This is a genomic window from Ruegeria sp. BI7, from assembly GCF_056537925.1.
In genome coordinates, this window is the sequence record NZ_JBQFSK010000014.1 from 1 (window position 1) to 52816 (window position 52816).

A 52816-nucleotide genomic window follows, 5' to 3' on the forward strand; every position below is an offset into this window, starting at 1 on the left:
ACCCCGGCGACGATATTCCGATCATCGCAGGTTCGGCTCTGGCCGCGATGGAAGGCAACAACCCGGAAATCGGCGAAGAGAAAATCAAGGAACTGATGGCGGCTGTTGATGACTACATCGACACCCCTGAGCGTGAAGTTGACAAGCCGTTCCTGATGCCGGTTGAAGACGTGTTCTCGATCTCGGGCCGTGGTACCGTTGTGACCGGTCGTGTTGAGCGTGGTGTGATCAATGTTGGCGACGAGATCGAAATCGTCGGCATCCGCGACACTCAGAAAACCACCTGCACCGGCGTTGAAATGTTCCGCAAGCTGCTGGACCGCGGTGAAGCAGGCGACAACATCGGCGCCCTGCTGCGCGGTATCGACCGTGACGGCGTTGAGCGTGGCCAGGTTCTGTGTAAGCCGGGTTCGGTTACACCGCACACCAAGTTCGAAGCCGAAGCCTATATCCTGACCAAGGAAGAAGGCGGTCGTCACACTCCGTTCTTCGCGAACTACCGTCCGCAGTTCTACTTCCGTACAACAGACGTGACCGGCACCGTGACCCTGGCCGAAGGCACCGAGATGGTCATGCCCGGCGACAACGTCGGCTTCACCGTCGAGCTGATCGCCCCGATCGCGATGGAAGACGGCCTGCGTTTCGCCATCCGCGAAGGCGGCCGCACCGTCGGCGCCGGCGTTGTGTCGAAAATCATCGAGTAAGGCGCTAAAGCCAATACTCAAAGAAAGGGCGTCCCTTGGGGCGCCCTTTTTATGTTTGGACATCGGTTCCAAGGCACGCAAAATTGTGCTGCTTGTGTAAGATAGCTCCACAAGCAATATTTGAACCTATATGGAAAACTATCTTTTTCTATCTTTCATTCTTCTCGGGACGGGCATTGCTATTGTTCCGGTCGCCGTATGGCTTGGCCTTGGGTCGGTTCTGGGTTTCCTGATTGCCGGAATGCTGCTTGGCCCTGTCTTGTCGGCGCTGAGTGTTGATGTCGGCAGCCTTGAGCGGTTTGCCGAATTTGGCGTTGTCATGATGCTGTTTCTGATTGGTCTGGAACTGGCGCCAAAGAAACTTTGGGATTTGCGTAAAAGGCTTTTGGGGTTGGGCGGTTTGCAACTGGTTTGTACCTCTCTTGCCGTAATGGGGTTGGCGATGGCGCTTGGGCAGCCGTGGCAGTCGGCCTTGACCATCGGGTTGATATTTTCACTGTCGTCCACGGCTATCGTGTTGCAAACACTGCATGAAAAAGGGCTGCTGATGGGAACCGGAGGGCAATCCAGCTTTTCGGTTCTGTTGATGCAGGACATTGTGGTGATCCCAATTCTGGCGCTTCTGCCGCTACTGGCTCTGCCGGAACTTGCCGCGATGGGGGGCGGGGCCGTCAGTCACGGGCCCACGACAAGCACCGGGCTTTCACTGAATCTTGTGCAAGGCATGCCGGGATGGCTGAGGGCGCTTGTCACACTTGGTTCGATCATTCTGGTGATTGTTGGCGGTGCTTATCTGACCGGGCCAGTGTTCCGATATGTCGAATCCGCTAAATTGCCTGAGCTGTTCACAGCCATGGCCCTGACCCTTGTGGTCGGTGTGGCCGTGTTGATGATGGCCGTTGGTCTGACACCGGCTCTGGGGGCGTTCATCGCCGGGGTGGTGTTGGCCAATAGCGAATATCGCAATGCGCTGGAAAAAGAGATCACTCCGTTCAAGGGGCTGTTTCTTGGGTTGTTTTTTGTCAGCGTAGGAGCCTCGGTGAACTTCAGGTTGATGGTCGATAATGTAGGCCTGGTCGTCTCGCTGACCTTTGGAGTGATGGCTATAAAGGCGGTGATCCTCTTTGCTCTAGGCCGATTGTTCGGCGTGTCCGGTGCAAATAATTGGCTGTTTGCGCTGGGGATGGCGCAGGCCGGAGAGTTCGGGTTTGTGTTGCTGTCCTTCTCGGTCGCCACGCATGTGTTGAGCGCCGATCTGGCGAATACGTTGATCATTGTCGTTGCCTTGTCGATGGTGCTGACGCCGCTGTTCTTTCTTTTTTATGACAAGGTCATTGCGCCTCGATATGTGACGATCCGACCGCCTGAGGGTTAGCGGCTCCTCCTAGGGCGCAGCGTCAGAGAGGTGAAGCTGTCGTTGCGGCGTCCGCGCGGTGTTCTGTGTCCAAGTTTGCGCTTGCGTGTTTTCGGGGAACCACTGATTCTAAAGCCCGGTCTGAATGGTTTGACATCACGGTATTGTGCGGAAATATTGCACGCGTTCTGCCGAGGGTTTCATAGAATGACAGTACTCAGGAACCTTGTTTGCTTGGTATTCCTCGCAACATCAGTGAATGGCCAAGAATCCTCGGATTTAGTTGTTCCGACAAATCGATACATCCGTGAAAACGCGGACCTCATGACGTTGACTCATTGGCCCGATGGAATTGCATTTGAAGCAGTTGGGGACGTTCCTGCTGAGCTAGGATTCCATTCGGCATCAATGCTCAAATTTCTGGGGGAGCATGCAAAAACACAAATCTCGTTACCTGGATCTCCGGGCAACTGGTTTCTGCCTAAAGGCAGTATCGGACCGGAAACAAACTATGCGCTGTTGTTTGGTCGATTGAAAGACGAAAAGGCAAGAAATGCGACCAAAGTCTATATTGGCCGTGACATTGATATTGATATCTCAAACGCAAAACCGGAGATTCGACGGTTACTGTCTTCAGGATTGTCTGTTCAAGGTGCTGGATGCTTTGCAGCTTGGGGCGCGAACGAGAAGAATGAGGTGCGAGGGTTCGTATTGGTTGTTGATACCGAAGTTTCGCAGCTTGATCAGAGAGCATGCATTGATCGTTTTGTTCCTTCATCGCTTGGTGTTCTGCCAGTGTTCTCGAATCTTAGTTGGTCCGAGTATGAGGGAAAACGGATTCCGGAAGATGAGCCGTTCGTAGACGAAAGCGAGTTGGTTTTCCTTCTGCGTGCGTCTGCCTATTGTAGAGATGTTTTGGAAGATTTTTCTCTACAATGTCCAGCAGCAATTCTTGGTGATGTGTATCGACATCACGAAAGCACCCTGAGCAATTCAGAGACCGTAAAGTAAGTGACCTAATCTTGGACTTAGAAACGCGTAGCTCTGAGCCTTAGCTCAATTACTTTTTCAATGAGCTTTTAAATCGCCCTTGCCAAACCCCCTACACCCCTGTATTTCGCGCGAGTTCTCAACAAGAACGTTAAGGCGGGGTGATTCCCGCCTTTTGGGTTCGAAGAGGGTTGGCGATGCGCGCTTGTCCTCCTCTCAACCTCAACGCCTGATAAAAGGCTGTTATTATGCAAAGCCAAAATATCCGTATTCGGCTGAAGGCATTTGACTATCGCGTTCTGGATGCCAGCACGCAAGAGATCGTCAACACTGCCAAGCGGACCGGCGCGAACGTGCGCGGCCCGATCCCGCTGCCGAACAAGATCGAGAAGTTCACGGTTCTCCGTGGCCCTCACGTTGACAAGAAATCCCGCGACCAGTTCGAGATCCGTACGCACAAGCGTCTGCTCGACATCGTTGATCCGACCCCCCAGACCGTTGACGCGCTGATGAAGCTCGACCTCGCTGCTGGTGTGGACGTCGAGATCAAGCTGCAGTCGTAAGATCGGAGGGTATAGATTATGCGCTCTGGTATTATCGCAAAAAAAGTTGGCATGACCCGCCTGTTCATGGAAGACGGCAAGCAGATTCCTGTGACCGTTCTTCACCTGGACAACCTGCAGGTCGTTGCACAGCGTACCGCTGACAAAGACGGCTACACCGCCGTTCAGCTGGGCGCCGGTGCGGCCAAGGCAAAACGCACCTCGAAGGCCATGCGCGGTCACTATGCCGCTGCAAAGGTCGAGCCCAAGCGCAAGCTGGCCGAGTTTCGCGTCTCCGAAGATGGCCTGATTGAAGTGGGTGCTGAGATTTCGGCAGAACACTTCCTGGAAGGTCAGAAAGTTGACGTTTCGGGTACCTCGATCGGTAAAGGCTTTGCCGGTGCAATGAAGCGCCACAACTTCGGTGGTCTGCGCGCTTCGCACGGTGTTTCGATCAGCCACCGTTCGCACGGTTCGACCGGTCAGTGTCAGGACCCGGGCAAGGTGTTCAAAGGCAAGAAGATGGCCGGTCACATGGGTGCTGCCCGTGTTACCACCCAGAACCTGGAAGTTGTCAAAACCGACGCCGACCGTGGTCTGGTCTTCATCAAAGGCGCCGTTCCCGGACCGAAATCGGGCTGGGTCACCGTCAAGGACGCCGTCAAGAAGAAAGCACCGGAAGGCCTGCCTTTCCCGGCTGCTGTGAAATCGGCTGCAACCGAAGCACCTGCGGAAGAAGCACCCGCGGAAGGTGGTGAAGCATGAAACTTGATGTAATCAATCTGGACGGCGGCAAAGCCGGCAACATCGAGCTGGATGCAGACCTGTTCGGCCTAGAGCCGCGCGCGGACATCCTGCACCGTGTGGTCCGTTGGCAGCGCAACAACGCGCAGGCCGGCACCCACAAGGTGAAGACCCGCTCGGAAACCAGCTACTCGACCAAGAAGATCTATCGCCAGAAGGGCACCGGTGGCGCTCGTCACGGTGACCGCAACGCGCCGATCTTCCGCAAGGGTGGTATCTACAAAGGCCCGACCCCTCGTTCGCACGGCCACGACCTGCCGAAGAAGTTCCGCAAGCTTGGCCTGCGCCACGCTCTGTCGGCCAAAGCCAAGGCAGGTGAACTGGTTGTGATCGAGAACGCCGAAGCCGAAGGCAAGACCGCCGCTCTGGCCAAACAGGTTGCAAACCTGGGCTGGAAACGCGCTCTGGTCATCGACGGTGCGACCGTGAACGAAGGTTTCCTGAAGGCGTCGCGCAACATCGAAGGTCTGGATATCCTGCCGTCGATGGGTGCAAACGTTTATGACATCCTCAAGCGTGACACCCTGGTGCTCACCAAAGCGGCTGTCGAAGCACTGGAGGCTCGTCTGAAATGAGCGCGAAGGCAGAACACTACGACGTGATCCGCAAGCCGATCATCACCGAAAAGTCGACCATGGCGTCCGAGAACGGCGCGATTGTCTTTGAAGTGGCGATCGACAGCAACAAACCGCAGATCAAAGAAGCGGTTGAATCGCTGTTTGGTGTCAAGGTGAAGGCGGTGAACACCACCATCACCAAAGGCAAGGTCAAGCGGTTCCGCGGCCAGTTGGGCCGTCGGAAAGACGTCAAAAAAGCATATGTAACCCTGGAAGAGGGTAACACCATCGACGTGTCGACCGGTCTCTGATCCGGTTACACCAAGCGGTGAGAACATGATCAGGCTTCGCCCCCGAATGGTGGGCGGAGCCTTTTTACGTTTGGGTCAGGAAGCTGCCATGTCCAAGGCGGGAACGGGTGTCTGACGGCAAGCCGTTAGCGTTTTGTTACCGGCGTTCTTTCGCCGCTAACCCGTGACAGGGGAGCGGACTGCGTTATCTTCAGTAGTGAACGGGGCAAAAGGTTGAAGATCATTCTGTTGATTGGGCGGTGACTATGGGGTGGTACGCCCAAGCGTTTTGACTGATGCGCCGAATGCTTCGGAAATTATAGGTACGGTCAAATGAACAAACGTGGAGGAAACAAATCAATCTCTGTGAATTCGGACCGTTATGCGCGCAAGCAGGGGTCCGTTACCCAGCGCTTACTGCGGCTTTTTGCGGGGTCAGTGGATCCTGCCGGTGACGCGGTTTCAGGCTCCCAAACTGAAGCCAAACGCAATCAGGTACTGGTGCAGATGCGGGCTTTCAGCGCCGAGCCATACTTTCAGATCGCTAATGAAAATCTTGGGCTTTTGTCCGTATTCGATGATCTGAAATATGACAGGGCGGATATCGACATGGTTTCTCCGGCGATGCGGAGACATGTTTTCGGCAAGCTTGGGCCGCTGGGGTTTCGTCAGATCTCGGGCACGGTACTAGAACATCCGCAGGCTGATACGCGCGTGTACATCCCCAAGTTCCACGCCCTTGGGGCGTCACCCTTCGATATCACCCGCTATACCGACAAACGGCCACAGGATTTTTGCCTGCTAACACCGACCCAAGTGGCTTGTCAGTTTATCGACCATTACGAGTTGGATGACGCAGTGCAGAGGGTCGAAGCGCTGATTGTGAAGCATCCGATCAACCTGCTCAAGCTGGCGGATTATCTTGAGGGGAAACCCAGGCACCGCGCCTTTAGCGAGGTGTTGGGCCATATCAAACTAAAGCAGCGCATTGCGGTTGAATCTGAACCACTGTGTCGCAGGCGGTCATTGGGGTGATCGTCGATCTGGGTCTTTGATGTTTCGTTCAATCCGCCTGACGTCCCGCGGACGCAAGGAACGCCTGCCAACCCTCGGCACCGCCAAGTGCGCGCATCTTTTCATGCAGCAGCGGTCCGTAGATTTTCCACATACGTTTACGCAGCTCTTTGCCCTTGTCTGTAATCTGCAGCATTTTACCGCGCCTGTCTCCGGCATAAGATACGAACTCGATTAGCCCCTCAGAAACCATTCGTCTGCTGAGATGAGACAGGTTCGACTGCTCAAAAATGGTGTCTTGAGCAAGTTCAAAAGGGCGCAGCCTTCCTCCGTGCCGCTCAAGCGACCATAGCAAGTCATACCATTTCAGAGGCGGCAGGCCCGCATCTTTCAAGGCTGCACTGATTTCTGATTGGATAAGCCGGGTTGTCCGGTTCATGGCCACCCAGATGTCTGTTTCCAAGGGGGTTGGCAGATCGTTCTTCACAACTTTGTGTTTACTCCAAATCTTATTGCTGTTGGCTGGAAATTCAACTAGATGAAAATTCATCTAAAAACCAGCCCCATTGCAGATGAAAGGAACATCACGATGACTTTCAAATCTATGATTGCAGCCGTTGCCGTAGCTGTCGCCGTCACCCCGGCCTTTGCGCAGACTTACAAAACTGACCAGGGGCATACCGAGGTGCGCTTTGGCTGGAGCCATGCAGGCGTGTCCAACCAGCATGCCGAGTTCACCAAGGCCGAAGGCGTGCTGGACCTGAACGCGGATGATGTCGAGGCATCGACCCTGAACGTGACAATTGACACAAACAGCCTGTCGTCGGGCTTTGGCCCGCTGGACGACCACCTGAAGTCGGCGGATTTCTTTGAGGTCGAAACCTACCCCGAGATCACCTTTGTCAGCACCGGGATCGCGCGGACCGGAGACACCACGGCGGATGTGACCGGTGACCTGACCATCCACGGCGTGACCAAACCCGTGACCTTGAAGGCGACGCTGACCCATCAGGGCGAGCACCCGCTGGGCAGCGCCATCGAATATTACGCGGGCGATTGGGTGGCCTTCACGGCAGAGGGCGAGATTGACCACATGGAGTTCGGTGTGGGGCCCTTCTCGACCGGGCCGATCAGCATCATAATTGCAACCGAGATGAAGGCGGACGGCTAATACTGCGGTCGACCGAGTCGTCGGGCTGGCGTCAAAAAAAACACATATGTACGTGGAACGGATGACGCCATCGACGATTTCACCTGCCTAGATCTGACCCGACATCGGACAATTGAACAAGGCCCCCGTGACTTCGGGGGCCTTTTTTGAGCGGCAGCACCATAAATTGAACGCCAAACGTCGCGATTGGTCCAGAATCAGGTTGCTATGTCGGTGTGGTCGTCTATCCGGTGTGCTGAAAGAAAGAGATATGGCAGGCACATGACGGAACCCAATCTATCGACCTCGGCAAAGCCGGATGTGACCGCCGCGCGTGACTGGGTGACGACGCTTGCCAAATATCGCGAACCGAACCAGTTGCGCAGTTGGTTCGAGCTTGGCGTCAGCATCATCCCATTCATCGCATTGTGGGCAGTGTCGTGGATGTTCCTGTCCGTCAGCTATTGGCTTGCTTTTGCAGTCTCAGTCCTCAACGCGGCATTCCTGTTGCGCCTGTTTGCCATTCAGCACGATTGCGGGCACGGGGCTTTCTTCACGAACCGAACGGTCAGTGACTGGGTCGGGCGGGTGATCGGAGTGCTGACTCTGACGCCCTATGATGTCTGGCGTCGTACGCATTCCACGCACCACAACTCTTCGGGCAATTTGGACAAGCGGGGGATGGGTGACATCCACACTCTGACGGTGGCCGAATACCGTGCGATGACGTCGATGAACCGCTTTTGGTATCGGGTGTATCGGCACCCGATTACCCTGTTTGGCTTTGGTCCCGGGTATCTGTTCCTGTTTCAGAACCGGCTGCCGCTTGGCCTGACGGGTATTCCGAAATTCTGGGTCAGCGCAATGGTCACAAATCTTGCCATTATGATCGTGCTGGGAGGCATCTACTATTTTGGTGGCGTGATGCCGATGTTGCTGATTTTCCTGCCCTCGACCCTGATTGCCGCTGCGGCCGGCGTCTGGTTGTTCTACGTCCAGCACCAATTCGAAGAGACGCAATGGGATCCCGATAAGGATTGGCAACTGCACGAGGCCGCTCTGCACGGAAGCTCGCACTACATCCTGCCGTCGGTATTGCAGTGGTTCAGCGCCAATATCGGCATCCACCATGTGCACCACCTCTACAGCCGCATTCCGTTCTATCGCCTGACCGAAGTGCTGCGCGATCATGATGAGCTGGCAAACAGCAACCAGATGACCATCCGAGAGAGCCTCGCCAACGCGCGCCTGCATCTGTGGGATGAGAAGAGCCGTCGTTTGCTGTCCTTCGCCGAGGCCCGCGCGCTATACGGATGAAGGCACTGCCCATCACTGATCGGACCCACCCGTGCGGAGCGATGAGCAGCGCCAGCGACTGCCCGTGGGATGGCGCTGCTACGTCTGATCAATGTGCTTTATGGTGCCAGATACATCCGAATTCCTAGCGAGGCGTAAGCGTCCCCAAAGCGCCAGCCCGCCGGGACGGGCAGTCGCTGGCGCGGCGGCCTTCGGCCTTGATTCCGCGCTGGATTCATGCTGCGAATTCAAAAGCGTCCTAGATGTTGAGGCGGGATGGACAGTGCAATTGTGTTTGTACGACTTTAGCTTATTTCGTTTAGACCGACGTGAAGCAATCAATAAGTAGCTCAGAATTCAGTGGGGCAAACGTGAACTACATTGAGCAGGTGAAAGCAGCAGTTGAGGCACCGGGGAAAGCCGTGTGGACTGTACTGGCTATTAGCGGCACGATTCTCCTAGTTGATTACAATTGGCCTGAGCGATTTGTAGGGCTCCCTAAGTCGGCGCTGCCGCTGGCGAGGGTGATATTCATTGTCTGCGGGTGTCTGGCTTTCAACTCTGTGTTTAAGGCTCTCTTTCTGTTGTGCGGTTGGACCCTCAAGTTTCTCCGAAACACCTTAACAGGTGTCGCAGCCCCATTTCGAAGGCGAAAGATCAAGAAAAAGTTGTTGAACCTAGAGCTGGGCGAGGTTGTGACTCTCAGTGTGGCTCTCGCAAACGAAGACAGGGCAGTAAACATTAAACCTGACTCAGAAATAGCGATCAGCTTGCTAGACAAAGGTCTAATCAGTCAAACTTCGTTCATCGTTCCTAATCTTGATGGAACTGGAAGCTTCAACATACCGATGGAGGTGTGGAGAGTGATGATATCTTTGGTGGAGTTTCGCTTACATAACCCACGAGCGTTGTTAAGAGCCTTGGGGCAGTTTGGGAATGGACGCCATGTATTGCGTGCTCTTCCACAAGCTCACCCTGCAGTTACTCAGAAAACCGAGGCAAGTTCATAGAATAGTATGACTAGAAGTGCTAACCTTCTTGACGCCAAAAAGCTAATTATTGGTCAGCCATTTTGGATAAAACGATTTGGTTTACCCTATAGACACCCACCCCCAACACTGCTACATGCACCCAATCTTGCGGCCTCGGATTCGTTCCGGGGCCTCTGATATTTGTAACCGGGGACCTTCGGGGCCCTATACCCTTGGCACCTACGGGGGCCTATCACATAGCGGGGAAATCCCCTGCACTTGCTAAACGGAAGACAGAAAGCATGGCACTCAAGTCGTACAAGCCGACGACGCCGGGCCAGCGCGGGCTGGTGCTGATCGACCGTTCGGAGCTTTGGAAAGGACGTCCGGTCAAGTCTCTCACTGAGGGTTTGACCAAATCGGGCGGCCGGAACAACACCGGACGGATCACTTCACGCCGCCGCGGCGGTGGCGCAAAGCGTCTCTACCGGATCGTTGACTTCAAACGGAATAAATTTGATGTCGCGGCAACCGTCGAACGGATCGAATATGACCCGAACCGGACCGCATTCATCGCACTGGTAAAATACGAAGACGGCGAGCAGGCATATATCCTGGCTCCGCAGCGTCTGGCTGTTGGTGACAAAGTCATCGCGTCGGCAAAAGCTGACATCAAGCCGGGCAACGCAATGCCGTTCTCGGGCATGCCTATCGGTACCATCGTCCACAACATCGAGATGAAGCCTGGAAAAGGCGGTCAGATCGCACGTGCGGCCGGTACTTACGCTCAGTTCGTTGGTCGCGATGGCGGCTACGCTCAGATCCGTCTGAGCTCGGGTGAGCTGCGCATGGTCCGTCAGGAATGCATGGCCACCGTCGGTGCCGTGTCCAACCCCGACAACAGCAACCAGAACCTCGGTAAAGCCGGTCGTATGCGTCACAAGGGCGTTCGTCCGTCGGTTCGTGGTGTTGCAATGAACCCGATCGATCACCCGCACGGTGGTGGTGAAGGTCGTACCTCGGGTGGCCGTACACCGGTTACTCCGTGGGGTAAGGACACCAAGGGTAAGCGTACCCGCAACAAGAACAAAGCGTCCCAGAAGCTGATCATCCGCTCGCGGCACGCCAAGAAGAAGGGACGTTAATCTATGTCTCGCTCTGTTTGGAAGGGTCCTTTCGTCGATGCTTACGTGCTGAAAAAAGCCGAAGCAGCGCGCGAGTCGGGCCGCAACGAAGTCATCAAAATCTGGTCGCGTCGTTCCACCATTCTGCCCCAGTTCGTGGGTCTGACCTTTGGTGTGTACAACGGCCAGAAGCATATCCCGGTAAACGTCTCGGAAGACATGATCGGTCAGAAGTTCGGTGAATACTCGCCGACTCGCACCTATTACGGTCACGCCGCAGACAAAAAAGCGAAGCGGAAGTAAGTCATGGGCAAGGAAAAGAACCCCCGCCGCGTGGCTGAAAACGAAGCAATGGCGAAAACGCGCATGCTTCGCACCAGCCCGCAGAAACTGAACCTGGTTGCGCAAATGATCCGCGGCAAGAAAGTTGAGAAGGCTCTGACCGACCTGACTTTCTCGAACAAGCGTGTCGCGCAGGACGTCAAGAAGTGCCTGCAGTCCGCAATCGCGAATGCCGAAAACAACCACAACCTGGACGTCGACGAGTTGATCGTTGCCGAAGCATGGGTTGGCAAGAACCTGGTCATGAAGCGCGGTCGTCCGCGTGCCCGTGGCCGTTTCGGCAAGATCATGAAGCCGTTCTCGGAGATCACCATCAAGGTTCGTCAAGTTGAGGAGCAAGCCTAATGGGTCATAAAGTAAATCCGATCGGCATGCGCCTGCAGGTCAACCGCACCTGGGACAGCCGCTGGTACGCCGACACCAAGGACTACGGTGATCTTCTGCTGGAAGACCTCAAGATCCGTGAGTTCATCAACAAAGAGTGCAAGCAGGCCGGTGTTGCCCGTGTGATCATCGAACGTCCGCACAAGAAGTGCCGCGTTACGATCCACACTGCACGTCCCGGTGTCATCATCGGCAAGAAAGGTGCAGACATCGAAGTTCTGCGCAAAAAGCTTGCTCGTATGACCGACAGCGAACTGCACCTGAACATCGTCGAAGTGCGCAAGCCCGAGCTTGACGCGCAGCTGGTTGCCGAGTCCATCGCTCAGCAGCTGGAGCGCCGCGTCTCGTTCCGCCGCGCGATGAAGCGTTCGGTTCAGAACGCCATGCGCATGGGCGCCCTGGGTATCCGGGTGAACGTCGCGGGTCGTCTGGGCGGCGCCGAAATCGCACGGACCGAGTGGTACCGCGAAGGCCGCGTGCCTCTGCACACCCTGCGTGCCGACATCGATTACGCACATGCCGAAGCGATGACCCCCTACGGGATCATCGGGATCAAGGTCTGGATCTTCAAAGGTGAGATCATGGAGCACGATCCGCAGGCACGTGACCGTAAAGCACAGGAACTCCAGGACGGCCCTGCACCTCGTGGTGCTGGTGGCGGTCGTCGCTAAGGAGGGAAAGATATGCTTCAACCAAAGCGTACTAAATTCCGCAAGATGCACAAAGGCCGGATCAAGGGTCTCGCCAAGGGCGGCTCTGATCTGAACTTTGGCACCTACGGCCTGAAAGCTCTTGAGCCTGAGCGTGTAACTGCACGCCAGATCGAAGCTGCACGTCGTGCCATGACGCGTCACATGAAGCGTCAGGGTCGTGTCTGGATCCGCATCTTCCCCGACACTCCGGTCACTGCAAAGCCGATCGAAGTTCGTATGGGTAAAGGTAAAGGTTCGGTCGACCGCTGGGCATGCAAAGTCAAGCCTGGCCGCGTGATGTTCGAGATCGACGGCGTCAATGACGACATCGCCCGCGAGGCCCTGCGCCTGGCCGCGATGAAGCTGCCGATCAAGACTCGCGTCGTGGTTCGCGAAGACTGGTAAGCGATTGGGGGCTACCCCGTTCGCTAAAAGATTGACCCCCGTCGGGATACCGGCGGGGGTTTTGCGTTCTCGGTGTCAGACGCAGGTTATGGGACTTAAACTATCAATGGACACATGCCGGTCTACAGACTCGTGACTGGCAATCGGCAGACAGGCGTGGCTAAATTCGGACGAACCCTCTCTGCCATCGAGTAGGATACTGATGCCAAGTTTTATCCTCCGCCATTTCGTTCTGTTGTTTCTGATGGCAGTTGGTACCGTGGTCGCCCCCGCAAAAACCTGGGCCGCGTCGCCCGAGGTGAACCTAGGGTATTTCAACAAGCTTGCGATGAACGGATATGACGTCATGACTTATTGGCAAGACGGTGATCCGCAAAAGGGCGATCCTGAGATCATGGCTCAGCACAATGGCGCCACCTGGGTGTTTCTGAATGATGAAAACCGCCAGGCTTTTCTGTCTGACCCGGCGAAGTATGCTCCTCAATATGGCGGATATTGCGCCTATGCGGCCAGCCAGAATGCGGTGGCCGATGTCGACCCGTTCGCATGGCGCATCTGGGACGAAAAACTGTATCTGAATTACAGCCCGCAGGTGCGGCGCATCTGGGCCAGCGATATTGATGCCAATATTGAAAAAGCAAACGAGTTCTGGCCCGATTTGCTGAAGAAATAGGGCGTGTCTGGATCCGCATCTTCCAAGATACTCCGGTCACTGCAAAGCCGGTTAAAGTACGTCTGGGTAGAGTTTCAGTCGATCGCTGGGCATGCAAGCTCAAGTCGGATCACTATAAAGCTGCCGATCAAGACCTGTGTTTAGGTTCCCCAAGACTGGTAAGCGACTAGGGACCACTCGTTCGTGACAAGATTGACCCCTGTCAGGACACCGGCAGGGGGTATTGTGTTAGTCTTTTGCGACCCATCCCACTGATGAGTGAAAAAAGTCGACCTTTGCCCATAGCCCCCATAATCTGCCTAGAGTGAATGGGAGGGTTGTATGTTTCAGCTACGCAAGAAGGTTTTTGTCAAAGAGGTCATAACCACCGACCAGTTTGGGCAACCATGCGCTCCAGTCTGCAGAGTTGCAGCTTTGGCTGTCATACAAAACCCGCTGGCCGGTAAATTCTCGGAAGACTTGTCCGAGCTGTTTGAAATTGGAGGAATGCTTGGGGCAGACCTAGCGTCCGAGGCTGTTTCTCAACTCGACCGAGCGCCGATTTCCTACGGTAAAGCAGCGATTGTGGGTGCGAATGGCGATCTCGAACAAGGTGGCGCATTGATCCATCCGAAACTCGGCGCTCCAATGCGCGCATCAGCAGGTGGAGGTGAAGCCGTCATCCCGTCGAATGCCAAACTTGGGGCACCGGGATGTGCGATTGATCTGCCCCTCGGACACAAGGACAATCCGTGGTCCTTTGACCATTTCGATACCATGACGCTGAGCATTCCCGACGCGCCGAAACCGGATGAGATTGTCATGTGTCTGGCCTACGCGGATGGCGGGCGCCCGATCCCGCGCTGCGGCTCGGGGCCGATCAAAAACTAAGGGCTGGCGGGGGCTGGCCTTGGATAAGGGCTTGGGCTATGCCCCCAATCATGGCACAGATTGAATCACTCTTCGTAACCCGTCTTTATCGCGCAGCTTTGTCCGAGTTTGATCCCAAGATCGACGCGGAAGAGTTGGAAAGTTCCTGCCTTGTCATTGCCGAGGATGATGAGGCCGGGCAGAAATGGTGTGACGAGAACGGCTATCCTGGTTACACCAGCTATGCCTCGCTGACCGATCTGCCCTGGCGGTTCCCGATTTTCGCCGATCTGGTTGCAGCTCTGGATAAACACGTGGCGGCCTTTGCCAAGGATCTGGAGTTTGATCTGGGCGAGGGCGAGTTGAAGCTGGAGGACCTGTGGATTAACATCCTGCCCGAGGGCGGGATGCACTCCAGCCACCTGCACCCGCACAGTGTGATTTCGGGCACCACTTATGTGGCGATGCCCGAAGGGGCCAGCGCGTTGAAGCTGGAAGACCCCCGCTCGGGCCGCATGATGGCGGCACCTACGCGTTTAAAAGATGGACGGCGGGACTTGCAGCCGTTCATCTATATGAAACCGCAGGTGGGCGACGTTCTGCTGTGGGAAAGCTGGCTGCGCCACGAGGTGCCGATGAACATGGCCGAGGAAGAGCGGATTAGTGTTAGCTTTAACTACAAGTGGGAATGAACCACGGTTCCCAGTACGAGAATTGGACCAGCAGAGCAATTGCGCGGCGAACAGGCGGTGTTCCTGCCAATCACATTTCACCTCGCGTTGTCGAAAAACCTTGCAAAGTGAGCGGCCATGAACCATGTGGGGCACGCTTACGTTTTTCTTTTTCGACCACTGTCTCCTGAATTTTGGCGTTCAGTCTCTCGATCCAGACCGACCACGCCGCGCTGTCGCAATCCCGCGGACAGCAATTTAATAGGAGAATACGGATATGGCCAATGGCACCGTAAAATGGTTCAACGCAACTAAAGGTTTTGGCTTCATCGCACCGGAGACCGGTGGCAAAGACGTGTTTGTGCACATCTCGGCTGTTGAGCGCTCGGGTCTGACTGGCCTGGCCGACGACCAGAAAGTAACATTCGACATTGAGCCCGGCCGTGACGGTCGTGAGGCAGCTGTGAACATCGCTCTGGCGTAAGTCACTCAGACTTAGACAGTTGCAGACGCGGTCTCGTGTAAACGAGGCCGCGTTTTGTGTTTCCAACCAAAATACAAAAAACTCTGGATAGTGTTACGAAACTTCTCCGGATGAATTCGTCAAACTCAATGTGAGAAAACCTGAAGCCAACTCATATACAATCCTGTATGTTCCACGGATCACAGAGGTATCCAGTATGAAAGAAACTGAACGGGTGGTTCGCCAATTCCATGAAAGTTGGGGGATGCGGGATCCTGATCGCGGGGCCGAGGTGATTGCCGAAGATTGTCAGTTCGAAGATGTTGCTCGTGAGGAAAAGCAACTTGGCAAGCTGGCCTATAAAGAGGATTACGAGCGTTGGCGAAAGGCATTCCCGGATGGAGAATGCATCGTGGATAATGTGATCGTCAGCGAGTGCGGTGAATGGGCGATCGTAGAGTTCCACAATACCGGAACCCACACTGGTGTTCTGCATTCAAGCCTCGGTGATTTCGAACCAACCGGAAAGCGATACGAAGTGCGCTATTGCTCAGTAATGCGGGTAATAGGTGGCATGGTTGTTGAAGGACGAGACTATTATGACAGCGCCACTATCGTACGACATCTAGGCTTGGTGAAGTAAGCAGCGACTAGCCTGTTAGTGTAGGCAGAGGATTCCTAAACTTTCCCTTGCCACCCACCCCTGAAACCCCTATAGAGCGGCATCTTGCGTTCCCCCGGCTGAGTCGGGGGATTCGTATGTCTATCATTCATCCACCAGGTCAAAGGTGACCCTGATACGGGGCCTTCTGGTGTTTTGAGCAAAGGAAAAAGGCGATGAACGCCCAAGAACTGCGTGACAAGACCCCGGACCAGCTCCGCGAGGAACTGGCCAACCTGAAGAAAGAAAGCTTTAACCTGCGCTTTCAACAGGCAACCGGTCAGCTGGAAAACACTGCCGGCATCAAAGCGGCCCGCCGCAATGCTGCCCGCGTCAAAACCATTCTGAACGAAAAGGCCGCTGCCGCGGCATCGGAGGAGTAATCCTATGCCCAAGCGTATCCTGTCTGGCACCGTAACCAGCGACGCCAACGAACAGACCGTAACCGTTTCCGTCGAGCGCCGCTTTACGCATCCGGTTCTGAAGAAAACCATCCGTAAGTCCAAGAAATACCGGGCTCACGATGAAAAGAACGCCTTCAAGGTCGGCGACTCTGTACGCATCATCGAATGCGCGCCGAAATCGAAGACGAAACGTTGGGAAGTTCTGGAGGCGTAAGCTTCCGGGATTTTTCCATTTGTCGAAACCCTGGGGGATCTAACGAGACCAGCCCCCACAGGTCGGGAGAAACCACATGATCCAGATGCAGACCAATCTGGATGTCGCTGACAACTCCGGCGCACGCCGAGTTCAGTGCATCAAGGTCCTGGGTGGTTCCAAGCGTAAATACGCCTCCGTCGGCGACATCATTGTCGTCTCGGTGAAGGAAGCCATCCCACGCGGCCGCGTAAAGAAAGGTGACGTCCGTAAGGCCGTCGTCGTACGCACCGCTAAAGAAGTCCGTCGCGAAGACGGCACCGCGATCCGTTTCGATCGCAACGCCGCCGTCATCCTGAACAACAACAACGAGCCCGTAGGTACCCGTATCTTTGGCCCCGTTGTTCGCGAACTGCGCGGCAAGAACTTCATGAAAATCATCTCGCTGGCTCCGGAGGTGCTGTAATCATGGCTGCTAAACTCCGCAAAGGCGACAAGGTCGTCGTGCTGGCCGGCAAGGACAAGGGCAAAGAGGGTACTATTACCTCGGTTGACCCGAAAGCCGGTAAAGCTGTTGTCGACGGCATCAACATCGCCATCCGCCACACCCGCCAGACCCAGAACAGCCAAGGCGGCCGTTTGCCCCAGGCAAACCCGATCGAGCTGTCGAACTTGGCACTGCTGGACGCAAACGGCAAAGCCACCCGCGTTGGCTTCCGCATGGAAGGTGACAAGAAGGTTCGCTTCGCCAAGACCACAGGGGACGTGATCGATGCTTGATAACGCAACCTATACTCCGCGTCTGAAGGCTCAGTACGCTGAAACCATCCGTGCCGCTTTGAAAGAAGAGTTCGGCTACAAGAACGACATGCAGCTGCCCAAGCTGGAAAAAATCGTTCTGAACATCGGCTGTGGTGCTGAGGCGGTTAAAGACTCGAAGAAAGCCAAAGCGGCTGTCGAGGATCTGACTGCGATTGCCGGTCAGCAGGCCGTTGCAACCAAGGCGAAAAAGTCGATCGCGGGTTTCCGCGTCCGTGAAGACATGCCGCTGGGTGCGAAAGTGACCCTGCGCGGTGACCGGATGTACGAATTCCTGGATCGTCTGATCACCATCGCGATGCCGCGCGTTCGTGACTTCCGCGGTGTTAAGCCGTCTTTCGATGGTCAGGGCAACTTTGCCATGGGCATGAAAGAGCACATCGTGTTCCCCGAAATCGACTTCGACAAAGTCGACGAAGTCTGGGGCATGGACATCGTAATTGCCACCACAGCGAAAACCGACGCTGAAGCAAAGGCACTGTTGAAAGCATTCAACATGCCCTTCAACGCATAAGCGCCGGGAGGATTAAGACATGGCTAAAAAAGCAATGATCGAACGCGAAAAGAAGCGCGAACGCCTGGTGGCCAAATATGCCGCAAAGCGTGCCGAGCTGAAAGAAATCGCGAATGACGAGAGCAAGCCGATGGAAGAGCGTTTCAAAGCGCGTCTGAAACTGGCGAAACTGCCGCGCAACAGCTCGGCTACTCGTTTGCACAACCGCTGTCAGCTGACCGGTCGTCCTCATGCTTACTACCGTAAGCTGAAGGTCAGCCGTATTGCGCTGCGCGAGCTGGGTTCTGCTGGTCAGATCCCCGGCATGGTGAAATCGAGCTGGTAAGGGAGACATAGATATGAATGATCCTATCGGCGATATGCTCACCCGTATCCGCAACGCGCAAATGCGCGGCAAGTCCACCGTTTCCACCCCGGCTTCCAAGCTGCGCGGTTGGGTTCTGGACGTGCTGGCGGACGAAGGTTATATCCGTGGCTACGAAGCGACGACCGGTGAAAACGGTCATCCGGCCATCGAAATCAGCCTGAAATACTACGAAGGCACCCCTGTTATTCGCGAGCTGAAGCGGGTCTCGAAACCCGGTCGCCGCGTATACATGGGCGTCAATGACATCCCACAGGTCCGTCAGGGTCTGGGCGTGTCGATTGTCAGCACTCCGAAAGGTGTGATGTCGGACGCAAACGCTCGCTCCAACAATGTTGGCGGCGAAGTGCTCTGCACCGTCTTCTAAGGAGGTCTGTCAATGTCTCGTATTGGTAAAAAACCGGTCGAGCTGCCCAGCGGCGTTACCGCCACTGTGTCCGGCCAGACCATCGAAGTGAAAGGTCCGAAAGGCACCCGCAGCTTCACCGCAACCGATGACGTAACGCTGTCGGTCGAAGACAATGTTGTGCAAATCAACCCCCGTGGCATGTCCAAGCGTGCCCGCCAGCAGTGGGGCATGAGCCGCACCATGGTTGCCAACCTGGTAACCGGTGTGACCCAGGGCTTCAAAAAAGAGCTGGAGATCCAGGGTGTTGGTTACCGGGCTCAGATGCAGGGCAACACCCTGAAGCTGAACCTGGGCTACAGCCACGACGTTGATTTCACCGCTCCGGAAGGTGTCACCATCACCGCGCCGAAGCAGACCGAGATCGTTGTGGAAGGTATCGACCAGCAGCAGGTGGGCGAAGTCGCGGCCAAAATCCGCGAATGGCGCCGTCCCGAGCCGTACAAAGGCAAGGGCATCCGCTATAAGGGCGAGTTCATCTTCCGCAAAGAAGGCAAGAAGAAGTAAGGACGCAAACCATGGCAAACAGCAAAAGAACCCTGTTTCTGAAGCGCCGCCTGCGCGTTCGGAACAAACTTCGCAAGGTCAACGCGGGTCGTCCGCGTCTGTCCGTACACCGTTCGAACAAGAACATCTCTGTTCAGCTGATCGACGACGTGCGTGGCGTGACCCTGGCCTCGGCCTCGACCCTGGAAAAAGATCTGGGTGTCGTTGGCAAGAACAACGTCGAAGCGGCCACCAAAGTGGGCGCGGTCATCGCCGAGCGTGCCAAGAAGGCAGGCGTCGAAGAGGCCTATTTCGATCGTGGCGGCTTCCTGTTCCACGGCAAAGTGAAGGCTCTGGCCGACGCTGCGCGTGAAGGCGGCCTGAAGATCTAAGACTTGCGGGCAGCTTTGCGGCTGCCCCGATGATCCGGGGGCCTCGGCAACAGTCGGGGCTCACTTGGATTGAACAAACGGCGCCGATTGCGCCATGTGAGAGAAGGGATGCCAAAATGGCAGAACGTGAAAACCGCCGGGGCCGTGGTCGTGACCGCGACGAAGCACCGGAGTTCGCCGATCGTCTGGTTGCGATCAACCGTGTGTCGAAAACCGTAAAAGGTGGTAAGCGCTTTGGCTTCGCCGCTCTGGTGGTTGTCGGCGATCAGAAAGGCCGCGTCGGCTTTGGCAAAGGTAAAGCGAAAGAAGTACCTGAAGCCATCCGTAAGGCGACCGAGCAAGCCAAGCGTCAGATGATCCGCGTGCAACTGCGCGAAGGTCGAACCCTGCACCACGACATCGAAGGCCGTCACGGCGCCGGTAAAGTGGTAATGCGCACCGCACCTGAAGGTACTGGTATCATCGCCGGTGGTCCGATGCGTGCCGTGTTCGAAATGCTGGGCGTCAAGGACGTTGTGTCCAAGTCGCTGGGCTCGCAGAACCCGTACAACATGATCCGCGCCACCATCAACGGCCTGCAGAAAGAGCAGAGCCCGCGTTCGGTTGCACAGCGTCGTGGCAAAAAGGTTGCTGACATCCTGCCCAAGCGGGACGAAGCACCGGCAGCTGCTGAAGCAGAAGCATAAGGAGAGCGACCCATGGCAAAAACCATCGTCGTCAAGCAGATCGGTTCCCCGATCCGCCGCCCCGCTGAACAGCGCGCGACCCTGATCGGTCTGGGCCTGAACAAGATGCACAAAACCCGTGAGCTGGAGGATACTCCTTCGGTCCGCGGCATGGTCAACAAGATCCCGCATCTGGTTGAGATCATCGAAGAACGCGGCTAAGCGCGACATCTTCGAAAAGTTAGAAACGCCTCCGATATTTCGGGGGCGTTTTATCATTTAAGGGTTATGACGGTCTCTTAGTTTAATCGATATGGTGTCAGTTCAATCTGAACGCATTTTTTCTATTATACGGCGCATATAGTCCATGAAGCGTGCCTGTTCAGTTTCACTCAACACCTGTAGGGCTTCGGCATTTACGCTTTGAGCAGACTCATAGGCGCTGTTTCGAATTGCTGTGGCCTTCTCAGTCAACCAAATCATTTGGGCTCTGGCGTCAGCGGGGTTCTTTGTTCTTTTGATCAAGCCGTCGCGTTCCATTCGGTTGAGCGTGTTCGCTAGGGTCGCTTGTTCGACATCTATTTTGCCCAGCAATTCTTTTTGCGTCACGCCGTCTTTGAGCCAAAGCTGCAGTAAAATTGGAAATTGCCCAACAACGATCCCCAAGGGCGCAATGCGCTGCTGCAATTCCTTCGCAAACAACCGCGCCATGTGATTGACCAGGTATCCGGCCGAGTTTTCTTTTTCAAAGTTCATGTTCAAGATTTACACTTGCATAGCAAGCTATGCAATAATATATAGCTTGCTATGGAGAAGAATTGAGAGGAATCGAAATGGCTCGTATTGAAGAGTTGGACAATATCGTCACGCTGGCAGATCAGATGCAGACCGAAGAAGGTCCGGTAGTGCTGATCAACCTGTTCACAGTGGACGCCAAAGACAAAGAGGCGCTGCTGAAGGCCTGGGCGCATGATGCAGATTTCATGAAATCTCAGCCAGGATATATTTCTACACAACTCCATCAGGGCATCGCTGGCAGTTCGACCTTTGTGAACTACGCGATCTGGCAGGACGTCCAAAGTTTCCGCGACGCATTTACCAATCCCGAATTTCAGCGACGGATCGCGGACTATCCAGATAGTGCTGTGGCGCGGCCACATCTTGTTCGAAAGCTCGCAGTTGAAAACCACTGCGTCGCCTGATGCGATAACCGGAGTAGCAACATGTTAAGAACCATCCACCCCATCGCCGGAGTATTAGGTTTTCTTACAATCCTCGTTTTCTGGACATCCACCTTGTACAGCGAGTTATTTGCAACCCATGCGACCGTCGCCGCGGTAAAATCCATGATCGTCAGCGGACTGTTTATTCTGGTGCCAGCAATGGTGATTGTCGGTGCATCCGGCATGTCTCTTGGGCGTCGCCGCAAAGATGTCCAGGCGCTCGCCAAGAAGAAACGGATGCCGATCATAGCGATGAACGGACTTCTCATCCTTGTTCCCGCCGCCATCTACCTTAGCGCAAAAGCAAACGCAGGATCATTCGACACCAGCTTTTATATTGTGCAAGTCGTTGAACTGATCGCTGGCGCCACCAATCTGACGTTGATGGGGCTTAGTATTCGGGATGGCCGGGCGATGACCGCCCGCAGAAGAAGTGCGCGAAAGCAGAGAAGCCAGTAAAGGTCCCAATTAAGCACAGCGCCCCGCATAGCTATTCAATGCACGCATAGCGGCTAGACCGAAATCTTCGTTGTTAGCGATACCGAACACTCCTATCTGAACCCTGTCCAAACAAGGAACACACAAGAAAACATCGGGGAATACGCCCCGATCAGGAAAGGAATTCAGATATGGCTTATACAGCAACAACCACTCACGGCATCACCGTTTTTGCTCGCATCGCTGACTTTGCAGCAAAGGTAAAAGAGGCTTACGCCCTGCGCGCAGAATTCAATCGCACCTATTCGGAACTACAAAGCCTGACCGACCGCGAACTGAACGATATCGGTGTGCGCCGCTGCGATATCAAAGACATCGCGCATGATCACGTTTACTGCTCGTAACACAGCAAACTGATCCACGAATTCAGGGGCGCCGTTTGGCGCCGCTTTTTTGTTTGAGAGTCTATCGCGTCACAGCGCTGAAGTTTTTTGACCGGGCGCATTGCGAGGACGCCGCATATAAGGCACACGCCAGAAAAGCGACTTTTATGCTCGGTTCAATTTGGCGGAAAGACTTAGTATGGCGCGTGAATATCAGATTGGAATGCTGTGGGTCGAAGGCCCCCTGAGTTTCCTGGAACAGCTCTGCATCAAGTCTTACCTGGACGCAGGACAAAGTGTGCGCCTCTATACTTATGACAACGTCACAAACATCCCCGATGGGGTCGAGCACCGCGATGCGCGTGAGGTACTGCCCGATTCCGAGTTTGTGACTCATGGCCGAACCGGAAGCCCGGCACCTCATTCGGACAAGTTCCGGTATCGACTGCTGGCGCAAGAAGCGGATTTGATCTGGGCAGATACCGATGCTTACTGTCTGAAGCCTTTCTCGACACCCAACGGCCATTACTATGGGCGGCTCGAAGGTGAGGTGGCCACAGGCGTGCTCGCTCTGCCTCAGGATAGTGATACACTGGGCAAATTGATTGAGCTAACCAATGATCCTTATTTCATTCCTCCGTGGTTGCCTCCGAGGCACCGAAAGCCGCTGGAAGAATCGCTGCAGAACGGAGCGCCGGTAAACGTCCCTGAGGTGTTCTGGGGGGTGTGGGGGCCACGGGCGTTTACCTGGGCACTGAAGCAGACGGGTGAGATCAAATATGCGCTGCCCGAGCACGTTTTCTATCCGCTGAACTTCACGCGCCGCCGTGCCCTGGCCCGGCCGAATGCTAGAATCGACCACTACATGAAAGAGGATACGGTTTCGATCCATCTATACGGTCGACGGATGCGAGCGATCATGCGGACCAAATATGGCGGCAGACCCGATCCGAACAGTCTGGTGGGCAAACTGGTCGAGAAGCACGGTATCGACCCACTTGCAGCCCCCATCCGGCCGCATAAAGGGTCCGCTGAAAAGGCGGGTGGAGCCGAGGACTAGCGCGGTACGCTTCCGCGGGCTTGCCAAGAGAGGTCAACGGGCCTATACGCCTGCGGTGGCCTTGCGCCATACGAATCAAAACCAAGAAATGCCGTGGTTGGCCCATCACGCTTCGGGGGTCACATCCGGCTAAGGAGAAGCGATATGAAACTGCACGAATTGCGCGACAATCCTGGCGCCACACCGAAACGCACCCGCGTTGGCCGTGGTCCCGGTTCCGGCAAAGGTAAAATGGGTGGCCGTGGTATCAAAGGCCAGAAATCCCGTTCGGGTGTGGCCATCAATGGCTATGAAGGCGGCCAGATGCCGTTGTACCAGCGCCTGCCCAAGCGTGGCTTCAACAAGCCGAACCGCAAGGAATTCGCCGTTATAAACCTGGGTTTGATCCAGAAATTCGTCGACGCCGGCAAGCTGGACGCCAAAGCTGCGATCACCGAGGACGCGCTGGTTGCGTCCGGTCTGGTTCGTCGCAAGCTGGACGGCATCCGCGTTCTGGCCAAGGGCGAAATCAGCGCCAAGCTGAACCTGGAAGTCACCGGTGCTTCGAAAGCTGCCGTTGAGGCAGTCGAAAAAGCGGGCGGTTCACTGACGGTCACAAAAGCTGCTGCGGCAGAGTAAGCGCTTGTGAGCGGGCAAAGACCCGCTTACATAGTCCTCAGAGTTTTCCCAGACGCCGCCCGAGCCGGAAAACGGTTCCGGGCGGTGTTTTCATAAGAGAGACCGATTTATGGTATCAGCAGCAGAACAAATGGCAGCCAACACAAGCTGGTCTGCCCTTGGCAAAGCCACCGATCTGCGCAACCGCATCCTGTTTACGCTGGGTTTGTTGATCGTTTATCGCCTGGGCACCTTTATTCCGGTGCCGGGGATCGACGGGCAGGCCCTGCGCGAGTTCATGGAGCAGGCGGGGCAGGGCATCGGCGGCATGGTTTCGATGTTTACTGGCGGGGCGCTGGGGCGGATGGGTATCTTTGCCCTCGGCATCATGCCCTACATTTCAGCCTCGATCATTGTGCAGCTGCTGACATCTATGGTTCCCGCGCTCGAACAGCTCAAGAAAGAGGGCGAGCAGGGCCGCAAGAAAATCAACCAGTATACCCGTTTCGGCACCGTGGCTCTGGCCACCGTTCAGGCCTATGGTCTGGCCGTGTCGCTGGAATCGGGTGATCTGGCGACCGATCCGGGCATGTTCTTCCGTATGTCGACCATGATTACGCTGGTTGGCGGCACCATGTTCCTGATGTGGCTGGGTGAGCAGATTACCGCACGTGGCATCGGTAACGGTATCTCTCTGATCATCTTCGTCGGCATCATTGCCGAGGTTCCGGCCGCATTGGCGCAGTTCTTTGCCAGCGGACGCAGCGGTGCAATCAGCCCTGCAGTGATCGTGGGTGTGATCGTGATGGTTATCGCCGTGATTACCTTTGTTGTGTTCATGGAGCGGGCCTTGCGCAAGATCCACATCCAATATCCGCGCCGTCAGGCCGGTATGAAGATCTATGAAGGTGGTTCCAGCCACCTGCCGGTCAAAGTGAACCCGGCCGGCGTTATCCCGGCGATCTTTGCAAGCTCGCTGCTTCTGTTGCCGGTGACGATCTCGACCTTCTCGTCGGGTGCGACCAACGGGCCGGTGATGTCGTGGCTGCTAGCCAACTTTGGCCCCGGACAGCCGTTGTACCTGCTGTTCTTCGCCTCGATGATCGTGTTCTTTGCCTATTTCTATACGTTCAACGTGTCGTTCAAACCGGACGATGTGGCGGACAACCTGAAAAAGCAGAACGGTTTTGTGCCAGGTATCCGTCCGGGCAAGAAAACCGCCGAGTATCTGGAATACGTGGTCAACCGCGTGCTGGTTCTGGGTTCGGCCTATCTGGCGGCGGTCTGTCTGCTACCTGAAATCCTTCGGGGCCAGTTTGCCATCCCGTTCTATTTCGGAGGCACCTCGGTTCTGATTATCGTCTCTGTGACCATGGACACGATCCAACAGGTTCAGAGCCACCTGCTTGCGCATCAATACGAAGGGCTGATCGAAAAGTCCCAGCTGCGCGGCAAGGGTAAGAAACGCGGCAGGAAGGGACCCTCTCGTCGATGAACATTATTCTTCTTGGGCCCCCGGGGGCCGGTAAAGGGACGCAAGCGCGCCACCTGGTCGAAACACGCGGCATGGTTCAGTTAAGCACGGGCGACATGCTGCGCGAGGCCAAGACCTCGGGCACCGAGATGGGGCAGAAGGTCGCGGCGATCATGGATGCGGGCAAGCTGGTCACCGATGAGATCGTGATCGGCCTGATCGAAGAGAAGCTGACCACCGAAACAGGCGCCGGTTTCATCTTTGACGGCTTCCCCCGTACGCTGGCGCAGGCCGATGCACTGGCGGCGTTGCTGACCAAGCTGGGTCAGTCGTTGCACACAGTGATCGAAATGCGCGTCGATGATGATGCGTTGGTGGGCCGTATTACGGCGCGTTCGACCTGTGGCGGGTGTGGTGAGGTTTATAACGACATCACCAAACCAATCCCTGCGGATGGTAAATGCACCAATTGCGGTAAGGAAAATGACTTCCAACGTCGTGCAGATGACAACGAAGACAGCCTGCGTACGCGCCTGATGGAATATTACAAGAAGACCTCGCCGCTTATCGGCTATTACTACGCCAAGGGCGATCTGCGCCCCGTGAACGGACTGGCGGATATCAAGGAAGTCACCGCGTCGATTGAGGCGATCCTTGGCTGATATCAATATGGGCTTGACGGCGTTGCCAAAAGCCCATATCGACCCCCATCCCTAAAGGGAATCAAGACCGCATGCGGGATTCGTCCCAATTGCCCCGACCACCTCGAATAATGCTGAACCCTCTGGCCTCACTGCCACGGTAAAGCGTTGTGAAAAAAGGTTCTGGAGTTACGGAACCGCAACGAAAAGGAAAGTGACACGTGGCACGTATTGCCGGCGTAAACATCCCGACTGCAAAGCGGGTACCTATCGCCCTCACATATATCACCGGTATCGGAAACACCTCGGCCAAAGCGATCTGCGAAGCCGTAGGTATCGACGCGACCCGTCGCGTTAACGAACTGTCCGACGCCGAAGTTCTGGCCATCCGCGAGCACATCGACGCCAACTTCACCGTCGAAGGTGACCTGCGTCGTGAAGTTCAGATGAACGTCAAACGCTTGATGGACCTGGGCTGCTATCGCGGTCTGCGTCACCGCCGCAACCTGCCGGTTCGCGGTCAGCGTACCCACACCAATGCTCGTACCCGCAAAGGCCCCGCAAAGGCCATCGCCGGTAAGAAGAAATAAGGGAGGGTCTGACTGATGGCACGTGATAAGACTCGCGTTAAGCGCAAAGAGCGTAAGAACATCGCATCGGGCGTCGCCCATGTGAATTCGACCTTCAACAACACCAAGATCCTGATCTCGGACGTACAGGGCAACGCCATCTCGTGGTCGTCTGCCGGTACCATGGGCTTCAAGGGATCGCGGAAATCGACACCCTACGCCGCTCAGATGGCTGCAGAAGACGCAGGCAAGAAGGCTCAGGAACATGGCGTCAAGACGCTGGAAGTCGAAGTTCAGGGCCCCGGTTCGGGTCGTGAATCGGCTCTGCGCGCGCTGGCTGCTGTGGGCTTCAACATCACGTCGATCCGTGACGTGACTCCGATCGCTCACAACGGCTGCCGTCCGCCGAAGCGTCGTCGCGTCTAAGCGATTTTGAATTGAGCTGGGGCTGTGTTTTTTGCACGGCCCCAGCACGTCATTTTGAACCTCGGGCGTCTGCACCTTGTTGGTCATGGGGCGCGGACAGGAATGGAGGGATTACATGATCCATAAGAATTGGGCTGAATTGATCAAGCCGACCCAGCTGGAAGGCAAGCCGGGCAACGATCCCGCACGTCAGGCGACCTTGGTTGCCGAGCCTCTGGAGCGTGGCTTTGGTCTGACTTTGGGCAACGCGCTGCGCCGCGTTCTGATGAGCTCGCTGCAAGGCGCGGCCATCACCAGCGTCCAGATCGACAACGTCCTGCACGAGTTCTCCTCGGTCGCAGGCGTTCGTGAAGACGTCACCGACATCATCCTGAACCTCAAGCAGGTTGCCCTGCGCATGGAAGTCGAAGGCCCCAAACGCCTGTCGATTAATGCCAAAGGCCCCGCCGTTGTCACCGCTGGTGACATCAGCGAAAGCGCTGGTATCGAGGTTCTGAACCGCGATCACGTCATCTGCCACCTGGACGACGGCGCTGACCTGTTCATGGAACTGACCGTCAACACCGGCAAAGGCTACGTCTCGGCTGAAAAGAACAAGCCAGAAGACGCACCTATCGGCCTGATCCCGATCGATGCGATCTATTCGCCGGTCAAAAAGGTTGCCTATGACGTTCAGCCGACCCGTGAAGGTCAGGTTCTGGACTATGACAAGCTGACCCTGAAGATCGAAACAGATGGCTCGATCACACCGGAAGACGCGCTGGCCTTTGCCGCTCGTATCCTGCAGGACCAGCTGTCGATCTTCGTCAACTTCGACGAGCCGGAATCGGCTGGCCGCCAGGACGAGGACGATGGTCTGGAGTTCAACCCGCTGCTGCTGAAGAAAGTGGACGAGCTGGAACTGTCTGTCCGTTCGGCAAACTGCCTGAAGAACGACAACATCGTTTACATCGGCGACCTGATCCAGAAAACCGAAGCCGAGATGCTGCGCACCCCGAACTTCGGCCGCAAGTCGCTGAACGAGATCAAAGAAGTGCTGTCCGGCATGGGTCTGCACCTCGGCATGGATGTCGAGGACTGGCCGCCCGACAACATCGAAGATCTGGCGAAGAAATTCGAAGACGCGTTCTAAGCGCGTCTTCTCCAATGCCCGGCCCGAAAATGGGTTGCCGGGGACAACAAGGGCACTTCCGCCCCAAGGAGAGCCGGTGACACGCATCGCCGGCCAGACAAAGCAAAACGCGAAAGAAGGAACTAGAAAATGCGTCACGCACGTGGTTACCGCCGCCTGAACCGTACACATGAGCACCGTAAGGCGCTGTTTGCGAACATGGCTGGCTCGCTCATCGAGCATGAGCAAATCAAAACGACTCTGCCGAAGGCAAAAGAACTGCGCCCGATCGTTGAAAAACTGATCACCCTGGGCAAGCGCGGAGACCTGCACGCTCGCCGCCAGGCCGCATCGCAGCTGAAAGAAGACCAATACGTCGCAAAGCTGTTCGAAGTTCTGGGCCCCCGCTATGCCGAGCGTCAGGGCGGTTACGTCCGCATTCTGAAAGCTGGCTTCCGCTATGGCGACATGGCCCCGATGGCGATCATCGAATTCGTGGATCGCGACGTCGACGCCAAAGGCGCGGCTGACAAAGCCCGCGTTGCCGCCGAAGAGGCAGCAGACGAAGAATAAGAAGGCCCTGCTTTCTGAATTCTAACCCCCGTGTCTCCGGACGCGGGGGTTATTCTTTAGTTGGCCTATTTGATCCAACCCTGTTCGCGGTAATATCGGACGGCACCCGGGTGCATGGGCGCAGGCAAGCCGTCGCGGATCATCTCAGACGGTTGCAGACCGGACAGGGCAGGGTGCTTGCGGCCCAAATCGCTTAGGTTTTCAAAAGTGGATTTGACGAAGGCATAGATATCCTCATCGGAAACCTCTGCACTGCTTAGCAATATTGCCTTGTAGCCAAGGGATTTCGTCGGCGCGGTTATACCTGTATACACGTTTGCTGGAATTGTGGTTTTACTGAGCGCGACGGAACCCGCGACCAGCTTGTCAATCTGTTGCTCAGACAGATTTACCAAGTGGATCGGGCAAGTCTCAGCTGTCTTCTGGATCACACCGGATGGGTAACCAACAACTGCGGCCACGGCATCAACCTTTCCTGCGCACAATGCGGAATATTGCGCTTTCATGTCTTTTGGTTTGGCTGTTTGGAAAGCAGATACATCCCAATTCGCCGAGCTCGGGATTTGCTTGACCAAACGCGTCGCGGACCTGCCCAATCGGACACGTTTACCGCTCAGGTCGCCAGCCGTGTGAATCCCAGTGTCTTTACGGGCAACGATGGTCAAGGGTTCGCTATGAACTGAAAACAGGGATCGTAGAGCGGGGTTCTGACCATTGGACTGAAAGAAGCCGCCGCCTTCCAGTGCCTGTTTAGCCCAGTCTGATCGCGCCACGACGATATCAAATTTTCCGTTTTGAAGCTTAGGCAAGTTTTCTGTCGGGCCGTTCGTCGCCTTAGCCTGACATTTGTAGCCGATTGTTTCTCGGGCAAAGGATTTACAGACCAGATCGCCGATGTGGAAGTAGTACCCGCCCTTTCCCCCTGTACCGACAGTCATCCTGATATCCGCAGCCAAAGAGGCAGGCGCGATCGAACCAAAAATCGCGGCGATTATCGCAAATGAAAGGCGAGGACGAGTGAGCCTGTTCTGGCAGAAAGTTTTAAACACAAAATTTCCGTTCTAAGTGGTGATTGCGGGGGCATGTTTCTTGCGCAACCGCTGGCCGTCAATGCGAATTGTTGCCAGAATCGCAATCTTGGGTGATCCTTTAAGAAATTAAAGGATCGCAATATGTTTAGGTATCTGATTTTTGTGCTCGGTATTGGCGCATCAACCGCGCTTTATGCTCAGGAAACATCCAATGATCCCGCGGCCGAAGAAACGTCAACTGATCAATCCGATCTTTTGACAGATGCCGAGCTGCAAACATTGGTTGCACCGGTCGCTCTTTATCCAGACACGTTGCTTATCCAGATATTTGTCGCCGCTACCCAGCCGTTGGAAATTGTGAAGGCCGAGCGTTTTTTGCTGGACAACGCCGACCGTGACCCCGCTGAGTTGGAGCCGGAAATCGGTGCCATGGGCTGGGATCCTTCGGTCAGTGTTCTTGCTACGGCGTTTCCCGAAGTTGTCGGGCAGATGGCCACCCATATTGACTGGACCGAAACCATGGGCACCGCGATGCTGGCCCAGTCCGACGATGTGATGGACGCTGTTCAGGTGATGCGGGACCAGGCGATCGACAGTGGCGCATTAGTTTCAGGCCCTGAACAAACAGTTGAAGTGGCCGAAGACGAAACGGTAGTCATCACGCCCACAAACACCGAGACGGTATATGTGCCGCAATACAACCCCGAAACAGTTTATACCGGTCCATCGACAGGGGATGTGGTTGGTGCGGCGTTACTGACCTTTGGAACGGTCGCACTAATTGACGAAATTTTTGACGACGATGATGATTGGTACGACTATTGGGGCTGTCGGAATTGTGGCGGATGGAATGGTCAACCCATCATCAGGAACCCCGATATCGACATTGATGTCGACCGCAACGTCAATATCGACAGGGACATTGATCTTGGGGACCGGACGGATATCGGATGGCAACCCGATCCTGACCGCAAAAAACAGGCACAGGATAAAATCTCGAACCACAAAAGGCCCGAAAGTGGCCGTGGCGATCTGCCAGTGAACCGTCCCGAAGGACGCACAGATGAGTTGCGCGCGAAACTAAGCCGCGAATCTGGTGCTGCCGATATCAGTCGGGATGGCGCTTCGCGTGAGCGGGCAGCAGCGGTTGCCGCCGGAGCGGGCGCAGGAGCCGTCGCTGGCGGTGCGCTTGCCAACCGGGACAGTGGAAAGAAAGACCTGCCACAGGTGAACCGGGGCAATGTCGACCGAGATAAGGCCGCAGCCAAGCAGCAAGCCGTCGAGCGTACCAAGCAAAGACCGGAGACTGCGAAAAAGCCTGTCCAACAAAGACCCCAAGCTGCCAAGAAGCCTCAGGCCAAGAAAGCGGCTCAGCGCAAGCCACAGGCCTCCAAGGGGCAGGCGATGAAGAAAAAGGCGTCAGGGAAAAGAACCCACAGCGCGTCCAATCGCGGCCATGCCGCCAAAGGCAAGCGGAGACGGTAAGATGCGTAATTCGGTGTTTTCCATTCTTTTTCTTGCCGCAACTGCGGGTGCCGCACTTTCAGATGGGGCTCGGTTCGACACGCCGCAAACTGCCCTTGATGCCTTTGTTGATGCCCTGAGGGCGGATGACCAAGGCAAGTTGCTGGAGATTTTTGGGCCCGAGGCGGAAGACCTGATCGGGACAGGTGATCCTGTCGAGGATCAGGAAAGGCGGCAGGAAGTACTTGCCATGTACGCCGAGGGTTACCGATTTCAACCCGACGAGGACGGCGTCGTTCTTTTGTTGGGAGAAGACAGCTGGCCATTCCCGATCCCCATTTCACGAGGCGAAGACGGCTGGCAATTCGATCTCGAAGCCGGCATCGAGGAACTCTCTGCCCGCGAGATTGGCTTGAACGAACTGGACGTGATCGAACTGCTTGAGGCTTACGTCGATCTTCAGGCTGCGTTCAGGCTGGTCGATCACAATGGTGATGGCGTTATGGAATTTGCTCAGACGATTATTGCGGATCCAGGCGTCAGAAACGGGTTGTTCTGGCCCGAAGAAGACAGCTTTGTCGGTGCAGCACTGGCCCGCGCTGCCGCTTCGGGTTGGAGTGATGGCGAGGTTGATTACGATGCCGAGCCCTTCCTGGGGTATTACTATACTATCCTGCAAGAGCAGGGTCCAAATGCACCGGGTGGCGCTTATTCCTATTATGTCGGTGATAGGTTTGTCGCCGGGCACGCCCTGTTGGCAGTTCCTGCTGAATATGGTGAAACCGGTATCCATTCTTTCCTTGTGGGCGAAAACGGAATTGTTTTCGAGGCGGATTTTGGCCCCGAAACACTGGAAATAACTGCGGATTTTACGTCCTACGATCCCGGTCAGGATTGGTCGCCGGTTGAATAATGCGTGCGCCACCTGTTTGCAGGCGGACAGTACAGGTCTATCGTCTAACTAACGTCATTTTTGGCTATTTTACGGCAATGTAAAACCATCTTTCCCGCGTTATCCTGAAAAATATGTGTGGAGTACAGATGATGACGGAAATATCCGAGATCCCCAGTGAATTCACAGGACCTTCCGCTTGGACCGGACAACAGATGAGCGCTCGCGAGCATGAATGGATTGTCGACCTGTCGCCCGAGGACATCGCCGATCTTGAACAAGCCGCCCGTCACTATCTGAGCTTGGGGCGCGACATCGGGGAAATCTCAAAAGCGGATTTTCCGTTACAACGGTTTGACGGCCATCTGCAACATCTGCGCGACAAATTGATCAATGGGATCGGATTTGAGGTAATCCGGGGCCTTCCGGTGCAATCGTACACGCAAGAGATGGCAGCGGCGATTTTCTGCGGGGCGGGGGCACATCTGGGGTCTGCCCGCTCACAGAACGCTCAGGGCCACATTCTAGGGCATGTCCGTGACATTGGCGCGGATGCCAATGACCCGAACACGCGGATTTACCAGACCCACGAGCGGCAGACCTTTCACACGGACAGCGCCGATATCGTCGGGCTGCTATGTTTGCGTGACGCCAAAGAGGGCGGGGATTCACTGTTGGTCAGTGCCGAAACCATCTATAATCGAATGCGTGCCGAGTGCCCCGACCTGCTGCAGCGTTTGTTCGACCCCATCGCGACCGATCGCCGGGGCGAAGTGCCGGAAGGCATGCAACCATTCATGACGATCCCTCCATTTTGCTGGCACGACGGCAAGCTCACCGTGTTCTACCAGCGCCAGTATATCGATAGCGCGCAAAGGTTTCCTGATGCCATGCGCCTGACACCCGACCATGTCGCGGCTTTGGACAGGTTTGATGCGTTAGCAAATGATCCAGAAATGTACCTGACCATGCGGCTGCAACCCGGAGACATGCAGTTCGTTTATAATCATTCTCAGCTGCATGACCGGACAGGGTTCACCGACTGGCCGAACCCGGACGAGCGGCGTCATCTGTTCCGACTTTGGTTATCCCCCGAGGGAGACCGCGAATTGCCTGAGGTGTTCAAGCAGCGCTACGGAACCATTGATGTTGGCAATCGCGGCGGGATCATTACCAAGGGTACGCGGTTGAACGCTCCTCTTAACTGACTGTCACCGGAAGCTTGCATTACGTTTCGCGCGGGCGCATATCCAACGCAACTCTGCAAGTTGAGGTCTATATGTTCCGCGCGACACTTATCGCTCTTTCCTTCGCATGCGCCTCGGTAGCCACTGCGGACACCCGCGTGCCGCAATCACAAGCCGAGATATCGTTGGGTTTCGCCCCGGTGGTCAAAGAGGCCTCACCGGCGGTCGTCAACATCTATGCTAAGATCGTGCGGCAGGGGCGGGCCAACCCGTTTTTCTCGGACCCGTTCTTTCGGGATTTCTTTGGCGGCGGTTCGGCCGAGCCGCGCCCGCGCGTTCAGAACTCGCTGGGGTCCGGCGTAATCCTTTCGCAGGATGGTTACGTCGTTTCGAACTACCATGTGGTTGGTACTGCTACGGAAATTCGCGTGGTGACGACGGATCGGCGGGAGTATTCGGCCCAGGTGGTACTGGGTGACAAGGAAAGCGATATCGCCATTTTGCGCCTGCAAGAGGCTGACGATCTGCCGTTCCTGGAACTGCGCGATTCCGATCAAGTCGCGGTGGGGGAACTGGCGCTGGCCATCGGCAACCCGTTCGGGGTGGGACAGACCGTGTCGTCGGGCATCATCTCAGGGCTGGCCCGGACCGGGGCTGCGACCGGCAACGCGCGCGGTTATTTCATCCAGACGGATGCGGCAATCAATCCGGGAAACTCGGGTGGGGCGCTGATTGACGTGAACGGGGATCTGATCGGGATAAATACGGCCATTCTGACCCGCTCGGGCGGATCGAACGGCATTGGATTTGCGATCCCGGCCAATTTGGTGGCCGAGTTCCTGCGGCAAGCGCAGGAGGGTAATGACCATTTCGTCAGCCCTTGGGCGGGAATGGCAGGTCAGCATATGAGCGCCGATATCGCCGAGTCGCTGGGTCTGGTGATCCCGTTGGGCGTGGTAATCTCTGACCTGCACCCCCTTAGCCCGCTTGCCGATGCAGGTCTGCGTGTCGGTGACGTGGTAACCCACGTAGACGGGGATGAAGTGAACTCTCCGGCCGAGATGAAGTTCCGCATGTCGGTGGCGGGTGTCGGCGGCACATCGGTTTTGACCCGGTTGCGCGGCGAGGAAAGCTCGGATCTGGAAGTAGCCCTTGTCCGGGCACCTGAGACCCCGTCAGCCGACGAGACCACGCTGGATGACCAGACGGTCATGCCTGGGCTGACGGTCTCACGCGTTAATCCGGCGGTCATCACGCGGCTGGGGCTGGTGCTGTCGCAAACCGGCGTTGTTGTGGTGGACGCAGACCGATACGGAGGGCGGTCTGGGCTGCGTGTAGGTGATGTGGTTAATGGCATCAACGGCGCGCAGATCGACCACCCGCAAGACATAGTCGATGCGCTGACCGATCCGGGGCGCAGGTTGAATTTTGACATCCTGCGCGGTGGCCGTTCGGTTTCCCTGCGGTTCCGGTTGTAACGCGTGAGCGATCTGTTCGACACCGGGGCCGCCGCGCCCGCACCGCCTGCGCATCGGCCGCTGGCGGATCGGTTGCGCCCGCAAACACTTGCTGAGGTGATTGGGCAGGAACAGGTTCTGGGCCCAGATGCGCCGCTGGGGGTCATGCTAGCCTCGGGCAGCTTATCCAGTCTGGTGTTCTGGGGGCCGCCGGGGGTGGGAAAAACAACCATCGCGCGGCTGCTGGCGCAGGAAACCGATCTGCATTTCGTTCAGATCAGCGCAATTTTCACTGGCGTGCCGGACCTCAAGAAAGTGTTCGAAGCCGCCAAGATCCGCCGCCAGAACGGGCAGGGCACGCTGCTGTTCGTGGATGAGATTCACCGTTTCAACAAAGCCCAGCAGGACGGGTTCCTGCCCCATATGGAGGACGGGACGATCCTGCTGGTTGGGGCCACGACCGAAAACCCGTCCTTTGAGCTGAACGCCGCTGTGCTCAGCCGGGCGCAAGTGCTGGTGCTGGAACGGCTCAGCCTGACTGATCTGGAACGGTTGACCCAAAGGGCCGAGAAAGAGCTGGACCGCGCATTGCCGCTGACCGGGCCTGCCCGTGAGGCGTTGCAGGAAATGGCCGATGGTGACGGGCGAGCGCTGTTGAATCTGATCGAACAGATCGCGGCGTGGAAGGTTGACGCGCCGCTGGACCCGGATGCGCTGTCGACCCGGTTGATGCGGCGTGCAGCAAAATACGACAAGTCGGGGGATGAGCATTACAACCTGATCTCAGCCTTGCACAAATCGGTCCGCGGGTCAGATCCGGACGCTGCCCTTTATTGGTTCGCGCGGATGCTGACGGGGGGCGAAGACCCGCGATACTTGGCGCGGCGGATCACCCGGATGGCGGTTGAGGATATCGGTCTGGCCGACCCGCAGGCACAGGCGATCTGCGTGCAGTCATGGCAGACCTATGAACGGCTGGGCAGCCCCGAGGGGGAACTGGCCTTGGCACAGGCGCTGGTCTACCTGGCCCTGGCCCCCAAATCGAACGGCGCTTACGTCGGTTACAAGGCGGCGATGCGGCTGGCCAAGCAATCGGGCAGCGAACCACCTCCCAAGCATATCCTGAATGCGCCGACCTCGTTGATGAAGGACCAGGGATATGGCGCGGGCTATGCCTATGACCACGATGCCGAGGATGGGTTTTCAGGTCAGAACTATTTCCCTGACGGTATGGACCGGCCTGAACTGTATCAGCCGGTCGAACGTGGGTTCGAACGCGAGTTGAAAAAGCGGCTGGATTATTTTGCCAAGCTGCGGGCCCAGCGCAACGGGTAAGGTCGGCTTGACTCTTGCGGTGCAGCAGGCCACAGACGCGCATGTTTTCTAGGACACGTACAGACAGGCTTAGCGCGCGGACACGTCGCGCGACGCAGGGGATATCGGCATGAGCGGCGTACAGATGATCACCGTGGCAGAAGGTGATGGCGACCAGCGGTTGGACCGGTGGCTGCGCCGCCTGTTTCCCCATGTCAGCCAGGGGCGCATCGAAAAGATGTGCCGCAAGGGCGAGCTGCGGGTTGAAGGCGGGCGGGTGAAAGCCTCGACCCGGCTTGAGGCCGGTCAGGTCGTTCGTGTACCGCCTTTGCCCGATGCCGATCACAAACCTGCCGAGGTCAAACATCGTATTTCGGACGCCGACGCCAAGATGATCCAGTCCTGCGTCATCTATCGCGATGATGACGTTCTGGCGCTGAACAAACCCCAAGGCCTGCCGGTGCAGGGCGGCAGTGGCCAGACGCGCCACGTTGACAGCCTTTCCGAGGCGCTGCGGTTTGGATATGACGAGAGCCCCCGCCTTGTGCATCGGCTGGACAAGGACACCTCGGGCGTATTGCTGATGGCGCGCACGCGCGAGGCGGCTAAAGGGCTGACTACCGCCTTCCGTCACCGCGATACGCGCAAGATTTACTGGGCCCTGGTGGCCGGGGTGCCGACGCCCTATCTGGGTGAGATCAAGACCGGGCTGGTCAAAGCCGCGGGCCACGGCAAGCACGGTGAGGGTGAAAAGATGATCCCCGTGCATCTGAACGAAATCAACGACACGCCGGGCGCGAAACGGGCGCACACGCTCTATGCCACGCTTTACCGGGTGGCTGGACGCGCTGCATGGGTGGCGATGGAGCCGATCACGGGCCGCACGCATCAGCTGCGCGCGCATATGGCCGCAATTGGGCATCCCATCATCGGCGATGGCAAATACGGCGGCTCGGGTCAGGAAAACCTTGGTGACGGGTGGGGCGCGCAACTGGGCGGTATCATCAGCAAGAAATTGCATCTGCACGCACGGCAGGCCTCGTTCCAGCATCCCACCACGCGCGAGACCATCACCATTACGGCGCCATTGCCAGATCACATGAAACACAGCTGGGACACCTTTGGCTGGACCGAGGATCTGGCCGCCGATGATCCCTTCGAGGAACTGCAATGAGCGCACCGCTGCGTTTGGTGCTGTTCGATGTGGATGGCACCCTTGTCGATAGCCAGGGCAGCATCGTCGCGGCGATGACCGCCAGTTTTCGGGCGCTGTCCCTGCCGGTGCCTGACCGCAACGCAATTCTGTCCATTGTTGGTCTGTCCCTGCCCAACGCGATGGCACAACTGGCGCCAGAACATTCGGACAGCGATCAGCAGTGCCTGGTCGAGGGGTATAAACAAGCCTATCACGCGCACCGTCTTGAAAAGGGCGCTGCAAGCTCTCCTCTCTATCCTGGCGCGCGGGATGCCATTGAAGCGCTGCACGCAGTGCCTGAAGTATTGTTGGGCGTGGCCACCGGTAAGTCCCAGCGCGGGCTGGACGCACTGATCGAGGCGCATGGGCTGGAGCGGTATTTCGTGACCCGGCAGGTTGCGGATCACCACCCGTCGAAACCGCACCCTTCGATGATCGACACCGCGCGCAGTGAAACCGGGGTGGGCGCGGCCAACACGGTCATGATTGGCGACACAAGATTCGACATGGACATGGCCCGCGCCGCCGGGGTGACGGGCATCGGTGTCAGTTGGGGTTATCACGACCGGTCCGCTCTGGATGGTGCGACCTGTGTAATTGAAACCTTTGACCAGCTGCCGCAAGCGCTGGACGATATCTGGACCTGACAACATGAGTGATTGGAAACCCAAGCGATTTTGGACCGAAAGTGCCGTGGTCGATACCGAAGGGGGATTCACTGTCGAATTGGACGGACGCCGGGTGAAAACTCCGGCTAAGGCAGCCTTGATCCTGCCCACACATGCTATGGCCGAACAGGTTGCCGCTGAATGGGACGCGCAGGAAAAAGAGATCGACCCGCGAGTCATGCCATTCACACGGTCGGCCAACGCTGCCATCGACAAGGTCCAACATCAACACGCCGAGGTTGCGGACATGTTGGCCGACTATGGGGATTCGGATATGCTGTGCTACCGCGCGGCACACCCGCAAGAGTTGCAAAAACGTCAGGCCGAGCAATGGGACCCGGCCCTGGACTGGGCGGCCGAGGTGCTATCTGCGCGGCTGTTGCCCGTGGCTGGTGTGTTGCATCAGCCGCAATCGGAAACGGCTTTGAACACCCTAAAGCTGCGTGTTCATCAGCTTAACGATTTTCAACTGGCCGCATTCCATGATCTTGTCAGCTTGTCAGGCTCGCTTGTCCTTGGTTTTGCGACTGCTCTGAACTGGCGCAATGTTGAAGAAATCTGGCAAATGTCCAGGCTGGATGAAATTTGGCAGATTGAGCAATGGGGCCACGACGATGAGGCATTTGACGTAGCGGAAACCAAAAAGGCGGCCTTTTTGCACGCAAAAAGATTTTTTGACCTCTCGATTTGATCCCTTACAGCCTGATTTTCCAACGTCGGACGAGTCATCTTTGAATTGACTCATCGTTTTCCCTGATCCGGGCCTTGACGTTTGTTTATGAATACGCCCAAACTCGTGCCCACTAAAGGGGAGACACCTTTGGGGAAACCTTTCTGGTGCCAAAGGTGCCGGACAGAGCCGTCTCTGGATAGGGACGGGAAATCAGGAAGAGGTAAAAATGAAAAAATCCGTAATCTTGGGCGTGGCAACCATCGCCGGCCTGGCTGCTGGTGCGGCTGCGGCGGGGACTGCTGATGATGTCAAGGCGCGCGGCAAACTGAACTGTGGCGTGGCGACCGGTGTTCCCGGCTTTGCCAGCCCGGACGCCAATGGCGAATGGCAGGGCTTTGACGTGGCCGTGTGCCGCGCCGTTGCAGCCGCCGTTCTGGACGATCCGACCGCTGTAGAATTCATTCCGACCACCGGTAAGACACGCTTTACCGCGCTGGCTTCGGGCGAGATCGACATGCTGGCCCGTAACACCACTTGGACCTTCAGCCGCGACGTCGACCTGAAGTTCGAATTCGTCGGTATCAACTACTACGATGGTCAGGGTTTCATGGTTCCCAAGGCTCTGGGCGTCAGCTCGGCCAAGGAACTGGACGGCGCGACGGTCTGCATCCAGACCGGCACCACGACAGAGCTCAACCTGGCGGATTTCTTCCGCATAAACAACATGAGCTATGAGCCGGTTCCGATCGAAACCAACGCCGAAGCGCAGCAGCAGTATCTGGCTGGTGCCTGTGACGTCTACACCACCGACGCATCCGGCCTGGCGGCAACTCGTGCCACCTTTGAAAATGCTGGTGATCACGTGATCCTGCCCGAAATCATCTCGAAAGAGCCGCTGGGCCCGCTGGTTCGTCATGGCGATCACGAATGGGGCGATGTGGTCCGCTGGACCCTCAACGCACTGATCGCGGCGGAAGAGCTGGGTGTAACCTCGGCCAACATCGACGAGATGTCCAGTGGTGCCACCGACAACCCAGAGGTAAACCGCCTGTTGGGTACCGAAGGTACGCTGGGTGAGATGCTGGGTCTGGACGCGAACTGGGCACAGCGCGCGATCAAAGTTGGCGGCAACTATGGTGAAGTGTTTGCCAAGAACATCGGTGAGGAAACCCCGATCGGTCTGGCACGCGGCCTGAACGCACAGTGGACCGATGGCGGCCTGCTGTACGCACCGCCGTTCCGCTAAAAGCCACGGAAAAGGGCGCAGGGCAACCTGCGCCCTTTTTCCTTCCATAAGAAACACGCCCGGAAAGTTAGGAGCAGAGAAAAACTCTGCCGGCTAAACCGGGATTGACGGGGAAATACATAGGTCATGACGACACTCACTGACCCGCCGAAGGAGCACTTCCGGCTGTCCATGCTCCTTTATGATACGCGGTACCGATCTGCGACCATTCAGGTCATAGCGATGATCGGTTTCATGCTTCTGGCAGCCTGGATTATTAACAACACTATTCAGAACCTCGAAACGCTTGGCAGAACGGTCGGGTTCGACTTTTTTGCCGAACCGGCCAGCTATGACATCAACCAACGCCTGCTGGAATACGACTCGCGCGATACCCATCTACGTGCGGCGTTTATAGGCCTGCTAAACACGCTGGTCGTTGCAGTTCTGGGCTGTATCACGGCAACGATCATCGGCGTTATGGTCGGTGTTTTGCGTCTGTCGAATAACTGGCTGATCGCGCGGATCATGACGGTTTATGTCGAAATGTTCCGCAACGTGCCAGTGCTGCTTTGGATCGTGTTCGCCATGGCCATTCTGATCGAAAGCCTGCCGGCACCGCGCGCCTTCCGGGGTGAAAACCCAGAAGCCACTATGGATCTGTTCGGCACAGTCGCTGTGACCAATCGCGGGGTCTATATCCCCGAATTCCTGTTTTCGCGCGGGTTGGGAGATATTCACCTGTTCGGCACGTCGAGCCTGCGGTTCGATGTTTCGCTGGACCTCATCGCCTTCCTGATCGTGCTTGGCGGCAGCATCTTCGCAATGCGCAAAGTGTCGGCCTGGGCCAATGCGACGCAGGAAAAGACGGGTGACCGTCCGACCATCTGGCACATCCAGCTGGGTTTACTGTTTGTCCCATCGATCATTCTGCTGACGGTGCTGGGCTTTCATCTAGGCTACCCTGAGTTGAAAGGCTTTAACTTCACCGGTGGCACCCATATGCGGAACTCGTTGATCGCGTTGTGGCTTGCCCTGTCGCTGTACACTGCGGCTTTCATCGCCGAGATCGTTCGCGCCGGTATTCTGGCCATCTCGAAGGGTCAGACCGAGGCCGCATCCGCACTGGGTCTGCGCCCTGGCCGGACCATGCGTCTGGTGATCCTGCCGCAGGCGTTGCGGGTGATTATCCCGCCGATGATCTCGAACTATCTGAACCTGACCAAGAACTCGTCGCTGGCGATCGCGGTCGGATATATGGACATCACGGGCACTTTGGGTGGCATCACCATGAACCAGACCGGCCGCGAGCTGGAATGCGTTCTGCTGCTGATGCTGGTCTATCTGTCCATCTCGCTGAGCATTTCGGCGGTGATGAACTGGTACAACAACCGTGTCAAACTGGTGGAGCGGTAATATGAGTGATGTTTCATTTGTCCGCACGGAAATGTTGCCGGAGCAGGCACCACCCGCATCCGAGGTCGGTGTGCTGGGATGGATCAGGCATAACCTGTTCTCAAGCTGGCTCAACGCCATCCTGACCATCATCTCACTGTTCTTCATCTACTATGTGCTGTCCAACATCCTGTCATGGACGTTCGAATCCGTATGGAATGCCAATTCTCTGTCGGAATGTCGCGAGATCATGATGGCGACATGGGGTGATACTCATGGCCATGCCTGCTGGGGTGTTATCAAGGACCGGTGGCTGCAATTGCTGTACGGGTTCTATCCGCCTTATCCGGCGCATCCGGACGCGACGTGGTCTAACCCACCTGAATCGGGCGGCTGGCCGGCCTATTTCCGGCCGAACCTGACCTTCATCCTGTTGCTGGTTGCTATTGCGCCGGTGTTGTTCACCAAAGTGCCGCGTAAGCTGTTGTTCGTAACGGCGGCCTATCCGTTCCTGCTGCCTTGGCTGATGTGGGGTGGAAGCATTTGGGGGCCGCTGATGGTCGCTGCTGGGTTCGCCATTGGGTACTTTGTATACAAGCTGGCGCTATCCGCCGCAGGTTCCTTGACGGCGCTGATTCTGGCGATTGTATTGCCGATACTCTGGTGGTTGTTTGCCTCTGGACCGGTTGCTGTTGCGATTGATTCAGTGATCCCCATTGGTATCGAACCGGTCGAAAGCCGCGACTTTGGTGGCTTTATGCTGGCAATCTTGTTGGGTGTTGTGGCCATTGGTGTCTCGCTGCCAATTGGCATCGTTCTGGCGCTGGGTCGGCAGTCCGATCTGATGATCGTCAAATACCTGTGCGTGGGCTTTATCGAGTTCATTCGCGGCGTGCCGCTGATCACCTTGCTGTTCGTGGCCTCGCTGCTGTTGAACCTGTTCCTGCCGCCGGGAACCAATTTTGACATCATCCTGCGAGTGATGATCATGATGACCCTATTCTCGGCCGCCTATATGGCCGAGGTGATCCGGGGTGGTCTGGCAGCCTTGCCGCGCGGTCAGTACGAAGGGGCCGACAGTCTGGGCCTTAACTACTGGCAGGCCCAACGGCTGATCATCATGCCGCAAGCGCTGAAAATCTCGATCCCGGGCATCGTGAGCACCTTCATCGGCATTTTCAAGGATACCACGCTGGTCTCGATCATCGGTCTTTTCGACGTGATTGGCCTGACCAACGGCATCCGCGCCGATACCGCCTGGAACGGCGTCTACTGGGAGCTGTTCGCCTTTATCGGCGTTCTGTTCTTCGTCGTCTGCTTCTCCATGTCCCGTTATTCCATGTATCTGGAGCGCAAGCTTCAGACTGGCCACCGCTAAGGAGTTCAACACATGTCTGAACTTGCAATTGAACGCGAAATCGACCGCTCCAAGATGCAGGTGAGCGACGAGGTCGCCATCGAAATCACCAACATGAACAAGTGGTACGGGGCCTTCCACGTGCTGCGCGACATCAATCTGACCGTCAACCAGGGCGAGCGGATCGTGATCGCGGGGCCATCGGGGTCGGGCAAGTCCACTCTGATCCGCTGCCTGAACGCGCTGGAGGAACACCAGCAGGGCAAGATCGTTGTGGACGGGACCGAGCTGTCGAATGACCTCAAGAACATCGACAAGATCCGGTCCGAGGTTGGCATGGTGTTTCAGCACTTCAACCTGTTCCCGCATCTGACCATTCTGGAAAACTGCACGCTGGCCCCGATCTGGGTGCGCAAAACGCCGAAGAAAGAGGCCGAAGAGCGCGCGATGCATTTCCTGGAAAAGGTGAAGATCCCCGAGCAGGCCGACAAATACCCCGGTCAGCTTTCGGGCGGTCAGCAGCAGCGTGTGGCGATTGCCCGCTCGCTTTGCATGATGCCGCGGATCATGTTGTTCGATGAACCGACATCGGCGCTGGACCCTGAGATGATCAAAGAGGTGCTCGACACCATGATCGAGCTGGCCGAGGAAGGCATGACCATGCTGTGCGTGACGCACGAGATGGGCTTTGCCCGTCAGGTCGCCAACCGTGTGATCTTTATGGATGCCGGTCAGATTGTGGAACAGAACGAACCGGAAGAGTTCTTCAACAACCCACAAAGCGAACGGACCAAGCTGTTCCTCAGCCAGATTCTGGGCCACTGATCCCAGAGAAACGGACGAAAAGGCGGGGTTTTGCCCCGCCTTTTTTCATTCCAGCAGCTCCCGTGGAATGACAAACCCCTGCACGGTGCCGCTGTGCCATCGGACATGCGCCCAGTCGTCGATATCAAACCGGATCACGGTGGTGGCGCAGGTCGGGTAGTCGTGGAACCGGGCGTGGTCCGGTGCCTCCCGGACAATGCGGCTGGCAAAGACGCCGATCCCGGGGTTGTGGCCCAGCATCAGCACTGTGGGTTCTGTCGCCCCTGACAATTCGGTCAGAATGTCTTCGGACTCCGCGTGATAAAGCGCGCGGTGAAACGTGATCTTGTCCGCCTGCAGCCCCATACGGTCCCAGGTTTCACGGGTGCGGGTCGATGTTGAACTTAGCACCTCATCTGGCAGCCAGCCGTTTGCGCGCAGCCAACCGGCTATCGCCGGGGCGGATTTGCGTCCGCGTTTGTTCAAAGGGCGATCATGATCCGAAAGATTCAAGTCATTCCAACTGGATTTCGCGTGGCGAGTCAGGATCAGGGTGCGGCTCATGACGGGTGAAAGGCCTTCATGTGATGGGCGGATTGGTCAGCATCGCGCCCAGCACCCTCGCTAAGGGGGCAGGACAGCCGCGCCAGACACCCACCTGTCATGCAGGTCTGCCCTGCTGCGGTGGACAGATGAGCGTGACAGGCCCCGACATCATAGAAATTCTGACTGTTCAGCGCGCCGACGGGGCAGGTTTGGGTACAGGGGGCCGGGCAGTTGATGCAAGGAGAGGTGCCGGGAACCTCGGGGATAATGAACTCTTCGGTAAAATGCAGCGCCCCACGGTATGAGATCATCATGCCGACCGTATCATGTACCAGCGCGCCCACCGGGCTGCTGAAGGTACGCCCGGATTTCAGGGCCCAGTCGATGAAGGGTGCGTAGGGCGGGCCGCCGAAGGGAAAATGTGCCTCGGCCCCCAGATCGCGGGCCAACTGCCCAACCACGCGCGTTGACCACCGATCAACCGGGTGGTCGCCTGGCCATTCGGGCGCGGATTTCAGCGTGGGCCAGAATGATTTTCCCGCGCCCAACAGGATCAGCGTGCCGCCATCCAATTGTTTGGCGTCGACCCGGTGTGGGTGCAGGGCGCCCATCACGATCAGACCCGCTTGCAGCACCGCATGTTCCACGCGGTCATAGAAGGTTGTTGAGGAGGTCGGGGGACGTCCGGTCATGTCTCCTCCGTTGGGTAATTAGTCGGGCCGGATAAGCGAGCCTGCGCCGTGTTCGGTGAACAGCTCCAACAGCACCGCATTGGGCGCACGCCCATCCAGAATGACCACGGCCCGTACGCCGCTGTGCAAGGCATCCAGAGCCGTTTCGGTCTTGGGGATCATCCCGCCCGCAATGGTGCCGTCCATGGTCATTTCGCGGATCTGACCGGCTTTCAGCTCGGTCACAACCTCGCCGCCCGCGTTCTTAACGCCCGAAACATCCGTCAGCAGCAGCAGCCGGTCCGCCTTGAGCGCCGAAGCAATGGCCCCGGCAGCAGTGTCGCCATTGATGTTGAAGGTCTCGCCGTTCTTACCTGCGCCCAGAGGCGCGATCACGGGGATCACATCATGCGCGAACAGGTTATGCAAAATCGCTGGATCCATCTGCGACGGAGAGCCGACAAACCCAAGTGACGGATCGGCCTGATCGCAGATCATCATGTTGGCATCCTTGCCCGACAGGCCCACCGCCTTGCCGCCCTGACCATTGATTGCCTGCACGATGCGTTTGTTTACCAGGCCGGACAGCACCATCTCGACCACTTCGACGGTGGCTTTGTCGGTCACACGTTTGCCGTTCACGAACTCCGACTGGATGTTCAGCTGATCCAGCATCGCGTTGATCATCGGCCCGCCGCCATGCACGACCACCGGGTTGACCCCGACCTGACGCATCAGAACGACGTCGCGGGCAAAGCTTTCCATCGCTTCGTCGCTGCCCATGGCGTGGCCGCCCAGCTTGATGACGACGATTGCACCGTCATAGCGTTGCAGATACGGCAATGCGCTGTTCAAAGTGGCGGCGGTGGCGATCCAGTCCCGGTTCATGTCTCGTGTCTTCATATCTTGGTCCTCTTCCTCACGTGTTAGGCGTTTTGGCGGCATAAGCCAAGATCGCTGTTGTGAGTGCAGTCGCCACTGTTAGTGTGCCTGCATGCCCTGAAACAGGAGACACATCCAATGGAGCAAAAAACTCTTATTCTGACGGGTGCTAGCCGGGGCATTGGGTTCGCAACAGTTCGTCGGTTCCATGCCGAAGGTTGGCGGGTTATCACGTGCTCGCGCTCTCCTGTGCCGGATGATTGTCCGTGGGAAGGAAAAGAAAATCATTTGCAGCTGGATCTGAGCGATCCTGCCGAAACGATCAATTCAGTTGGTGTCCTGCAAGAAATGGTCGGAGGCAAGCTACACGCCCTCGTCAACAACGCGGGGGTGTCGCCGAAGGGCCCAGAAGGAGAGCGATTGAATACGCTGGACACCGACCTCATGACTTGGGGGCAGGTGTTCCACGTCAATTTCTTTGCTTCCGTTGTTCTGGCGCGCGGGTTGAAAGAGGAATTGGCCGCAGCCCGTGGATCAGTCGTTAACGTGACATCCATTGCAGGGGCGCGCGTACATCCGTTTGCAGGCGCGGCCTACGCTACATCCAAGGCGGCGCTGGCAGCGCTGACGCGGGAAATGGCACATGACTTCGGCCCAATGGGCGTGCGGGTGAACGCAATCGCACCTGGTGAGGTTGAAACCGGAATCCTCAGCCCCGGTACCAATAAAATAGTGGAAAAGCTGCCACTTGGACGGTTAGGGCAGCCTGAAGAAGTCGCAGCGGCGATCTATTTCCTGTGTTCTCAGGAAAGCTCATACATCTCGGGGGCGGAAATCGAGGTGAATGGGGCACAGCACGTATAGGACATTGGTGGACGCTGCCAAACCCTGACAGCGGAAACATCGGGATTGATCGGGCCGCACCGATGCGATGCGGCCCGGATTTGTCAGCTCAAGGCTTTTTTCATCACCGGGATATTGCTGATCAGCAGCAAGTCAAAGACCAGCACCGCCAGCAATGTCAGACCCACCAGGGGGAAGGCCATCGCGGTGAACAGACCGATCACAACAGCCCCTTTCCACAGCGGCATTTCCGCAGGCATTGGCGGCGCTGCCAGACGTCCCGCACCCTGTGGTCGCCGTTTCAGCCACATCACCACGCCCGAGACGCAAGCAAAGATGACCGACAGGCAGAACACGACGTTCAGGATAAAGTTCCACATCCCCATCAGCCCCATGTGAAACGGAATGCCAACAGCCATGGACTTCCCCATCAGCGAATAATCCTGATACCGCACATCGGCCAAGATCTTGCCGGTATACTGATCCACATGAACGGTGCGGTCGTTTGCCGGATCGGTCGAGTCGCTGCTCATGCTGTCGCGGTTCAGGGTCCAGACGCCCTCCTCGCCGTTGGGATACGCGACGCGGAAGCGTCCTGACATGTCCAGCGCCACTCCCAACGCCACCAAGGCATCGATATCCACCGGCGCGCCTTGCGGTACGCCATCAATCCCGGCCTCAGAACCCGAGGCGGGCATCGGCGTTTGCTCTAGCGCCCAGGGAACGTCGTTTTGGTGCCCGTGGTTCATGCTGGCGTGGATATCTTCCGAGAGGGGCACGTTGTCCCATTTCTCGGCGGGGAAGCTGCTCCAGGGTTGTACGATCATTCCACCCCAGACACCGGCCCAGGAGAGGCCCGAGATCAGAAAGACAACCAGCAGCCCGGACATCCAGAATCCGATCACGGCATGTAGGGATTTCCACAAAGCACGGCCTCGCGTGCGCAGGTTGGGGACAAATGCAGCCATGGCGTTGCCGCGTGGCCACCACATGTAAAGACCGGTGAAGACCATCAGCAGGCTCAGACCGGCAGCGATTTCAATGATGCGATCCCCGGTTGTCCCGATCAGCAGGGTCGAGTGGATATTGTCCGCCAGATCGTACCAGCCCGCGCGACGATCCCAGATTTGCAGGACCTCTCCGGCATAGGGGTCGACGGCTACAAGGCGTTGGCCTGCCTCGGTTTTGATACGAAACACGGTGGCCAGATCGGCGGCTTTCGGGCCAATCCATTCGACGACTGTGCCGGGGAGTTCGGTTAGCGCGACCTCGGCCTGTTGCGATATTGGCAGGGCGGTACCCTGAACTTCGACCGAAATTTTTTCGCCATCGCGACCGTCATATTGGGTGATGAGCATCATCATCAACCCGGTGACGGCCAGAATGATCAGGAAGGGGATAACGAAAATCCCCGCATAGAAATGCCACCGCCAGGCGGCGAAGTAGAACTTTTGCGCAGCAGTGTTTTGCGCCGGGGTGTCCCCCAGGGTTTGGCTATCAAATGCCATAGTGTTCTCCGGATTCGAAAATTGCCCCGCGCAGCGTATGCGCGGGCTCTCAGATGTTGAGGTGAATCAGGAGAAGACGGGAGGCGCCCGCGCGTCATAACGGGCATAGAACCCGGCGCTGCGATGGGTAAAGTCGTGGTGGACCCAGCGCGGCTGGATCGTTGCCTCGAAAGGCATGGTGTCCCCGACGGTGGTCAGGGTGACATCAGCGGTCAGCCCCGCGAAGGGGCACATCGCGCGCTCGTCAGTGTCGTCGTGTATGGGATCTTCCGGGTTCAGATCGACCCATTGCTCGACCGTGCCTTCGCCGGTGCAGAGAACCAGCAACACCTTGCCGTCATTGCCCATTGTGGGCATCCAGCCCTGCGGAATCACACCGGTCAGCAACAGCGCCAGTGTGGTCAACAGGGCAAAGAGACGAAGCGGCAGAGTCATTCCAGATGCGCGATGATCGAGCGCAAGGTCGGAATGCCATCGCCTTTTTCGGACGAGGTCAGCACGATTTCAGGAAAGGCCGCAGGATGTTTCGACAATGCGCCGCGCACTTGTTCCAGCACCTTTTCGCGTTCTTTGGCTTTGACTTTGTCTGCCTTGGTCAGAACGCATTGAAAAGTCACAGCGCTGGTGTCCAACAGCTTCATGATCTCGGCATCCACCGGCTTTACCCCATGGCGCGCGTCGATCAGGACAAAGGCCCGGCGCAAGGTCTGACGACCGCTCAGGTACTGTTTCAGCAACCGCTGCCACTTTTCCACCACCTTCACCGGCGCATTGGCGTAGCCATAACCAGGCAGGTCGACCAGATATAGTTCGGGGCCTTGAGTGAAGAAGTTGATCTCTTGCGTGCGGCCCGGAGTATTCGAAGCGCGCGCCAATCCCTTGGTGCCCGTCAGCGCGTTGATCAGGCTGGATTTGCCCACATTGGAACGGCCGGCAAAGCAAACCTCAAGCCGATCTGGCGCAGGTAGGCCATCCATGGCGACCACGCCCTTGACGAATTCAGACTCGCCCGCAAACAATTTGCGTCCGCGCTCCAACGCGAATTCATCGGGGTTTTCGGCTAAAGGAAAGGGGAGGGGGCTCATAACAATTCTACCTTATCGCCAACCGAGATTGCACCGCCTTCAAGAACTTCTGCATAGACGCCGAAATCCTGGTGACCCCAGGTTTCAAGTGCGCCCAATGTATCGGTATCGCGTAAACCTGTGTCAGGGTTGGCTGTGGTCGCCAAACAGCGGGTGATGCGCTCGCGTACGCGAAGCACGGCCTCGCCGATCTGAACCTCACGACCCAGCCAGTCGAATTCTTCCCACAAGGGCAGGCCGTCGAACCAGATGTTGCCTCGCCAGCGGCGCACCGACAAATCTTGGCCCAGCTTTTGTCCGACCGCACGATGCGATGCCAGGTTGCACAGGCTGATCGAAGGGAAATCACTGTCGGTCATCCCGCGCCCTGGAACCCGAATGATCCGTGCCGAGGCCGCGCGGTTTGCGGGCATTAGGGGCCGGACCCAATCCAGAAACGCCTGTTGCTCACTATCTGGGGCAAAGGTCAGGTCCGGGCGATCCGGGTGGGACAATGTCAGTGTGTCGCCGTTTGATTGCGTTGAAATCGCCATCAACTGTGGTGCTTTTGCGCCGCGACTGAAGTTGGCGCAAGGGACCCATTTTGAACCATCCGCTTTGGATGCCTCATGCGCAACCGCCCAAACGCGATCCCCGGGCATGGTCTGCCCGGGGGTCACATTTACGGTTTCGACGGCTTCGCGACCATGGCTTTTGATCGGATGCCGCCAAAGCTGGGTCACTTCAGCTGTCATTTATCATCCGTTTTCGGCGTACGCTTGAAGCTGGACTTAATGTTGCCGAACACGTCCGGCTTAAAGCCTTGGCTGCGCATGATCAGGTACTGCTGGGTGAACGTGATCGTGTTGTTCGCGATCCAGTAGACAACCAGACCACTCGCAAAACTGCCCAGCATGAACATGAAGACCCACGGCATCCAAGCAAAGATCATCGCCTGCGTCGGATCGGTTGGCGCCGGGTTCAGCTTTTGCTGCAGCCACATCGAGATACCCAGCAACAGCGGCAGGATACCAATAAAGATCAGCGCCATGATCGTGTCGGGCTGCGGACCGGCAAACGGCAGCAGTCCAAACAGGTTCATGATCGAGGTCGGGTCCGGCGCGCTGAGATCCCGGAACGGGCCAAACCACGGCGCTTGACGCAGTTCAATGGTGACGAAGATCACTTTGTACAGCGAGAAGAAGATCGGGATTTGCATCAGGATCGGCAGACAGCCTGCGGCGGGGTTCACCTTTTCCTTCTTGTACAGCTCCATCATGCCTTGCTGCATCTTCTGACGATCATCGCCTGCTGCCTCTTTCAGGGCTTCCATCTGCGGCTGAAGCTCTTTCATCTTTGCCATCGAGACGTAGGATTTATACGCCAACGGGAACAGGATCGCCTTGATGATCAGGGTCAGGCCGATGATCGACCACCCCATATTGCCGATCAACGCGTTGATATTGTGCAGCAGCCAAAAGATCGGCTTAGTCAGGAAAAAGAACCAGCCCCAGTCGATGCTGTCGATGAATTTCTGTACGCCTTCCGACTGATATTCGCGGATGGTTTCCCATTCCTTAGCACCTGCGAACAGCTGTGTGGTGACCTCTTCGGTAGCGCCGGGGGCGACCGTCAGGGTCGGCAGCACTGTTTCGGTTTGGTATATCTTGCGGCGTTCGTCGTATTTTGCTGCGGCCTTGAACGGTGTTCCCGGTTCCGGGATCAGTGTGGTCATCCAATAGTGATCAGTAAATCCGATCCAACCGTCTTCTTTGACCTGATAGACCTCGGCTTGCGCGCGTTCGTTCGGGTCGATATCAAAATCGCGGACATCGCCATAGTCAATCTCGGCCAACGTGCCGTCGGCCATGCCGATCACGCCTTCATGCAGGATGAAAAAGTTCTTCAGACCGGGCAGATCGCCATCCTCGCCAATGCCGTGGCGAGCCAGGATGCCATAGGGGGCCATGCCAACCTCGGCCTGGGTATTGTTTTCGACCGACTGGGTGACCGTAAACATATAGTTTTCGTCCACCGAGATCATGCGGCGGAAAGTCAGACCTTTGTCGTTTTCCCATTTCAGTGTGACCGGAGCGTCTACGTCCAGCGTTTCGCCGCTTTCGACCGTCCACAACGTGTTCGGGCCGGGCACATCCGCGCCCGCCACACCGGTTCCCGGCGCCCAGCCATAGAGGGCATAATAGGCCGAGTCCGAGCCAACCGGAGACAGCAATTCGACAATTGGCGCCCCTTCTTCAATCGAGACCTTGTAGTCCTTCAGGAACAGCTCATCGATCCGTCCGCCCGACAGCGACAGACTGCCCTTCAGCCGGGGGGTGTCGATTTCAACCCGTGGGGCTTGTTCCTCGGGCAGGGTTTCTTCTGCGGCCGCCGTCGCCTCACCCACAGTACCTGCGGCGCTGGGCGTCTGAACCTCATTACCCTCGGCGGTGGCAATCTCAACCTCGTCTGGTGTGAGTGTCTGCTCCGGCGGGGGAAACAGCACGAACCAAACAAGGATCACGATAAAGCTGAGCACGGTTGCAAGGATGAGATTCTTGTTCTGATCGTCCATCGGGGACAGCCACCTTAAGCAGTGAAACACACCCGGTGGGTTCAACAGAGTGCAAGCCCAAAGGTCAAGCGGATTCGCCCGTCATTTCCTTTTGGATCGCGTTTCTGTGGCGTAAATCAGCGATTACGGTCCTGTCTTGCGCCCGATCTTCGGCATTCCGTTGACCTTGTTCTGATGTGCCGCGATCCAATTCAGCGTCTTTTCAAAGGGCATTGGCTTGCCAATTCCGAACCCTTGAACATGATCGCACCCCAATTGCGCCATCAAGGCATGCTCGCCCTGGGTCTCAACCCCTTCGGCCAGCGTTTCGACATTCAGCCGCTCGGCCATCGTCAGTATTGCGCTGACCAGTTGTTGCTGGCTGGCGTCGCGATCTGCCTTGGCGACGAAAGAGCGGTCAATTTTGATCCGCGAAACATCAAAGCGCTTGATCGAAGCAATGGATGCGTGGCCGGTGCCGAAGTCGTCCAGATCGATGCAGCACCCCAACTTGGCCATGCTGGTCACGTTGCGGGTAATCACATCGTCGGGGCGGCGCGAGAACACGGTTTCCAGAACTTCCACCGCCAACCTGTCCGGTGTCAAATCATTCTGGTCCAACTCCCATTTCAGGCGGTCGATCAACGCTGGATCGCGCAGTTCATCAGAAGAGAAATTCACGCCGATCCGAGGAACCACGACCGAGTCTCGATCCCAATCGCGCATCGCGGCGAAAGCATGGTGCCGCATCGCCTGACCGAATTTCTCCATCAACTCGGCCTGCTCAGCGAACGGCAAGAATACCTGTGGGCTTAATACACCCTTTTGCGGGTGTTCCCAGCGGGCCAGAGCCTCGAAACCCGTAACGCGACCTGTGTCGGTTGAGATTTGTGGCTGGAACCAAGGGCGTATCTCACCATTGTCGAGCGCGTCTTCAAACTCTTTGCGAAGATTGGCGCGAATGCGTGAGCGACGCTGTGTTTCGCTGGAAAACGCGCGAATGGTCGACGGCCCGTTCCGCCGCGCCTCGTCCAAGGCGGCTTTGGCGGCGTCGACCCAATCCTCGTACTGATCCTTAGGGACGCTGCTCAGCAGGCTGAATCCGATTGAACAGGAAACGTAGACACCAGCACCATTGAGTGTAAAGGGTTCTTCAACGACGGCCTGAATGCGCCCCGCCATCTGAATGCAGGCCTCCAGATCCAATTGGTGGGATGGATGCAGGCCGATTGCGATTTTGTTAGGTTCCAGGCGGGTCGCGATATCCTGTGTCCGGATAACAGAAAGAATGCGGCTGCCAAATTGATTAGTCAGATGACTTGCCGCCGAATTGCCGTGAAGATCGAGAAAGTCGGAATAATCATCCAGGGCGATTAGAAGGCAAGCCGAATCCGCACCATCGGTTACTGCCT

At 56.8% G+C, this 52816-nt stretch carries 68 protein-coding genes and 1 pseudogene (1 of these 69 cut by a window edge); 57 read left to right on the forward strand and 12 right to left on the reverse strand.

Features of this window, described 5'->3' with window-relative positions:
- From ACR0JB_RS20440 to ACR0JB_RS20475, 8 genes are all read left to right on the forward strand, one after another.
- The coding region (locus ACR0JB_RS20440; protein WP_480790246.1) for an EF-Tu C-terminal domain-related protein at window positions 1-704 on the forward strand (704 nt) is incomplete at its 5' end.
- A 130-nt stretch (window positions 705-834) separates the two neighbouring features.
- Window positions 835-2079, forward strand: coding sequence for a cation:proton antiporter domain-containing protein (locus ACR0JB_RS20445; RefSeq protein WP_170397727.1), 1245 nt, complete (start codon window positions 835-837; stop codon window positions 2077-2079).
- A gap of 303 nt (window positions 2080-2382) precedes the next feature.
- Window positions 2383-3069, forward strand: a complete 687-nt coding sequence (locus ACR0JB_RS20450) for a hypothetical protein (RefSeq protein ID WP_170397724.1) — start codon at window positions 2383-2385, stop codon at window positions 3067-3069.
- Window positions 3070-3296: 227 nt separating this feature from the next.
- Window positions 3297-3611, forward strand: coding sequence for a 30S ribosomal protein S10 (rpsJ, locus tag ACR0JB_RS20455; protein WP_008756422.1), 315 nt, complete (start codon window positions 3297-3299; stop codon window positions 3609-3611).
- An 18-nt stretch (window positions 3612-3629) separates the two neighbouring features.
- Window positions 3630-4355, forward strand: a complete 726-nt coding sequence (gene rplC, locus ACR0JB_RS20460) for a 50S ribosomal protein L3 (RefSeq protein ID WP_170351686.1) — start codon at window positions 3630-3632, stop codon at window positions 4353-4355.
- A complete protein-coding gene (rplD, locus tag ACR0JB_RS20465) occupies window positions 4352-4969 on the forward strand; it encodes a 50S ribosomal protein L4 (RefSeq protein WP_170362268.1) in 618 nt (205 codons plus the stop codon). The genes rplC and rplD overlap by 4 nt, the downstream gene beginning before the upstream one ends.
- The gene (locus ACR0JB_RS20470; protein WP_058283516.1) at window positions 4966-5262 is read left to right on the forward strand and encodes a 50S ribosomal protein L23; all 297 of its coding nucleotides are present in this window, start codon (window positions 4966-4968) and stop codon (window positions 5260-5262) included. The genes rplD and ACR0JB_RS20470 overlap by 4 nt, the downstream gene beginning before the upstream one ends.
- Window positions 5263-5574: 312 nt before the next feature.
- Window positions 5575-6276 carry a hypothetical protein gene (locus tag ACR0JB_RS20475; RefSeq protein WP_217354389.1) on the forward strand — a complete coding sequence of 234 codons (702 nt, stop codon included), beginning with the start codon at window positions 5575-5577 and terminating at the stop codon, window positions 6274-6276.
- 28 nt (window positions 6277-6304) lie between these two features.
- Here the strand turns inward: ACR0JB_RS20475 and ACR0JB_RS20480 are convergent, their stop codons facing one another.
- A complete protein-coding gene (locus ACR0JB_RS20480) occupies window positions 6305-6694 on the reverse strand; it encodes a MarR family winged helix-turn-helix transcriptional regulator (RefSeq protein WP_254437438.1) in 390 nt (129 codons plus the stop codon).
- A 150-nt stretch (window positions 6695-6844) separates the two neighbouring features.
- On the opposite strand from ACR0JB_RS20480, the gene ACR0JB_RS20485 reads away from it, so the two are divergent.
- The 25 genes and pseudogenes from ACR0JB_RS20485 (at window position 6845) to rpmD (ending at window position 20401) form a co-directional block, all read left to right on the forward strand.
- Window positions 6845-7426 (forward strand): YceI family protein, encoded by a 582-nt coding sequence (locus ACR0JB_RS20485; RefSeq protein WP_170351684.1) that lies wholly within the window; start codon window positions 6845-6847, stop codon window positions 7424-7426.
- Between the two features lie 261 nt (window positions 7427-7687).
- Window positions 7688-8722, forward strand: coding sequence for a fatty acid desaturase (locus ACR0JB_RS20490; RefSeq protein ID WP_170397718.1), 1035 nt, complete (start codon window positions 7688-7690; stop codon window positions 8720-8722).
- Between the two features lie 350 nt (window positions 8723-9072).
- A complete protein-coding gene (locus tag ACR0JB_RS20495) occupies window positions 9073-9711 on the forward strand; it encodes a hypothetical protein (RefSeq protein ID WP_170397715.1) in 639 nt (212 codons plus the stop codon).
- A 263-nt stretch (window positions 9712-9974) separates the two neighbouring features.
- On the forward strand, window positions 9975-10817 hold the full coding sequence (gene rplB, locus ACR0JB_RS20500; RefSeq protein ID WP_170356688.1) for a 50S ribosomal protein L2: 843 nt from the start codon (window positions 9975-9977) through the stop codon (window positions 10815-10817).
- Window positions 10818-10820: 3 nt separating this feature from the next.
- Entirely contained in the window at window positions 10821-11099 is a 279-nt protein-coding gene (gene rpsS, locus ACR0JB_RS20505; protein WP_005980699.1) for a 30S ribosomal protein S19, read from the forward strand.
- A 3-nt stretch (window positions 11100-11102) separates the two neighbouring features.
- Window positions 11103-11483, forward strand: a complete 381-nt coding sequence (gene rplV / locus ACR0JB_RS20510) for a 50S ribosomal protein L22 (protein WP_039538267.1) — start codon at window positions 11103-11105, stop codon at window positions 11481-11483.
- Entirely contained in the window at window positions 11483-12193 is a 711-nt protein-coding gene (gene rpsC / locus ACR0JB_RS20515) for a 30S ribosomal protein S3 (protein ID WP_008758042.1), read from the forward strand. Before rplV ends, rpsC begins: the two co-directional genes overlap by 1 nt.
- A 12-nt stretch (window positions 12194-12205) precedes the next feature.
- Window positions 12206-12619 carry a 50S ribosomal protein L16 gene (gene rplP / locus ACR0JB_RS20520; RefSeq protein ID WP_058283513.1) on the forward strand — a complete coding sequence of 138 codons (414 nt, stop codon included), beginning with the start codon at window positions 12206-12208 and terminating at the stop codon, window positions 12617-12619.
- Window positions 12620-12947: 328 nt separating this feature from the next.
- Window positions 12948-13292: a YHS domain-containing (seleno)protein gene (locus ACR0JB_RS20525; protein WP_437436473.1), complete on the forward strand. Its 345-nt coding sequence runs from the start codon at window positions 12948-12950 to the stop codon at window positions 13290-13292.
- Window positions 13289-13396: pseudogene (rplP, locus tag ACR0JB_RS20530) on the forward strand (50S ribosomal protein L16); the annotation flags it as partial. The gene ACR0JB_RS20525 and the pseudogene rplP (ACR0JB_RS20530), both read left to right, overlap by 4 nt.
- A 217-nt stretch (window positions 13397-13613) precedes the next feature.
- Window positions 13614-14162, forward strand: a complete 549-nt coding sequence (locus tag ACR0JB_RS20535; protein WP_170378411.1) for an amino acid synthesis family protein — start codon at window positions 13614-13616, stop codon at window positions 14160-14162.
- Window positions 14163-14212: 50 nt separating this feature from the next.
- Complete coding sequence (locus ACR0JB_RS20540; protein WP_480645464.1) at window positions 14213-14833, forward strand: 2OG-Fe(II) oxygenase family protein; 621 nt, start codon at window positions 14213-14215, stop codon at window positions 14831-14833.
- Between the two features lie 256 nt (window positions 14834-15089).
- The gene (locus ACR0JB_RS20545; RefSeq protein ID WP_170351679.1) at window positions 15090-15296 is read left to right on the forward strand and encodes a cold-shock protein; all 207 of its coding nucleotides are present in this window, start codon (window positions 15090-15092) and stop codon (window positions 15294-15296) included.
- A 196-nt stretch (window positions 15297-15492) separates the two neighbouring features.
- Entirely contained in the window at window positions 15493-15918 is a 426-nt protein-coding gene (locus ACR0JB_RS20550; RefSeq protein WP_058283509.1) for an ester cyclase, read from the forward strand.
- 194 nt (window positions 15919-16112) lie between these two features.
- Window positions 16113-16319 (forward strand): 50S ribosomal protein L29, encoded by a 207-nt coding sequence (gene rpmC / locus ACR0JB_RS20555; RefSeq protein ID WP_010437082.1) that lies wholly within the window; start codon window positions 16113-16115, stop codon window positions 16317-16319.
- Between the two features lie 4 nt (window positions 16320-16323).
- Complete coding sequence (gene rpsQ / locus ACR0JB_RS20560; protein WP_170351678.1) at window positions 16324-16554, forward strand: 30S ribosomal protein S17; 231 nt, start codon at window positions 16324-16326, stop codon at window positions 16552-16554.
- Between the two features lie 76 nt (window positions 16555-16630).
- Window positions 16631-16999 (forward strand): 50S ribosomal protein L14, encoded by a 369-nt coding sequence (rplN, locus tag ACR0JB_RS20565; RefSeq protein ID WP_008757934.1) that lies wholly within the window; start codon window positions 16631-16633, stop codon window positions 16997-16999.
- A 2-nt stretch (window positions 17000-17001) separates the two neighbouring features.
- The gene (rplX, locus tag ACR0JB_RS20570; protein WP_008755589.1) at window positions 17002-17313 is read left to right on the forward strand and encodes a 50S ribosomal protein L24; all 312 of its coding nucleotides are present in this window, start codon (window positions 17002-17004) and stop codon (window positions 17311-17313) included.
- A complete protein-coding gene (gene rplE, locus ACR0JB_RS20575; RefSeq protein WP_170334098.1) occupies window positions 17306-17866 on the forward strand; it encodes a 50S ribosomal protein L5 in 561 nt (186 codons plus the stop codon). The genes rplX and rplE overlap by 8 nt, the downstream gene beginning before the upstream one ends.
- Window positions 17867-17885: 19 nt before the next feature.
- On the forward strand, window positions 17886-18191 hold the full coding sequence (gene rpsN / locus ACR0JB_RS20580; RefSeq protein WP_010437098.1) for a 30S ribosomal protein S14: 306 nt from the start codon (window positions 17886-17888) through the stop codon (window positions 18189-18191).
- 13 nt (window positions 18192-18204) lie between these two features.
- Window positions 18205-18597, forward strand: a complete 393-nt coding sequence (gene rpsH, locus ACR0JB_RS20585; RefSeq protein WP_010437099.1) for a 30S ribosomal protein S8 — start codon at window positions 18205-18207, stop codon at window positions 18595-18597.
- A 12-nt stretch (window positions 18598-18609) separates the two neighbouring features.
- Window positions 18610-19143, forward strand: a complete 534-nt coding sequence (gene rplF, locus ACR0JB_RS20590) for a 50S ribosomal protein L6 (RefSeq protein WP_170351676.1) — start codon at window positions 18610-18612, stop codon at window positions 19141-19143.
- A gap of 11 nt (window positions 19144-19154) precedes the next feature.
- Window positions 19155-19514, forward strand: coding sequence for a 50S ribosomal protein L18 (rplR, locus tag ACR0JB_RS20595; protein ID WP_480790247.1), 360 nt, complete (start codon window positions 19155-19157; stop codon window positions 19512-19514).
- 116 nt (window positions 19515-19630) lie between these two features.
- A complete protein-coding gene (gene rpsE, locus ACR0JB_RS20600; protein WP_058283505.1) occupies window positions 19631-20200 on the forward strand; it encodes a 30S ribosomal protein S5 in 570 nt (189 codons plus the stop codon).
- Window positions 20201-20212: 12 nt separating this feature from the next.
- On the forward strand, window positions 20213-20401 hold the full coding sequence (rpmD, locus tag ACR0JB_RS20605; protein WP_008757946.1) for a 50S ribosomal protein L30: 189 nt from the start codon (window positions 20213-20215) through the stop codon (window positions 20399-20401).
- 102 nt (window positions 20402-20503) lie between these two features.
- Here the strand turns inward: rpmD and ACR0JB_RS20610 are convergent, their stop codons facing one another.
- Window positions 20504-20935 (reverse strand): MarR family winged helix-turn-helix transcriptional regulator, encoded by a 432-nt coding sequence (locus ACR0JB_RS20610; protein WP_170519138.1) that lies wholly within the window; start codon window positions 20933-20935, stop codon window positions 20504-20506.
- A 77-nt stretch (window positions 20936-21012) separates the two neighbouring features.
- Between ACR0JB_RS20610 and ACR0JB_RS20615 the strand changes: the two genes are divergently transcribed.
- The 11 genes from ACR0JB_RS20615 (at window position 21013) to rplQ (ending at window position 28674) form a co-directional block, all read left to right on the forward strand.
- Window positions 21013-21381 carry an antibiotic biosynthesis monooxygenase family protein gene (locus ACR0JB_RS20615; RefSeq protein WP_170351674.1) on the forward strand — a complete coding sequence of 123 codons (369 nt, stop codon included), beginning with the start codon at window positions 21013-21015 and terminating at the stop codon, window positions 21379-21381.
- A gap of 21 nt (window positions 21382-21402) precedes the next feature.
- On the forward strand, window positions 21403-21861 hold the full coding sequence (locus ACR0JB_RS20620; protein WP_170351673.1) for a hypothetical protein: 459 nt from the start codon (window positions 21403-21405) through the stop codon (window positions 21859-21861).
- Between the two features lie 170 nt (window positions 21862-22031).
- The gene (locus ACR0JB_RS20625) at window positions 22032-22244 is read left to right on the forward strand and encodes a DUF1127 domain-containing protein (protein WP_170351672.1); all 213 of its coding nucleotides are present in this window, start codon (window positions 22032-22034) and stop codon (window positions 22242-22244) included.
- A 178-nt stretch (window positions 22245-22422) separates the two neighbouring features.
- Window positions 22423-23283 carry a hypothetical protein gene (locus ACR0JB_RS20630; protein ID WP_254437437.1) on the forward strand — a complete coding sequence of 287 codons (861 nt, stop codon included), beginning with the start codon at window positions 22423-22425 and terminating at the stop codon, window positions 23281-23283.
- Between the two features lie 144 nt (window positions 23284-23427).
- The gene (gene rplO, locus ACR0JB_RS20635) at window positions 23428-23901 is read left to right on the forward strand and encodes a 50S ribosomal protein L15 (RefSeq protein WP_170351671.1); all 474 of its coding nucleotides are present in this window, start codon (window positions 23428-23430) and stop codon (window positions 23899-23901) included.
- Window positions 23902-24010: 109 nt separating this feature from the next.
- On the forward strand, window positions 24011-25375 hold the full coding sequence (secY, locus tag ACR0JB_RS20640) for a preprotein translocase subunit SecY (RefSeq protein ID WP_058283501.1): 1365 nt from the start codon (window positions 24011-24013) through the stop codon (window positions 25373-25375).
- Window positions 25372-26016 carry an adenylate kinase gene (locus ACR0JB_RS20645; RefSeq protein WP_170351670.1) on the forward strand — a complete coding sequence of 215 codons (645 nt, stop codon included), beginning with the start codon at window positions 25372-25374 and terminating at the stop codon, window positions 26014-26016. Before secY ends, ACR0JB_RS20645 begins: the two co-directional genes overlap by 4 nt.
- A 200-nt stretch (window positions 26017-26216) precedes the next feature.
- Window positions 26217-26585 (forward strand): 30S ribosomal protein S13, encoded by a 369-nt coding sequence (rpsM, locus tag ACR0JB_RS20650; protein WP_058272383.1) that lies wholly within the window; start codon window positions 26217-26219, stop codon window positions 26583-26585.
- A gap of 15 nt (window positions 26586-26600) precedes the next feature.
- Window positions 26601-26990 carry a 30S ribosomal protein S11 gene (gene rpsK, locus ACR0JB_RS20655; protein WP_008757289.1) on the forward strand — a complete coding sequence of 130 codons (390 nt, stop codon included), beginning with the start codon at window positions 26601-26603 and terminating at the stop codon, window positions 26988-26990.
- A 115-nt stretch (window positions 26991-27105) separates the two neighbouring features.
- Window positions 27106-28122, forward strand: a complete 1017-nt coding sequence (locus ACR0JB_RS20660; RefSeq protein WP_058276312.1) for a DNA-directed RNA polymerase subunit alpha — start codon at window positions 27106-27108, stop codon at window positions 28120-28122.
- Between the two features lie 129 nt (window positions 28123-28251).
- A complete protein-coding gene (gene rplQ / locus ACR0JB_RS20665; protein ID WP_170351669.1) occupies window positions 28252-28674 on the forward strand; it encodes a 50S ribosomal protein L17 in 423 nt (140 codons plus the stop codon).
- Between the two features lie 65 nt (window positions 28675-28739).
- Here rplQ and ACR0JB_RS20670 read toward each other — a convergent pair whose 3' ends face one another.
- On the reverse strand, window positions 28740-29723 hold the full coding sequence (locus ACR0JB_RS20670) for a TAXI family TRAP transporter solute-binding subunit (protein ID WP_170507003.1): 984 nt from the start codon (window positions 29721-29723) through the stop codon (window positions 28740-28742).
- Between the two features lie 123 nt (window positions 29724-29846).
- Between ACR0JB_RS20670 and ACR0JB_RS20675 the strand changes: the two genes are divergently transcribed.
- The 12 genes from ACR0JB_RS20675 to ACR0JB_RS20730 all read left to right on the forward strand — a co-directional run bounded on the left by ACR0JB_RS20675 (window position 29847) and on the right by ACR0JB_RS20730 (window position 43357).
- Window positions 29847-31190: a DUF3300 domain-containing protein gene (locus ACR0JB_RS20675; protein WP_170507006.1), complete on the forward strand. Its 1344-nt coding sequence runs from the start codon at window positions 29847-29849 to the stop codon at window positions 31188-31190.
- 1 nt (window position 31191) lies between these two features.
- Window positions 31192-32082, forward strand: coding sequence for a DUF2950 family protein (locus tag ACR0JB_RS20680; RefSeq protein WP_480790248.1), 891 nt, complete (start codon window positions 31192-31194; stop codon window positions 32080-32082).
- Window positions 32083-32276: 194 nt separating this feature from the next.
- Complete coding sequence (locus ACR0JB_RS20685) at window positions 32277-33269, forward strand: TauD/TfdA family dioxygenase (protein ID WP_254428573.1); 993 nt, start codon at window positions 32277-32279, stop codon at window positions 33267-33269.
- Window positions 33270-33340: 71 nt separating this feature from the next.
- Entirely contained in the window at window positions 33341-34726 is a 1386-nt protein-coding gene (locus ACR0JB_RS20690) for a trypsin-like peptidase domain-containing protein (protein WP_480637985.1), read from the forward strand.
- A 3-nt stretch (window positions 34727-34729) separates the two neighbouring features.
- Complete coding sequence (locus ACR0JB_RS20695; RefSeq protein ID WP_170351665.1) at window positions 34730-36040, forward strand: replication-associated recombination protein A; 1311 nt, start codon at window positions 34730-34732, stop codon at window positions 36038-36040.
- A gap of 109 nt (window positions 36041-36149) precedes the next feature.
- Complete coding sequence (locus ACR0JB_RS20700) at window positions 36150-37193, forward strand: RluA family pseudouridine synthase (protein WP_170397682.1); 1044 nt, start codon at window positions 36150-36152, stop codon at window positions 37191-37193.
- Window positions 37190-37861, forward strand: a complete 672-nt coding sequence (locus tag ACR0JB_RS20705) for an HAD-IA family hydrolase (RefSeq protein ID WP_170397679.1) — start codon at window positions 37190-37192, stop codon at window positions 37859-37861. The genes ACR0JB_RS20700 and ACR0JB_RS20705 overlap by 4 nt, the downstream gene beginning before the upstream one ends.
- 4 nt (window positions 37862-37865) lie before the next feature.
- Complete coding sequence (locus ACR0JB_RS20710) at window positions 37866-38573, forward strand: ATP12 family chaperone protein (RefSeq protein ID WP_170397676.1); 708 nt, start codon at window positions 37866-37868, stop codon at window positions 38571-38573.
- A 208-nt stretch (window positions 38574-38781) separates the two neighbouring features.
- On the forward strand, window positions 38782-39801 hold the full coding sequence (locus ACR0JB_RS20715) for an amino acid ABC transporter substrate-binding protein (RefSeq protein WP_170351661.1): 1020 nt from the start codon (window positions 38782-38784) through the stop codon (window positions 39799-39801).
- 126 nt (window positions 39802-39927) lie between these two features.
- Window positions 39928-41196, forward strand: coding sequence for an amino acid ABC transporter permease (locus ACR0JB_RS20720; RefSeq protein WP_170351660.1), 1269 nt, complete (start codon window positions 39928-39930; stop codon window positions 41194-41196).
- A gap of 1 nt (window position 41197) precedes the next feature.
- The gene (locus ACR0JB_RS20725; RefSeq protein WP_170397672.1) at window positions 41198-42553 is read left to right on the forward strand and encodes an amino acid ABC transporter permease; all 1356 of its coding nucleotides are present in this window, start codon (window positions 41198-41200) and stop codon (window positions 42551-42553) included.
- A gap of 12 nt (window positions 42554-42565) precedes the next feature.
- Entirely contained in the window at window positions 42566-43357 is a 792-nt protein-coding gene (locus ACR0JB_RS20730; protein ID WP_302477207.1) for an amino acid ABC transporter ATP-binding protein, read from the forward strand.
- A gap of 45 nt (window positions 43358-43402) precedes the next feature.
- On the opposite strand, the gene ACR0JB_RS20735 is transcribed toward ACR0JB_RS20730, so the two are convergent.
- The 3 genes from ACR0JB_RS20735 to argB are packed head-to-tail and all read right to left on the reverse strand — an operon-like array spanning window position 43403 to window position 45456.
- Window positions 43403-43900 (reverse strand): SixA phosphatase family protein, encoded by a 498-nt coding sequence (locus ACR0JB_RS20735; RefSeq protein ID WP_170397669.1) that lies wholly within the window; start codon window positions 43898-43900, stop codon window positions 43403-43405.
- Complete coding sequence (locus ACR0JB_RS20740; RefSeq protein WP_170397665.1) at window positions 43897-44574, reverse strand: ferredoxin; 678 nt, start codon at window positions 44572-44574, stop codon at window positions 43897-43899. The genes ACR0JB_RS20735 and ACR0JB_RS20740 overlap by 4 nt, the downstream gene beginning before the upstream one ends.
- An 18-nt stretch (window positions 44575-44592) precedes the next feature.
- Window positions 44593-45456: an acetylglutamate kinase gene (gene argB, locus ACR0JB_RS20745; protein ID WP_170397662.1), complete on the reverse strand. Its 864-nt coding sequence runs from the start codon at window positions 45454-45456 to the stop codon at window positions 44593-44595.
- A 117-nt stretch (window positions 45457-45573) separates the two neighbouring features.
- On the opposite strand from argB, the gene ACR0JB_RS20750 reads away from it, so the two are divergent.
- Entirely contained in the window at window positions 45574-46299 is a 726-nt protein-coding gene (locus ACR0JB_RS20750; RefSeq protein WP_170397659.1) for an SDR family NAD(P)-dependent oxidoreductase, read from the forward strand.
- 83 nt (window positions 46300-46382) lie between these two features.
- On the opposite strand, the gene ACR0JB_RS20755 is transcribed toward ACR0JB_RS20750, so the two are convergent.
- The 6 genes from ACR0JB_RS20755 to ACR0JB_RS20780 form a co-directional block, all read right to left on the reverse strand.
- Window positions 46383-47786, reverse strand: coding sequence for a PepSY-associated TM helix domain-containing protein (locus tag ACR0JB_RS20755; RefSeq protein WP_480790249.1), 1404 nt, complete (start codon window positions 47784-47786; stop codon window positions 46383-46385).
- Window positions 47787-47852: 66 nt separating this feature from the next.
- Window positions 47853-48221 carry a DUF2946 domain-containing protein gene (locus ACR0JB_RS20760; protein ID WP_254437434.1) on the reverse strand — a complete coding sequence of 123 codons (369 nt, stop codon included), beginning with the start codon at window positions 48219-48221 and terminating at the stop codon, window positions 47853-47855.
- Window positions 48218-48871 carry a ribosome biogenesis GTP-binding protein YihA/YsxC gene (gene yihA, locus ACR0JB_RS20765; protein WP_170351652.1) on the reverse strand — a complete coding sequence of 218 codons (654 nt, stop codon included), beginning with the start codon at window positions 48869-48871 and terminating at the stop codon, window positions 48218-48220. Before yihA ends, ACR0JB_RS20760 begins: the two co-directional genes overlap by 4 nt.
- Window positions 48868-49605, reverse strand: a complete 738-nt coding sequence (locus ACR0JB_RS20770; RefSeq protein WP_170397652.1) for an MOSC domain-containing protein — start codon at window positions 49603-49605, stop codon at window positions 48868-48870. The genes yihA and ACR0JB_RS20770 overlap by 4 nt, the downstream gene beginning before the upstream one ends.
- The gene (gene yidC / locus ACR0JB_RS20775; protein ID WP_170351650.1) at window positions 49602-51425 is read right to left on the reverse strand and encodes a membrane protein insertase YidC; all 1824 of its coding nucleotides are present in this window, start codon (window positions 51423-51425) and stop codon (window positions 49602-49604) included. The genes ACR0JB_RS20770 and yidC overlap by 4 nt, the downstream gene beginning before the upstream one ends.
- 123 nt (window positions 51426-51548) lie before the next feature.
- Window positions 51549-52816: the 3' portion of a putative bifunctional diguanylate cyclase/phosphodiesterase gene (locus ACR0JB_RS20780; protein ID WP_170507009.1), read on the reverse strand. Its footprint extends 277 nt past the window's final position; the window shows 1268 of its 1545 coding nt (coding positions 278-1545); its start codon lies off the right edge, out of view; the stop codon is at window positions 51549-51551.

Excerpts from the sequence above, each read along its gene's own strand:
- ACR0JB_RS20445 (WP_170397727.1), top strand. The coding sequence starts at position 835 with ATGGAAAACTATCTTTTTCTATCTTTCATTCTTCTCGGGACGGGCATT.
- ACR0JB_RS20450 (WP_170397724.1), top strand. The coding sequence starts at position 2,383 with ATGACGTTGACTCATTGGCCCGATGGAATTGCATTTGAAGCAGTTGGG.
- rpsJ (WP_008756422.1), top strand. The coding sequence starts at position 3,297 with ATGCAAAGCCAAAATATCCGTATTCGGCTGAAGGCATTTGACTATCGC.
- rplC (WP_170351686.1), top strand. The coding sequence starts at position 3,630 with ATGCGCTCTGGTATTATCGCAAAAAAAGTTGGCATGACCCGCCTGTTC.
- rplD (WP_170362268.1), top strand. The coding sequence starts at position 4,352 with ATGAAACTTGATGTAATCAATCTGGACGGCGGCAAAGCCGGCAACATC.
- ACR0JB_RS20470 (WP_058283516.1), top strand. The coding sequence starts at position 4,966 with ATGAGCGCGAAGGCAGAACACTACGACGTGATCCGCAAGCCGATCATC.
- ACR0JB_RS20475 (WP_217354389.1), top strand. The coding sequence starts at position 5,575 with ATGAACAAACGTGGAGGAAACAAATCAATCTCTGTGAATTCGGACCGT.
- ACR0JB_RS20480 (WP_254437438.1), bottom strand. The coding sequence starts at position 6,694 with ATGAACCGGACAACCCGGCTTATCCAATCAGAAATCAGTGCAGCCTTG.
- ACR0JB_RS20485 (WP_170351684.1), top strand. The coding sequence starts at position 6,845 with ATGACTTTCAAATCTATGATTGCAGCCGTTGCCGTAGCTGTCGCCGTC.
- ACR0JB_RS20490 (WP_170397718.1), top strand. The coding sequence starts at position 7,688 with ATGACGGAACCCAATCTATCGACCTCGGCAAAGCCGGATGTGACCGCC.
- rplB (WP_170356688.1), top strand. The coding sequence starts at position 9,975 with ATGGCACTCAAGTCGTACAAGCCGACGACGCCGGGCCAGCGCGGGCTG.
- rpsS (WP_005980699.1), top strand. The coding sequence starts at position 10,821 with ATGTCTCGCTCTGTTTGGAAGGGTCCTTTCGTCGATGCTTACGTGCTG.
- rplV (WP_039538267.1), top strand. The coding sequence starts at position 11,103 with ATGGGCAAGGAAAAGAACCCCCGCCGCGTGGCTGAAAACGAAGCAATG.
- rpsC (WP_008758042.1), top strand. The coding sequence starts at position 11,483 with ATGGGTCATAAAGTAAATCCGATCGGCATGCGCCTGCAGGTCAACCGC.
- rplP (WP_058283513.1), top strand. The coding sequence starts at position 12,206 with ATGCTTCAACCAAAGCGTACTAAATTCCGCAAGATGCACAAAGGCCGG.
- ACR0JB_RS20525 (WP_437436473.1), top strand. The coding sequence starts at position 12,948 with ATGAACGGATATGACGTCATGACTTATTGGCAAGACGGTGATCCGCAA.
- ACR0JB_RS20535 (WP_170378411.1), top strand. The coding sequence starts at position 13,614 with ATGTTTCAGCTACGCAAGAAGGTTTTTGTCAAAGAGGTCATAACCACC.
- ACR0JB_RS20540 (WP_480645464.1), top strand. The coding sequence starts at position 14,213 with ATGGCACAGATTGAATCACTCTTCGTAACCCGTCTTTATCGCGCAGCT.
- ACR0JB_RS20545 (WP_170351679.1), top strand. The coding sequence starts at position 15,090 with ATGGCCAATGGCACCGTAAAATGGTTCAACGCAACTAAAGGTTTTGGC.
- ACR0JB_RS20550 (WP_058283509.1), top strand. The coding sequence starts at position 15,493 with ATGAAAGAAACTGAACGGGTGGTTCGCCAATTCCATGAAAGTTGGGGG.
- rpmC (WP_010437082.1), top strand. The coding sequence starts at position 16,113 with ATGAACGCCCAAGAACTGCGTGACAAGACCCCGGACCAGCTCCGCGAG.
- rpsQ (WP_170351678.1), top strand. The coding sequence starts at position 16,324 with ATGCCCAAGCGTATCCTGTCTGGCACCGTAACCAGCGACGCCAACGAA.
- rplN (WP_008757934.1), top strand. The coding sequence starts at position 16,631 with ATGATCCAGATGCAGACCAATCTGGATGTCGCTGACAACTCCGGCGCA.
- rplX (WP_008755589.1), top strand. The coding sequence starts at position 17,002 with ATGGCTGCTAAACTCCGCAAAGGCGACAAGGTCGTCGTGCTGGCCGGC.
- rplE (WP_170334098.1), top strand. The coding sequence starts at position 17,306 with ATGCTTGATAACGCAACCTATACTCCGCGTCTGAAGGCTCAGTACGCT.
- rpsN (WP_010437098.1), top strand. The coding sequence starts at position 17,886 with ATGGCTAAAAAAGCAATGATCGAACGCGAAAAGAAGCGCGAACGCCTG.
- rpsH (WP_010437099.1), top strand. The coding sequence starts at position 18,205 with ATGAATGATCCTATCGGCGATATGCTCACCCGTATCCGCAACGCGCAA.
- rplF (WP_170351676.1), top strand. The coding sequence starts at position 18,610 with ATGTCTCGTATTGGTAAAAAACCGGTCGAGCTGCCCAGCGGCGTTACC.
- rplR (WP_480790247.1), top strand. The coding sequence starts at position 19,155 with ATGGCAAACAGCAAAAGAACCCTGTTTCTGAAGCGCCGCCTGCGCGTT.
- rpsE (WP_058283505.1), top strand. The coding sequence starts at position 19,631 with ATGGCAGAACGTGAAAACCGCCGGGGCCGTGGTCGTGACCGCGACGAA.
- rpmD (WP_008757946.1), top strand. The coding sequence starts at position 20,213 with ATGGCAAAAACCATCGTCGTCAAGCAGATCGGTTCCCCGATCCGCCGC.
- ACR0JB_RS20610 (WP_170519138.1), bottom strand. The coding sequence starts at position 20,935 with ATGAACTTTGAAAAAGAAAACTCGGCCGGATACCTGGTCAATCACATG.
- ACR0JB_RS20615 (WP_170351674.1), top strand. The coding sequence starts at position 21,013 with ATGGCTCGTATTGAAGAGTTGGACAATATCGTCACGCTGGCAGATCAG.
- ACR0JB_RS20620 (WP_170351673.1), top strand. The coding sequence starts at position 21,403 with ATGTTAAGAACCATCCACCCCATCGCCGGAGTATTAGGTTTTCTTACA.
- ACR0JB_RS20625 (WP_170351672.1), top strand. The coding sequence starts at position 22,032 with ATGGCTTATACAGCAACAACCACTCACGGCATCACCGTTTTTGCTCGC.
- ACR0JB_RS20630 (WP_254437437.1), top strand. The coding sequence starts at position 22,423 with ATGGCGCGTGAATATCAGATTGGAATGCTGTGGGTCGAAGGCCCCCTG.
- rplO (WP_170351671.1), top strand. The coding sequence starts at position 23,428 with ATGAAACTGCACGAATTGCGCGACAATCCTGGCGCCACACCGAAACGC.
- secY (WP_058283501.1), top strand. The coding sequence starts at position 24,011 with ATGGTATCAGCAGCAGAACAAATGGCAGCCAACACAAGCTGGTCTGCC.
- ACR0JB_RS20645 (WP_170351670.1), top strand. The coding sequence starts at position 25,372 with ATGAACATTATTCTTCTTGGGCCCCCGGGGGCCGGTAAAGGGACGCAA.
- rpsK (WP_008757289.1), top strand. The coding sequence starts at position 26,601 with ATGGCACGTGATAAGACTCGCGTTAAGCGCAAAGAGCGTAAGAACATC.
- ACR0JB_RS20660 (WP_058276312.1), top strand. The coding sequence starts at position 27,106 with ATGATCCATAAGAATTGGGCTGAATTGATCAAGCCGACCCAGCTGGAA.
- rplQ (WP_170351669.1), top strand. The coding sequence starts at position 28,252 with ATGCGTCACGCACGTGGTTACCGCCGCCTGAACCGTACACATGAGCAC.
- ACR0JB_RS20675 (WP_170507006.1), top strand. The coding sequence starts at position 29,847 with ATGTTTAGGTATCTGATTTTTGTGCTCGGTATTGGCGCATCAACCGCG.
- ACR0JB_RS20680 (WP_480790248.1), top strand. The coding sequence starts at position 31,192 with ATGCGTAATTCGGTGTTTTCCATTCTTTTTCTTGCCGCAACTGCGGGT.
- ACR0JB_RS20685 (WP_254428573.1), top strand. The coding sequence starts at position 32,277 with ATGAGCGCTCGCGAGCATGAATGGATTGTCGACCTGTCGCCCGAGGAC.
- ACR0JB_RS20690 (WP_480637985.1), top strand. The coding sequence starts at position 33,341 with ATGTTCCGCGCGACACTTATCGCTCTTTCCTTCGCATGCGCCTCGGTA.
- ACR0JB_RS20700 (WP_170397682.1), top strand. The coding sequence starts at position 36,150 with ATGAGCGGCGTACAGATGATCACCGTGGCAGAAGGTGATGGCGACCAG.
- ACR0JB_RS20705 (WP_170397679.1), top strand. The coding sequence starts at position 37,190 with ATGAGCGCACCGCTGCGTTTGGTGCTGTTCGATGTGGATGGCACCCTT.
- ACR0JB_RS20710 (WP_170397676.1), top strand. The coding sequence starts at position 37,866 with ATGAGTGATTGGAAACCCAAGCGATTTTGGACCGAAAGTGCCGTGGTC.
- ACR0JB_RS20715 (WP_170351661.1), top strand. The coding sequence starts at position 38,782 with ATGAAAAAATCCGTAATCTTGGGCGTGGCAACCATCGCCGGCCTGGCT.
- ACR0JB_RS20720 (WP_170351660.1), top strand. The coding sequence starts at position 39,928 with ATGACGACACTCACTGACCCGCCGAAGGAGCACTTCCGGCTGTCCATG.
- ACR0JB_RS20725 (WP_170397672.1), top strand. The coding sequence starts at position 41,198 with ATGAGTGATGTTTCATTTGTCCGCACGGAAATGTTGCCGGAGCAGGCA.
- ACR0JB_RS20730 (WP_302477207.1), top strand. The coding sequence starts at position 42,566 with ATGTCTGAACTTGCAATTGAACGCGAAATCGACCGCTCCAAGATGCAG.
- ACR0JB_RS20735 (WP_170397669.1), bottom strand. The coding sequence starts at position 43,900 with ATGAGCCGCACCCTGATCCTGACTCGCCACGCGAAATCCAGTTGGAAT.
- ACR0JB_RS20740 (WP_170397665.1), bottom strand. The coding sequence starts at position 44,574 with ATGACCGGACGTCCCCCGACCTCCTCAACAACCTTCTATGACCGCGTG.
- argB (WP_170397662.1), bottom strand. The coding sequence starts at position 45,456 with ATGAAGACACGAGACATGAACCGGGACTGGATCGCCACCGCCGCCACT.
- ACR0JB_RS20750 (WP_170397659.1), top strand. The coding sequence starts at position 45,574 with ATGGAGCAAAAAACTCTTATTCTGACGGGTGCTAGCCGGGGCATTGGG.
- ACR0JB_RS20755 (WP_480790249.1), bottom strand. The coding sequence starts at position 47,786 with ATGGCATTTGATAGCCAAACCCTGGGGGACACCCCGGCGCAAAACACT.
- ACR0JB_RS20760 (WP_254437434.1), bottom strand. The coding sequence starts at position 48,221 with ATGACTCTGCCGCTTCGTCTCTTTGCCCTGTTGACCACACTGGCGCTG.
- yihA (WP_170351652.1), bottom strand. The coding sequence starts at position 48,871 with ATGAGCCCCCTCCCCTTTCCTTTAGCCGAAAACCCCGATGAATTCGCG.
- ACR0JB_RS20770 (WP_170397652.1), bottom strand. The coding sequence starts at position 49,605 with ATGACAGCTGAAGTGACCCAGCTTTGGCGGCATCCGATCAAAAGCCAT.
- yidC (WP_170351650.1), bottom strand. The coding sequence starts at position 51,425 with ATGGACGATCAGAACAAGAATCTCATCCTTGCAACCGTGCTCAGCTTT.